The sequence below is a fragment of the Streptomyces sp. NPDC002566 genome (assembly GCF_042889585.1).
In the GTDB taxonomy this organism is placed as follows: Bacteria; Actinomycetota; Actinomycetes; order Streptomycetales; family Streptomycetaceae; genus Streptomyces.
In genome coordinates, this window is record NZ_JBIARD010000002.1 from 568,878 (window position 1) to 626,548 (window position 57,671).

At 74.1% G+C, this 57,671-nt stretch carries 29 protein-coding genes (2 of these 29 cut by a window edge); 13 read left to right on the forward strand and 16 right to left on the reverse strand.

Translation table 11 applies throughout. The features are described 5' to 3' along the window. The 6 genes from ACFYXA_RS09695 to ACFYXA_RS09720 form a co-directional block, all read left to right on the forward strand. On the forward strand, positions 1-795 hold the 3' portion of the coding sequence (locus tag ACFYXA_RS09695) for a class I SAM-dependent methyltransferase (RefSeq protein WP_389030252.1). It extends 144 nt beyond the left edge of the window; 795 of the gene's 939 nt are visible here — the last part of the coding sequence; its start codon lies off the left edge, out of view; it ends in the stop codon at positions 793-795. Positions 796-1,100: 305 nt separating this feature from the next. After that, positions 1,101-9,134, forward strand: a complete 8,034-nt coding sequence (locus ACFYXA_RS09700) for an amino acid adenylation domain-containing protein (protein WP_389030255.1) — start codon at positions 1,101-1,103, stop codon at positions 9,132-9,134. Beyond that, the gene (locus ACFYXA_RS09705; protein ID WP_389030258.1) at positions 9,131-19,741 is read left to right on the forward strand and encodes an amino acid adenylation domain-containing protein; all 10,611 of its coding nucleotides are present in this window, start codon (positions 9,131-9,133) and stop codon (positions 19,739-19,741) included. Before ACFYXA_RS09700 ends, ACFYXA_RS09705 begins: the two co-directional genes overlap by 4 nt. A gap of 83 nt (positions 19,742-19,824) precedes the next feature. Continuing rightward, complete coding sequence (locus ACFYXA_RS09710; protein WP_351089151.1) at positions 19,825-20,025, forward strand: MbtH family protein; 201 nt, start codon at positions 19,825-19,827, stop codon at positions 20,023-20,025. A 116-nt stretch (positions 20,026-20,141) separates the two neighbouring features. Then, positions 20,142-21,440 (forward strand): MFS transporter, encoded by a 1,299-nt coding sequence (locus ACFYXA_RS09715; RefSeq protein ID WP_352247421.1) that lies wholly within the window; start codon positions 20,142-20,144, stop codon positions 21,438-21,440. 137 nt (positions 21,441-21,577) lie between these two features. Continuing rightward, on the forward strand, positions 21,578-21,787 hold the full coding sequence (locus ACFYXA_RS09720; RefSeq protein ID WP_352247420.1) for a hypothetical protein: 210 nt from the start codon (positions 21,578-21,580) through the stop codon (positions 21,785-21,787). Positions 21,788-21,864: 77 nt separating this feature from the next. Here the strand turns inward: ACFYXA_RS09720 and ACFYXA_RS09725 are convergent, their stop codons facing one another. Then, entirely contained in the window at positions 21,865-22,386 is a 522-nt protein-coding gene (locus tag ACFYXA_RS09725) for a hypothetical protein (protein ID WP_352247419.1), read from the reverse strand. Positions 22,387-22,553: 167 nt separating this feature from the next. Beyond that, positions 22,554-23,570, reverse strand: coding sequence for a helix-turn-helix transcriptional regulator (locus ACFYXA_RS09730; protein WP_352247418.1), 1,017 nt, complete (start codon positions 23,568-23,570; stop codon positions 22,554-22,556). Between the two features lie 272 nt (positions 23,571-23,842). Here ACFYXA_RS09730 and ACFYXA_RS09735 point away from each other — a divergent pair, with 272 nt between their 5' ends. Then, on the forward strand, positions 23,843-24,076 hold the full coding sequence (locus ACFYXA_RS09735; RefSeq protein ID WP_351089141.1) for a helix-turn-helix transcriptional regulator: 234 nt from the start codon (positions 23,843-23,845) through the stop codon (positions 24,074-24,076). Here the strand turns inward: ACFYXA_RS09735 and ACFYXA_RS09740 are convergent. The 12 genes from ACFYXA_RS09740 to ACFYXA_RS09795 form a co-directional block, all read right to left on the reverse strand. Next, on the reverse strand, positions 24,070-25,371 hold the full coding sequence (locus ACFYXA_RS09740; protein WP_389030266.1) for an MFS transporter: 1,302 nt from the start codon (positions 25,369-25,371) through the stop codon (positions 24,070-24,072). The two genes, ACFYXA_RS09735 and ACFYXA_RS09740, sit on opposite strands and share 7 nt — an antisense overlap. 67 nt (positions 25,372-25,438) lie before the next feature. After that, the gene (locus ACFYXA_RS09745) at positions 25,439-27,037 is read right to left on the reverse strand and encodes an amino acid adenylation domain-containing protein (RefSeq protein WP_389030269.1); all 1,599 of its coding nucleotides are present in this window, start codon (positions 27,035-27,037) and stop codon (positions 25,439-25,441) included. 39 nt (positions 27,038-27,076) lie between these two features. Continuing rightward, positions 27,077-30,328 (reverse strand): amino acid adenylation domain-containing protein, encoded by a 3,252-nt coding sequence (locus tag ACFYXA_RS09750; RefSeq protein ID WP_389030272.1) that lies wholly within the window; start codon positions 30,326-30,328, stop codon positions 27,077-27,079. A gap of 61 nt (positions 30,329-30,389) precedes the next feature. Further along, entirely contained in the window at positions 30,390-33,635 is a 3,246-nt protein-coding gene (locus ACFYXA_RS09755) for an amino acid adenylation domain-containing protein (protein WP_389030275.1), read from the reverse strand. Further along, complete coding sequence (locus ACFYXA_RS09760) at positions 33,632-35,716, reverse strand: condensation domain-containing protein (RefSeq protein WP_389030279.1); 2,085 nt, start codon at positions 35,714-35,716, stop codon at positions 33,632-33,634. The genes ACFYXA_RS09755 and ACFYXA_RS09760 overlap by 4 nt, the downstream gene beginning before the upstream one ends. After that, positions 35,709-35,933: an MbtH family protein gene (locus tag ACFYXA_RS09765; RefSeq protein WP_389030282.1), complete on the reverse strand. Its 225-nt coding sequence runs from the start codon at positions 35,931-35,933 to the stop codon at positions 35,709-35,711. Before ACFYXA_RS09765 ends, ACFYXA_RS09760 begins: the two co-directional genes overlap by 8 nt. Before the next feature lie 86 nt (positions 35,934-36,019). Further along, on the reverse strand, positions 36,020-38,293 hold the full coding sequence (locus ACFYXA_RS09770; protein ID WP_389030285.1) for a pyridoxal-phosphate dependent enzyme: 2,274 nt from the start codon (positions 38,291-38,293) through the stop codon (positions 36,020-36,022). Between the two features lie 2 nt (positions 38,294-38,295). Continuing rightward, entirely contained in the window at positions 38,296-39,408 is a 1,113-nt protein-coding gene (locus ACFYXA_RS09775) for a kinase (protein WP_389030288.1), read from the reverse strand. After that, on the reverse strand, positions 39,408-40,973 hold the full coding sequence (locus tag ACFYXA_RS09780) for a lyase family protein (protein WP_352247410.1): 1,566 nt from the start codon (positions 40,971-40,973) through the stop codon (positions 39,408-39,410). The genes ACFYXA_RS09775 and ACFYXA_RS09780 overlap by 1 nt, the downstream gene beginning before the upstream one ends. Positions 40,974-41,044: 71 nt before the next feature. Then, positions 41,045-48,700, reverse strand: a complete 7,656-nt coding sequence (locus ACFYXA_RS09785; RefSeq protein ID WP_389030292.1) for an amino acid adenylation domain-containing protein — start codon at positions 48,698-48,700, stop codon at positions 41,045-41,047. Between the two features lie 172 nt (positions 48,701-48,872). Further along, positions 48,873-49,310 carry a hypothetical protein gene (locus ACFYXA_RS09790; protein ID WP_389030295.1) on the reverse strand — a complete coding sequence of 146 codons (438 nt, stop codon included), beginning with the start codon at positions 49,308-49,310 and terminating at the stop codon, positions 48,873-48,875. A gap of 86 nt (positions 49,311-49,396) precedes the next feature. Beyond that, a complete protein-coding gene (locus ACFYXA_RS09795) occupies positions 49,397-50,371 on the reverse strand; it encodes an alpha/beta hydrolase (protein WP_389030298.1) in 975 nt (324 codons plus the stop codon). A gap of 358 nt (positions 50,372-50,729) precedes the next feature. Here ACFYXA_RS09795 and ACFYXA_RS09800 point away from each other — a divergent pair, with 358 nt between their 5' ends. Both ACFYXA_RS09800 and ACFYXA_RS09805 read left to right on the forward strand, forming a co-directional pair. Beyond that, on the forward strand, positions 50,730-51,557 hold the full coding sequence (locus ACFYXA_RS09800; protein ID WP_389030301.1) for an alpha/beta hydrolase: 828 nt from the start codon (positions 50,730-50,732) through the stop codon (positions 51,555-51,557). Positions 51,558-51,643: 86 nt separating this feature from the next. Next, positions 51,644-52,393 carry an SDR family oxidoreductase gene (locus ACFYXA_RS09805; RefSeq protein WP_389030304.1) on the forward strand — a complete coding sequence of 250 codons (750 nt, stop codon included), beginning with the start codon at positions 51,644-51,646 and terminating at the stop codon, positions 52,391-52,393. A 90-nt stretch (positions 52,394-52,483) separates the two neighbouring features. On the opposite strand, the gene ACFYXA_RS09810 is transcribed toward ACFYXA_RS09805, so the two are convergent. After that, positions 52,484-53,596: a HAMP domain-containing sensor histidine kinase gene (locus ACFYXA_RS09810; protein WP_351089121.1), complete on the reverse strand. Its 1,113-nt coding sequence runs from the start codon at positions 53,594-53,596 to the stop codon at positions 52,484-52,486. Continuing rightward, complete coding sequence (locus ACFYXA_RS09815) at positions 53,589-54,362, reverse strand: response regulator transcription factor (RefSeq protein WP_352247404.1); 774 nt, start codon at positions 54,360-54,362, stop codon at positions 53,589-53,591. Before ACFYXA_RS09815 ends, ACFYXA_RS09810 begins: the two co-directional genes overlap by 8 nt. 112 nt (positions 54,363-54,474) lie before the next feature. Between ACFYXA_RS09815 and ACFYXA_RS09820 the strand changes: the two genes are divergently transcribed. The 4 genes from ACFYXA_RS09820 to ACFYXA_RS09835 all read left to right on the forward strand — a co-directional run. Continuing rightward, positions 54,475-54,732, forward strand: coding sequence for a hypothetical protein (locus tag ACFYXA_RS09820; protein ID WP_389030307.1), 258 nt, complete (start codon positions 54,475-54,477; stop codon positions 54,730-54,732). Further along, a complete protein-coding gene (locus tag ACFYXA_RS09825; RefSeq protein ID WP_389030310.1) occupies positions 54,729-55,547 on the forward strand; it encodes a methyltransferase domain-containing protein in 819 nt (272 codons plus the stop codon). Before ACFYXA_RS09820 ends, ACFYXA_RS09825 begins: the two co-directional genes overlap by 4 nt. Before the next feature lie 39 nt (positions 55,548-55,586). After that, positions 55,587-57,002, forward strand: coding sequence for a DUF1996 domain-containing protein (locus ACFYXA_RS09830; protein WP_389030313.1), 1,416 nt, complete (start codon positions 55,587-55,589; stop codon positions 57,000-57,002). A gap of 207 nt (positions 57,003-57,209) precedes the next feature. Continuing rightward, positions 57,210-57,671: the 5' portion of a DUF6584 family protein gene (locus ACFYXA_RS09835; protein ID WP_389030316.1), read on the forward strand. Its footprint extends 54 nt past the window's final position; only the first 462 of its 516 coding nucleotides appear in the window; it begins with the start codon at positions 57,210-57,212; its stop codon lies off the right edge, out of view.

The window sequence follows — 57,671 nt, forward strand, 5'->3', positions numbered from 1 at the left end:
CGCGGTCTGGCGGAAACCCGTGAGGTGTGGCGTCGCCCTTCCAGTCTTCCAGGTCTGCACATCGATCTCGATGAACAGATGGCCTGGCTCGAGAAGGCGTGCAAGCCGTTCCTCGATGAATACCGCGGGAACAAGGTGTTCGAGAAGTCGGGCGACCTCGGTCCGGGATACGGCTATATCGAGGCGCAGGCCCTGCACGGCATCCTGCGCTCGCTGTCCCCGGGCCGGTACCTCGAAGTGGGCAGCGGTGTCTCCACGCATATCGCTCTGCAGGCACTCACCCGCAACGCCGAGGAAGGTCGTCCGGGGACGGTCACCTGCATCGAGCCGTACCCTCGCGACTGGCTGTCCCGGGACGCCCGCGTTCAGCTGCACCGCGTACCGGTCCAGACGGTGGACCTGACGGCGTTCACCTCCCTGACCGCAGGTGATGTGCTGTTCGTGGACTCTTCCCACGTGGTGAAACCCGGTTCGGACGTGAACTTCCTCGTTCTGGAGGTCTTCCCGCGTCTCGCACCGGGCGTCATTGTCCACGTTCACGACATCTACCTGCCGTACGACTATCAATGCGATCTGCTGGACAGCGTGTTGCATTGGGCGGAGACCTCGCTCGTACGGGCCTTCCTGGCGAACAACAGCCGTGCCCGCATCCTCGCGTGCATGTCCCATCTGCATTACGAAAGGCCCGACGAGATGCGGGCGGTCTTCCCGGACTACCGGCCGGCGCCCCATCGCGACGGCCTCCTGGCCGGGGAGGGGCATTTCCCCGCTTCGCTCTGGTTCGAAGTCTGCTGAGACATCAGGCGACGAGGCCCGCTGATCCCACGGCCGCAGTGCACAGCGCACTGCGGCCGTGGTGTTTTGTGCAGAGCGTGAAATCTCGGCAAACCTCGCCGCGGCCGGCCGGGGAATCGACCCGACCTGGGCGCGGTCGCAACGACAGTGACGCGCCGGTGGCGCCCTCCGTTGTCACGGGATCTCGTGACCGGGAACGGCCGGGAGCGGGGGCGGCGCTGTCAAGAGGCGAATTCTGGTGACTACAAAGGGCGTTGGTCATCGCCGAGGGTGTCGTCGTCGAACGAACCCGAGGAGACGCCCCCATGCCCACTGATGACCACGGGTCGCTGCCCCTGACCTCGGCGCAGGCCGGTGTCTGGTTCGCGCAGCGACTGGACCCCCTGCGTCGTGACTACGCCATCGGCGAGTATCTCGAGATCCACGGAGCCCTCGATGCCGAGCTCTTCGAGGAGGCGCTGCGGCGGATGCTGGCGGAGACCGAGGCGCTCGGCATGCGCTTCGGGGAGAGCGACGGGGCCGTGCGGCAGGCGCCGGCCGGGCTGCCGCCGTTCCGGCTCCGGACCACCGACGTGAGCGGCGACCCCGACCCCGTCGCCGCGGCTGAGGCTCTCATGCGGGCCGAGCTCGACAGGCCCATGGACCCGGCCACCGGTGACGTGCACCGGCAGCTGCTGGTGCGCACCGGTCCCGAGTCGTTCTGCTGGATGCAGGGATACCACCACATCGTCGCCGACGGCGTGAGCGGGCTGCTCATCGCCCGCCGGGTCGCCGAGCACTACTGCGCGCTGGTCGCCGGCGGGACCGTACCGCCGTCCGACGCGGCGCCGTGGCGGCAGATCGTGGCCGAGGAGGAGGCCTACCTCGCGTCCGACGCGCGGGAGGCCGACCGGGCGTTCTGGCAGGGCGTGCTGGCGGGCGCCCCCGAGCCCGTCGGGTTCGCGGGGCGGCCGGGCGGCGGCGGTTCCGCCGCGGCGACACGCGAGGTCGTACGGGTCAGGGGGGACGTGCCCGACGGTGACGCGCGGCTGTTGCGTGAGGCCGCCCGGGCGTACGGGACACGGTGGTCCGCCCTCGTCATCGCGGCGGCCGCCGCCTATCTGCACCGGGTGAACGGCGCCGAGGACGTGGTGCTGGGGCTGCCCGTGACCGGCCGTGCCACGGCCGCCGCCCGTCGTACGCCGGGCATGTTCTCCCGGGTCCTCCCGCTGCGCCTGGCTGTCACGGGCACGATGACGCTCGGCGAGCTGGTGCGCCGCACCTCGGCCGGCATCAAGGACGTGCTGCGGCACCAGAGGTTCCGCATCGAGGAGGTGCACGGCGGTGCGCGGCTGTGGGACGCCACCGTCAATCTGATGTCCTTCGACTACGGGCTGACCTTCGGCGGCGCGCCGGCCACCGTGCACAACCTGTCCGTCGGCCCGGTCGACCATCTCACGCTGAACGTCTATGACCGTGGCGGCGACAGCCCGCTGACCGTGCAGGTCGAGGCGGACGCAGGTGAAACGGACGCGGCGGAGGCGCATTCCCACCGGGAGCGGTTCACCCGGTTCCTGGCCGGTCTGGCAGCCGCCGGGCCGGAGGCCGTCGTGGACTCCCTGGAGCTGCTCACGCCGGACGACGAGCGCCGGCTCGCCGTCTTCGCGGACGGCGGGGCGGGCGACGCGCCCGCGGACCGCTGTCTGCACGAGCTCTTCGAGGAGCAGGCGGCGCGCACCCCGGACGCCGTCGCCGTCGTCTGCGACGGCGAGGAGGTGACGTACGGCGCTCTCGACGCCTGGGCGGATGAACTCGCCGGACGGCTGCGGCCGTTGACCGAGCCGGGACAGCCGGTCGGGGTGCGCGTGCGGCGTTCGCCCGCGATGGTCGCCGCGCTGCTCGGCGTGCTCAAGGCGGGTGGCTGCTATGTGCCGCTGGATCCGGCGCTGCCCGCAGCCCGCGTCGCGTACGTGGTGGACCGGGCCGGCATCGATGCCGTCGTCGCCGACGAGGGCACCGATGGGACGCTGCCGGGGGGCACCACCGTGGTGTCGGCGCGGGAGGCGCGCGGTGCGGGCACCCCGGGAGCTTCGGACACTTCGGGCGGGACGGGCCGTACGGCGGTGCCGGCGCTCTCGGCCGCGTATCTGCTGTACACCTCGGGCAGCACCGGCGAGCCGAAGGGCGTCGTCGTGCCGCATGCCGCCGCGGTGGACTTCGTGTACGCCCATCTCGCGGTGGCGGGCGTCGAGGCCGGTCGGGGCGAGGGCGAGCGGTTCCTCGGGTTCGCGGCGCTGTCCTTCGACGTGTCCGTGCTCGACGTGTTCGGCGCGCTGCTGAGCGGCGGCACGCTGGTCCTGGCCACCGACGAGGAGCGGACGGACCTGGACCGGCTCCAGTCGCTGATGGCCCGTCAGGCGGTAACGGTCGCCGACCTGCCGTCCGCGCTGCTGCCGTTGCTGGACCCGGGCGCGGTTCCCGGCCTGCGTTTCCTGTCCACCGGCGGTGAGGCGCCGTCGGCCGACGCTGTGGCCCGTTGGGCGGCCGGCGGCCGCGAGGTGTGGAACGGCTACGGTCCCACCGAGGCCACGGTCGAAGTCACCATGCACCGGTGCGCGTCCGGTGACGACGGCAGGGTGCCGCCCATCGGGCGGCCGATGGTCAACCACCGTGCCTACGTGGTGGATTCACGGCTTCGGCTGCTGCCTCCCGGCGCCGCGGGCGAGCTGTGCGTGGCGGGCGCCGGTCTGGCGCAGGGGTACGCCGGGCGCCCGGGACTGACCGCAGGGCGTTTCGTGCCCGACCCGTTCTCGGACGTCCCCGGCACCCGGATGTACCGCACGGGCGACCTGGTGCGCTGGTCGGCGGACGGCGACCTGGAGTACCTGGGCCGTATCGACCAGCAGGTCAAGGTGAACGGCTACCGCGTCGAACTGGGCGAGATCGAGACCGTTCTGGGCCGTCACCCCTCGGTGCGCCAGGCGGCGGTCGACGTGCGCCCCGCACCGGGCGGCGGACGGCGTCTCGTCGCCTTCGTCGCACCGGAACCCGGCGGGACGGTCGCCACTCCGGCCGAACTGGCCTCGCACCTGGCGGAGTTCCTGCCGCACTACATGGTGCCCCACACGTTCGTCGCCCTGGACGCACTGCCTCTGACGGCCAACAAGAAGGTCGACCGCAGGGCGCTGCCCACGCCGGGACCGGACCAGGAGCCGGAACCGGAGGCACCGGCGCGCGAGGCCGCGACGGAAGCCGAAAGCACCCTGTGCGCGCTCTTCGGGGACGTGCTCGGCCGCGCCGTCGCACCCGACGACAACTTCTTCTCCCTCGGCGGCGACAGCATCGCCGCCCTCACCCTCGTCAGCCGCGCCCGCGCACGGGGGCTCACCTTCACGCTGGGCGACGTCTTCACGCACAAGACCCCGGCCGCCCTCGCCACCGCCGTCGACGCACCGGCCGCCACACTTGAAGAGGCCGACCACGTCGAGGAGTTCGGGGAGTCGGCGGTCACGCCCGTGATGCGGTGGCTGCTCGACGGGCCGGGGCCGATCGACCGCTTCAGCCAGTCGATGACCCTCACGCTGCCCGCCGGCGCGGACGACGCCCTACTGGTCCGCGCCTTGCAGACGGTCCTGGACCGTCACGCGGCGCTGCGGATGCGGGTGACCGAGGGGCCGGACGGGCGGCCCGCCGTCGTGATCGGCGAGCCCGGGTCGGTCGACGCCGCCGAGGTGCTGCGGCGCGCGGACGAGCCCCTCGACGCACGCACCGCCGGGACCGCCGCGGCGGCGGAACTGGACCCGGCCCGCGGGGTGTTGGTGCGGGCCGTGCGGTGGGACGGCCGTGACGGGCTGCCGGACCGGCTGCTGCTGTGCGTCCACCACCTGGCCGTGGACGGCGTGTCCTGGCGCATCCTGCTCGACGACCTCGCCGCCGCCTGGGACGCGGTGACCGGTGAGGGGACCGCGGCGGACAGCCACCGGGACGCGGTGTCGCCGCCGCCGGGCGCGGGCTCCTCGTTCCGCGCGTGGGCCGCCCACCTTCAGGAGCTGGCCGCCTCCCCCGAGGTGCTGGCCGAACTCCCCCACTGGCGGCGGATCTTGACGCCGGACGCGAGCACGGGCACAGGAACGGACGCGGCCTCGCCCCGACAGGACGTGACGCCCCCGCTGTGGGACCGCGTGCCCGACCCGGCGCGGGACACCGTAGGCACCACCCGCACCCGTACGCTGACCCTGCCGGCCGAGACCGCGGGACCGCTGCTGGCATCCGTGCCGGCGGCACTTCGCACCGGCCCCGCCGAGGTGTTGCTGACGGCGCTGGCCCTGGCCGCCCATGACCCCCGTGTCGCCGGGGGCGGCGGCCCCGGATCGCTGCTGCTGGACCTGGAGGGGCACGGCCGGGCGGACCGCACGGGCCGGCACGATCTGTCGCGCACGGTGGGCTGGTTCACCACCCAGTACCCGGTCCGGCTCGATCTGCGCGGACTCGACATGGCCGCGGCCGGAAAGGGTGACGGCGACGCGCTCGCCGCGGTGGCCGGGCGGGTGCACGGCTGCCTCGCCGCGGTCCCGGACCACGGCACCGGTTACGGGCTGCTCAGCCGACTGAACCCGGCGACCACCGGTGAACTGGCACAACTCCCCCAGCCCCGCGTGCTGTTCAACTATCTGGGCCGGTTCGACGGCGCGGACCACGGGCCATGGAGCCCGGCCCCCGGCGCGGGCGCACTGGCCGCCCACGCCGACCCCGCGATGCCGGTCGACCACTGTCTCCAGATCGACGCGCTGACGGTGGAGGAGGCGGACGGCCCCTCCCTCACCGCCGTGCTGACCTGGCCGGAGGGCCTGCTGGCGCAGGACGAGGCCGACGCCCTCGCCGACGCCTGGCTGACGGCCCTGCGCCTGCTGGCCGTGTCGTCGGCCAAGGCGGCTGCTGACGCGGTCGATGCGCTCGATGTGCTCGATGCGACGAACGCGACCCCGGCCGGTCCCGTCCGCTCCGACCTCGCGCCGGCCGGCCTGTCCCGTGCGGACATGGACGGCCTCGCCGAACGCCACCCGGGGCTGACCGACGTACTGCCCCTGTCGCCGTTGCAGGAGGGGCTGTTCTTCCACGCCGCCTACGACGCCACCGGCACGGACGCCTACACCGGCCAGATCGTCCTGACCCTGGACGGCGTGCTCGATGCGGGCGCCCTGCGCCAGGCCTGCGGCGCACTGCTGGAGCGGCACGACGCGCTGCGGGCGGCGTTCACCGACCGCGGGCTCGACCGCCCCGTACAGGTGGTGGCCGGCGACGTCGAAGTCCCGTGGGATGCGGTCGATCTGACCGCGCACCCGACGGAGGAACGCGAAGGCGTCTGGGAGCGGCTGCTCGCCGGCGACCGGGCACGGCGCTTCGACCTGGAACGGCCTCCGCTGGTGCGCTTCACCCTGGTCCGCACGGGCGAGGACCGGCACCGGCTGCTGATGACGAACCATCACATCCTGTGGGACGGCTGGTCGTCCGCCGTCCTGCTGCGTGAACTCCTCACCGGCTACGCGGACCTGACCGGCACCGCGTCCCACCCCGTCCCGGCGCCCCGCTCCGCCACCGCGGTCCCCTACCGCGAGCACCTCGCGTGGCTGGCCGACCAGGACCGGGAGGCGGCGACGGCGGCCTGGCGGGACGCGCTGGCGGGCCTGGACGAGCCCACCCTGCTGGGTTCGGCGGACCCGAACAAGCTCGGCGCGCTGCCCGAGCGCACCACGGTGGAGCTGTCACGGGAGGCGACCGCCAGGCTCGCCCGAAGGGCCCGGTCGGCGGGCATCACCCTCAACAGCGTCGTCCAGGGGTGCTGGGCGATTCTGCTGGCCCGGCTGACGGCCCGTGACGACGTGGTCTTCGGCGGCACCGTCTCCGGGCGCACCGCGCCGGTCGCGGGGATCGAGAGCATGGTGGGGCTGCTGATCAACACCCTGCCGGTGCGCTTCCGGGTGCGGGACGAAGAGAGCCTTCTCGCCGCCCTGGCCCGCTTCCAGGACGAGCAGGCGCCGCTGATGGACCACCAGCACCTGGGGCTGGCGGACATCCAGCGGGCAGCCGGCCTCGGCACCCTGTTCGACACCGCGGTCGTCGTGGAGAACTATCCGCTCGACCTCGCGGAGATGCGGGACCTGGCCGGGGAGGTGCGGCTGGCCGACGTCGACGGGTCGGACGCGACGCACTACACCGTCAACCTCATCGTCCTGCCGGGAGAGCGGCTGCGGCTGCACCTCGACCACCGGCCGGACGTCCTCGACGCGCGCGCCGCGCTGAGCGTCGCCGAGGGACTCCAGCGGCTGCTCACGGCGGTCGCCGAGGAGGCGGAGACGACGACCGTGGGCGAGGTGGACGTCGTCTCGGCCGAGCAGCACCGGCTGGTCGCGGAGTGGAACGACACGGCGGTGCCCGTGCCCGCGACCACGCTCGTGGAACTGTTCGAGCGGCAGACCGCGCGCACCCCGGACGCCCTCGCGACCGTGTTCGGCGACGAGCGCCTCACGTACGCCGAACTCGACGCCCGTGCCGAGGCGCTCGCCGCCGGGCTCCGAGCGCGGGGCGCGCGCCCCGAGGAGATCGTCGCGGTCGCCCTCAACCGGTCCACCGAACTGGTCGTGGCGCTGCTCGCCGTCCTCAAGTCGGGTGCGGCCTACCTCCCGGTGGATCCCTCCCTGCCGGCCGAGCGGATCGCGTTCATGCTGTCCGACGCGGCGCCGGTGCTGCTCCTGACCACCTCCGACGTGGCCGCCGGGCTCCCGGCCGACACGTCGGCGCCCCGGCTGCTCCTCGACGCCCAGCACGCCGGTACGGCGGACCCCGCACCCGCGGCGCCCGAGGCGCCTTCCGGGGCGGCTGACGGTCGGGGCAGGCCGCTGCCGGCCCATCCCGCCTACGTCATCTACACCTCCGGCTCCACCGGCCGTCCCAAGGCCGTGGTCGTCGAGCACTCCGCGATCGTCAACCGGCTGCTGTGGATGCAGGACCGGTACGGGCTCGGGCCCGACGACCGGGTGTTGCAGAAGACGCCGTTCGGCTTCGACGTGTCGGTGTGGGAGTTCTTCTGGCCACTGCTGACCGGCGCCGCCCTGGTGGTCGCCGAGCCCGGCGGGCACAAGGACCCGGCGTACCTGGCGCGAGTGATCCAGCAGGAGTCCGTGACCACCGCGCACTTCGTGCCCTCCATGCTCGCCGCGTTCGTGGCGGAGCCCGCCGCCGCCGGCTGCCGTTCGCTGCGCCGGGTGGTGTGCAGCGGCGAGGCGCTGCCCGAGGAGCTGAAGAACCGCTTCCTCGACGTGCTCGACGTGCCGCTGCACAACCTGTACGGGCCCACCGAGGCGGCCGTCGACGTCACCCACTGGGACTGCCGCCGCACGGACGCGGGGCCGGTGCCCATCGGGCGGCCCATCTGGAACACCGCACTGTACGTGCTCGACCCGGCGGGCCGGCCCGTGCCGGTCGGGTTCCCGGGTGAGCTGTTCCTCGCCGGGGCGGGCCTGGCCCGCGGCTATCTGCGGCGGCCCGCGCTGATCGCGGAGCGCTTCCCGCTCGACCCGTTCGGGCCGCCGGGATCGCGGATGTACCGCACCGGCGACATCGCGCGATTTCGGGCGGACGGTGCCGTCGAGTACCTCGGCCGCACCGACGACCAGGTCAAGATCCACGGCTTCCGGATCGAGCTCGGCGAGATCGAGACCGCCCTCGCGCGTTGTGCCGGGGTGGGGCGGGCCGCGGTCGTGGTCCGCGAGGACACGCCGGGTGAGCGCAGGCTCGTCGGCTATGTCGTACCGGCACCGCCGGCGGCGCCGGAAGCCGCGGCGCTGCGCGCCGAACTGGCGCGGAGCCTGCCCGAGTACATGGTGCCGCTGGTGGTCGTCGTGGACGCGCTGCCCGTCACGCCGAACGGCAAGCTCGACCGCAGGGCCCTGCCCGCGCCGACCGCGGCGCCGACCGGGCACGAGCCGCCGGACGGAGAGATCGAGGAGCTGGTCGCGGCCGTGTGGCGCGCGGTCCTCGGCGTCGAGGCCGTCGGACGCCACGACGACTTCTTCGCCCTCGGCGGCCACTCGCTGAGCGCCACCCGGGTCGCGGCGCGGCTGCGCCAGTCGCTGGCCCTGGAGCTGCCTCTGCACACCCTGTTCGAACAGCGGACCGTCGCCGCGCTCGCCGCGGCGGTCGAGACCGCCCTCCTCGAGGACATCGCCGCCTCGACGGCGGACGACGCGCTGCCCCTCATGTCCGCGACGCCCGCCATGCCCCCGACATCCCCCATGTCCCCCACGTCAAGCACGTCCCTCACGTCTTCCGTGGCCCACGTTTCGCAGGGAGAGACCTCGTGACCATCCAGGAGAGCACGCCGGGCGCCGCCGACAGCCGGCTGAGCGCCGCCCGTGAGCTGATGCGCCGCCGGGTGCGGTCGGCGCTCGCGGACGCGACGGCGGTCACGGACGAGACGTCCGCGCTCCACACGTCAGCGCACCACACCTCCGCGCCCCACGCCTCGGCGTCCGCCGACTCCATGCCCGCGACCGGGTCCCCCACCTCCGCGCCCGCCGCCCCCGCCCCGCCCGTCGCCTCGTTCGCTCAGGAGCGCATGTGGCTCGTGGACCGGATGCGGGGCGGCGCGCCCGGCTACGCGATACCGGAGGTCGTACGGCTGCGCGGCCCGCTGCGCCGGGACCTGCTGCGGCGCAGTCTGACCGCCGTCGTGGGGCGGCACGCGCCGCTGCGGACGGTGTTCGAGGAGCACGACGGGCAGCCGGTCCCGGTCGTGCTCCCCGCCCCGGACGAGGTGCCGTTGGCCCTGCTCGACCTCGGTGCGGCCGGTGACGGCGTCCCGACGGCAGATGTGGAGCACCGCGCACTGGACCTGGCCCGGGAGGAGGCCCGCCGGCCGTTCGACCTCGCCGCCGGTCCGCTGCTGCGCGCCCTGCTGATCCGCCTCGGCGCGGACGATCACGTGCTGGTGCTGGTGGTGCATCACATAGCGACCGACGGCTGGTCGATGTCGCTGCTGTGGCAGGAGCTGTCCGAGGGCTACACGGCCCTCCTGCGGGACGTGCCGCCGCGCGTCCCCGATCTGCCCGTCGCCTACCAGGACCACGCCCGCCGCCAGCGGGAGCGCCTGACGAGCGGAGCCCTGGACGCCGGGCTGCGGCACTGGGAGGAGCGGCTGGCCGGTCTGGAGCCGCTGGAGCTGCCGACGGACCGGCCGCGGCCCACCCGCCGCAGCGGCGCCGGGCACAGCGTGGAGTTCACACTCGACCAGGAGCTCACCGACCGGCTGCGCCGGCTGGCGGAGGCGCACGGCGTCACGCTGTTCATGACGCTGCTCGCCGCCTTCCAGGCGGTCCTGGCCCGGGTGTCGGGCCGTACGGACGTCGCGGTCGGCACCCCGGTCGCCGGCCGTGACCGGGTCGAACTGGAGCCGCTGATCGGCTTCTTCGTCAACACCCTGGTGCTGCGCACCGACCTGTCGGGCGACATCGGCTTCCGGGAGCTGCTGGGCCGGGTCCGGCGGGTGTCGCTGGACGCGTTCGACCACCAGGAGGTGCCGTTCGACCGGCTGGTGGAGCATCTGAGCCCGGAGCGGTCCGGCGACATGAACCCGCTGGTGCAGGTGATGTTCGCCGCCGCGAGCGACGAGACGGCGGCGCTGCGGCTGCCGGGGGTGGGCGTCGAGACCGTGACGTGCGACTTCGGCGCGTCGCTGTTCGATCTCAGTGTGTTCGTCTCCGAGGGGGCCGACCGCTGCACCGGCTCGCTGGTGGCCGACACCGACCTGTTCGACCCGGCCACCGCAGAACTGCTGCTCGGCCACTACCTGGAACTGCTGTCCGCCGTCGTGGAGGCCCCGGACCGGCCGCTCGCCGAGCTGCTGCCCGGCGACGACTCCGCCGCTCGCCTCGTCTCCGACGGCCACGGCAGGGTGCGCGAGGACCTGGCCCCCGCCGCACCGGGCGAGCTGTTCGCCGAGCAGGTCCGCCGCTCCCCCGGTGCGACGGCCGTGGTCTGCGGCGACGAGCGGCTCACCTACGCCGAACTCGACGCGCGTTCGGACGCGTTGGCGGCGCGGCTGCGGGCGGGCGGAGTGGTGCGCGAGACGCCGGTGGCGCTGTTCATGGACCGCTCGGTGCACGTGCCGGTCGCGATGCTGGCGGTGCTGAAGGCGGGCGGCGCGTACGTGCCGCTGAACCCGGCCTTCCCCGTGCAGCGTCTGCACTGGATGCTGGAGCGCACCGGCGCCCGTCTGCTGCTCACCGACGCGACCCTGGCCGGGCACGAGGCCGTCGCGGGGTCGCCGGTGCCGGTGCTCGACGCCGCCGAGGGCCCCGCGGCCGACGCGGCCGGCCCTGCCCGGCCCGACGCGGTGGTGTGCGCCGCCGACCGACTCGACGCTGCGGCGTACACCCCCGACCAGCTCGCCTACGTCATGTACACCTCCGGCTCGACGGGCGAGCCCAAGGGGATCGGCGTGACCCAGGGGAACATCGCGGCCCTCGCCCGCGACTCCGCCTTCGGCGCGGCCCACCGCAGGGTCCTCGCCCACTCGCCGCTCGCCTTCGACGCCTCCACGTACGAGGTGTGGACGCCCCTGCTGACGGGCGGCACGGTGGTGATGGCGCCGCCCGGCCGGATCGGCGCCGACACGCTCGCCCGTCTGGTGCGCGAGCACGGGATCACCGCGCTGTTCCTCACCGCCGCCCTGTTCGACCTGGTCGTCGAGGAGCGCGTGGAACTGCTCACGGAGCTGCGCGAGGTGTGGACCGGCGGAGAGGCCGCGAGTCCCGTGTCCTTCCGGCGGGCCCTGGAGGCGGCTCCCGGCACCGTGCTGGTGAACGTCTACGGCCCCACCGAGACGACCACGTTCGCCACCGCGCACCGGCTGGAGGCCGGCGCCGAGGTGGAGGGCCGGGTGCCGATCGGCTCGGCGCTCGACGACACCCGGCTGTACGTGCTCGACGAGCGCGGACGCCCGGTGCCGGAGGGCGCGGTCGGTGAACTGTGCGTCGGCGGCACCGGTGTCGCCCGCGGCTACCTCGGCAGGCCGGGGCTGACGGCGGACAGGTTCGCCGTCGACCCCTACGGGCCGCCCGGGGCGCGGATGTACCGCACCGGGGACCTGGCCCGGCGGCGCCCGGACGGCACCGTCGACTACCTGGGGCGTGCCGACCAGCAGGTGAAGATCCGCGGTTTCCGCATCGAGCCGGGCGAGGTCGAGGCCGAACTGACCCGCTGCCCCGGCGTGGGCCGCGCCGCGGTCGTCGTCCGCGAGGACACCCCGGGCGAACTGCGCCTGGTCGCCTATGTGGTGGCCGCCCCCGGCGCGGACGTCGTGCCCGAGGAGCTGCACCGCGCGCTCACGGACCGGCTGCCCGCGTACATGCTGCCCGCCGCGATCGTGCCGGTGCCCGGGCTGCCGACGACGCCCAACGGCAAGCTCGACCGGCGCGCCCTGCCCGCCCCCGGTGAACAGGCCCTGAACAGGGCCGAGTTCGCCGAGCCGCGCACGGAGACCGAACGGCTCGCCGCCGAGGTGTGGGGCGAGGTGCTCGGCACCGGCCCCGTCGGCCGGCACGACGACTTCTTCGCCCTCGGCGGCCACTCCCTGCGCGCCACCCGGACGGTGTCCCGTCTCGGCGTGCGGCTGGGTGCCGAGGTGCCGCTGCGGCTGCTGTTCGAACACCCGGTGCTGGAGCGGTTCGCCGCCGCTCTGGACGCGCTGCGCCTCGACGCGCCGGACGCCGTCGCGGACCGGGTGGTGCCGCGTCCCGCCGGGAGCACCGCCCCGCTGTCCTTCGCACAGCAGCGCCTGTGGTTCCTTGACCAGCTCCAGCCGGGCCGCCCGGACTACAACATCCCGGTCGCCGTCCGGCTGGAGGGCGCGCTCGACGCGGGCGCCCTGCTCGAGGCGCTGCGCGCCGTGGTCACGCGGCACGAGGTGCTGCGCTCGCGGCTGACCGAGGATGCGGACGGGCCCGTCCAACTGGTGGAGCCCGCCGAGGTGTTCGAGCCGCTCCTGACCGAGCTCGACGGGCTGCCGCCGGACGAGGCCCGGTCGCGGGCCCTCGGCCTGGCGCACGCGGACGCCGCCGCCCCGTTCGACCTGACCCGGGCGCCGCTGCTGCGGGCCCGTCTGGTGCGCGTCCACGCCGAGGAACATCTCCTCGTCCTCGTCCTGCACCACACCGTGGGCGACGGCTGGTCGATGCCCGTGCTGTGGCGGGAGCTGTCGGACGGTTACGCGGCCCTGCGGCGCGGTGAGCGCCCCACGCCGCCCGCCCTGCCCGTCCAGTACGGCGACTACGCGCACTGGCAGCAGCGCCGGCTGGCGGAGGGCGCCGCCGACCGCGGCATCGCGCACTGGCGTGAGCGGCTCGCCGGCCTGCCCGCGCTGGAGCTGCCCACGGACCGGCCCCGGCCGCACAGCCGGACCGGTGCGGGCGGCGCGCTCACCTTCGAGCTGCCGACGGAACTCGCCGGGCGGCTCGGCGCCCTCGCCCGCGAGGAGGGGGCGACGCTGTTCATGGTGCTGCTCGCCGGTTTCCAGTCCCTGCTGGCCCGGTGGACGGGGCAGCAGGACCTGGCCGTGGGCTCACCGGTCGCGGGCCGGGACCGCACCGAACTGGAGCCGCTCATCGGGTTCTTCGTGAACACGCTGGTGCTGCGCACCGACCTGTCCGGCGACCCGACGTTCGGCGAGGCCGTGCGCCGGGTGCGGGAGACGGCGCTGGCGGCCTTCGAGCATCAGGACGTGCCGTTCGACCGGCTGGTGGAGGAGCTGCGCCCGGAGCGGGACCTGAGCCGCAACCCGCTCTTCGACGTCCTCTTCCAGCTGCATCCCGAGCAGTTGGACACGCTGCCCCTGGAGGGCGTGCGCACCACCTCGCTGGACACCGCGAACGGCACGGCCAAGTTCGACCTGAGCCTCGCCGTCACCGAGCACCCGGGTGGTCTGACCGGCACCCTGAGCTACGCGTCCGACCTGTTCGACCACGCGACGATGGAGCGCTTCGCCGGGCACTACGCGCGGCTGCTGCGCTCGGCGGTGGCCGACCCGGACACGCCGCTGTCCCGGCTGGAGGTGCTGTCGGAGGCGGAACGCGCCGCGCTGCTCGGCGCGGACGCGCCCGGGGAGCGGGAGTTCCCCGCCCGGGCCGCGACCCTGCACGCCCTGGTCGAGGAGCAGGCCCGCCGCCGGCCCGACGCGGTCGCCGTGACCTGCGCGGGACGCTCCACCACGTACGGGGAGCTGGACGCCGGCGCCAACCGGCTCGCCCGGCGGCTGCGCGAGCTGGGCGCCGGTGCCGGGTCGACGGTCGCAGTCATGACCGGACGCGGTACCGGGGCGGTCGTCGCCGTCCTGGCCGTGCTCAAGTCCGGCGCGGCGTACGTGCCGGTGGACCCCGGTCAGCCGGCCGAGCGCGTCCGCACGGTCCTCACCGACAGCGCGACGCGGATCGCGGTGACGGACGGCTCGTCCGGCGAGATCGCGGCCGCCGGGATCCCGGACGGTGTGACCGTCCTGGACCTGGACCGGGAGCGACCGCTGATCGACGCACTGCCGGCGACGCCCCCGCCCCCCGCGGCGGGCCCCGGCGACCTCGCCTACCTGCTCTACACCTCGGGTTCCACCGGGCGTCCCAAGGGCGTCGCGGTGCCGCACGCGGCGATCACCGGCTATCTGGCCGCGCTGACCGGCACGTTCGGTCTCGGCGAGGAGGACACGGTCCTGGCGCGGACCGCGCTCACCTTCGACCCGTCGGTGCGCGACCTGTTCGCCCCGCTGGCGACGGGCGGCCGCGTGGTGCTGGCCACCGGCGAGGAGGCCGACGACCCGGACGCGCTGGCCCGGCTGCTGCACGCCGAGCGGGTCACGGCGGTCCTGTCCGTCGTCCCGTCGATGCTGGCCCTCGTGGTGGCCGCCTCGCCCGGTCCGTCCGCGGACCTGCGGCTGGTGCTGACGACCGGCGAGGCGCTCACCGCGCCGCTCGCCGAGGCGGCGCGGGCGCTGGGCGGCCGGGACCGGCTGCGGCTGGTCAACCAGTACGGGCCCACCGAGTGCACCAACACCACGACGTACCACGTCGTCACGGACGAGGACGTGGCCCGCGGGCGCGTCCCGATCGGCAGGCCGCTGCCCGGCGCGCGGGTGCGGGTCCTGGGCCCGCGTCTTGAGCTCCTCCCGGCGGGCGCGGTCGGCGAGTTGTTCATCGCCGGGCGCGGTGTGGCCCGCGGCTACCTCGGCGACCCCGGCCGCACCGCCACGGCCTACGTGCCCGACCCCTACGGTCCGCCCGGGAGCCGCATGTACCGGACCGGCGACCTGGCCCGGCTGCGGGCGGACGGGGTGCTGGAGTTCCACGGCCGGCGCGACAACCAGGTGAAGGTGCGCGGGCACCGGGTGGAGCTGGGCGAGGTCGAGGCCGCGGTGCTGCGGCATCCCGCCGTGGCCCGCACGGCGGTGGCCGCGCACGGCACGGGCGCCGACCGCACCCTGGTCGCCTATGTGGAGTGGCAGGCGGACGGGGCGCCGCAGGGCGGTCCTGCGGAGGTGCTGGACACCGTGCGCGCGACGCTGCCGGCGGCGCTGGTGCCGTCGTCGGTCGTGGTGCTGGACGCGCTGCCGCTGACGCCCAACGGCAAGACGGACCGCAAGGCGCTGCCCGCTCCCGCGCCGGGCGCGGGCGGCACGGGCCGGCCGCACCTCGCGCCCCGGACTGCGCTGGAGCGGACGGTCGTCCAGGTGTGGGAGGAGGTCCTCGGGGACGGCCCGGTCGGCGTCCTGGACCACTTCTTCGAGCGGGGCGGGCACTCGCTGAAGGCGACGCGGGTGGTGTCCCGGCTGCGCAGGCTGCTCGGCCTGGACGTGCCGATGCGGTCCCTGTTCCGGCACCCGGTCGCCGAGGACTTCGCCCGGACTCTGGCGTCCCTGGGCGCGGACGAGGAGCCGGGGATCCCGGTGCTGCCGGCGGGGCCGTCGCCGCTCTCCTTCGGCCAGCAGCGGCTGTGGCTGCTGGACCGGCTCCAGCCGGGCCGCCCGGACTACAACATGCCCGGCACGACGCGTCTGACGGGGGCGCTCGACGCGCCGGCCGCCCTCGGCGCGCTGCGGGACGTCGTCACCCGGCACGAGGTGCTGCGCTCGCGTGTCGAGGAGGGCGGCCCCGCCGGGTCCGCCCGGCTGGTGACGGAACCGGCCGACGTGTTCGAACCGGTCTTCACGGACCTGTCCGGCGACGACGCCGAACCGGCCGGCCGTCGGGCCATGGAGCTGGCCGCTGCGGACGCCGCCCTGCCCTTCGACCTGACCCGCGCGCCCCTGGTGCGTGCCCGGCTGATCCGGATCGCGCCGCGCGAGCACCTCCTCGTGGTCGTCGCCCATCACGCCGTGTTCGACGGGTGGTCGGCCGGGGTGTTCTGGCGGGACTTCTTCGCCGCCTACCGCGCGCGGACCGGGGAAGGCGCCGAACCGCTGCCTCAACTGTCCGTCTCGTACCGTGACTTCGCCGCCTGGCAGCGGGAGCGGTTGAGCGGTGAGCTGCTGGAGGGGCAGCTCGCGTACTGGCGGGAGCGGCTGGCGAGGCTCGCCCCGCTCGAACTGCCCACGGACCGCCCGCGTCCCGCCGTCCCTTCGGGGCGTGGCGACCGGCACTCGTTCACGGTGCCCGCGCCGCTCGTGGAGCGGCTGCGGGCGCTCGGCAGGGACCGCGAGGCGACCCTCTTCATGGTGCTGCTGGCCGGCGTCCAGGCGCTGCTGGGCCGCTGGGCGGGCATGCACGACGTGGCCGTCGGCTCGCCCGTCGCGGGTCGGGACCGGGGCGAACTGGAGCCGCTGGTGGGCTTCTTCGTCAACAACCTGGTCCTGCGCGGGGATCTCTCCGACGACCCGGCCTTCGCCGATCTCGTCGCCCGGGCCCGGGACACGGCGCTGGAGGCGTACGCGCACCAGGAGGTGCCGTTCGAGCGGCTGGTGGAGGAGCTGCGCCCGGAGCGCGACCTCAGCCGCAACCCGCTGTTCCAGGTGATGCTGGTCCTCAACGAGGAGCCGGAGCCGCCGCGTCTGCCGGCTGGGCTCACGGCCGAACCCCTCGAACTGGACAGCAGCGCCTCGAAGTTCGACCTGTCGCTCTACTTCACCGAGGAGGCGGGCCAGTTGCACGGCGAGGCGGTGTTCGCCACCGACCTCTTCGGCCGGCCGAGCGTCGCCCGGCTGACGGCGGCCCTGCTGGAGCTGCTGTCGGCAGCGGTGGCGGCCCCGGACACCCGCGTCGCCTCCCTGCCACTGCTCGCGGCGGGCCGGGAGCGGGAGTTCGCCGGCCGGTGGAACGACACCGCCGAGCAGGTCCCGGACGGGCCGCTGCACGAGCGCGTCGGTGAGCAGGCCGCCCGGACGCCGGAGGCGGTGGCCGTCGACGACGGCCGTCGCCGGCTCGACTACGCCGGGCTGTGGGAGCTCTCGGGCCGGGTGGCCGGCCGGCTGGCCGCGCTCGGCGCGGGCCCCGGCACGGCGGTCGCCGTGAGCGTCGACCGGTCCGTGCTGCTGCCGGTCGCCCTGCTCGGCGTCCTGCGCAGCGGCGCCCGGTACGTTCCGGTCGACCCCGGGTATCCGGCCGAGCGGATCGGCCACATGCTGTCGGACAGCGGCGCGCGGCTGCTGATCGCCTCGGACGGCCCGGCCGGCACACCGCCGGTCCCCGGGCCGGTGCGGGTGCTGGACGTCGCCGGCCTGGTGGACGACCGTACGGCCGCCCAAGGGGCGGTGTCGGTGCCGGTGCACGCCGAGGACCTGGCGTACGTGCTGTACACGTCCGGTTCGACCGGCCGGCCCAAGGGCGTCATGGTGTCGCACCGGGCGCTGGCCAACTTCACGCACGACATGGTGAACAGGCTCGGGACGGGTCCCGGTGACATCGTCGCCGCCGTCACCACCGCGTCGTTCGACATCGCCGTGCTGGAGCTGCTGGTGCCGCTGACCTGCGGGGTGCGGGTGCGGGTCGTCGACCGTGAGACCGCCCGGGACGGCAGGCTGCTGGCGAAGGAGCTGGACTCGGCCGGGGCCACGGTCGTCCAGGCCACGCCCGCCACCTGGCACCAGCTGATGGAGGCCGGCTGGGAGAGTCCGGGGGTCCGCGCCCTGTGCGGCGGCGAGGCGCTGCCGACGGCGCTCGCCGCGCGGATGCGGTCCGCGCTGGGCGCCGTGTGGAACGTGTACGGGCCGACGGAGACGACGGTCTGGTCGACGGCGCACCGGCTCTCCCCCGAGGACCCCGACGGGCCGGCGCCGATCGGCAAGGCGCTCGCCAACACCCGGCTGCACGTGCTCGACGAGCGGCTGCGGCCGCTGCCGGTGGGCGTGTTCGGCGAGTTGTACATCGGCGGGGACGGGGTGGCCCGCGGCTACCACGGCCGGCCCGCGCTGACCGCGGAGCGGTTCGTCGCCGACCCGTTCGACGACGGCGGCCGGCTCTATCGCACGGGTGACCTGGTGCGCAGGCTGCCCGACGGCGGCCTGGAGTACCGGGGCCGGGCGGACGGGCAGGTCAAGGTGCGCGGGCACCGTATCGAGCTGGGCGAGATCGAGGCGGCGCTCGCCCGCCGTCCCGAGGTGGCGGCGGCTGCCGCCGCGGTGCACGGGAGCGGTGTGGACGCGGTCCTCGTCGGCTATGTGGTCTGGCGGGACGGGGACGGCGATCCGGCGGCGCTGCGCGACGTCCTGCGTGAGGAGCTGCCGGCCCCGATGGTGCCCGGCGTGCTGACCGCGCTGGAGCGGCTGCCGCTCACGCCGAACGGCAAGCTCGACCGCCGGGCCCTGCCCGCGCCCGCGCCGGGCGCCGCCCTCGCGGGGGACGCGCCGCGGGTGGCTCCGCGCGACGCGGCCGAGCTGCGGATGGCCCGCCTGTGGGAGGCGGTGCTCGGCACCGGACCGGTCGGGGTCAGGGACGACTTCTTCGCCCTGGGCGGCCACTCCCTGAAGGCGTTCGAGCTGATGACGGCCGTGCGCGCGGAGTTCGGGGTGGAACTCCCGCTGAACCTGATCTTCCGCAGGCCGACGGTGGAGCTGCTGTGCGAGGCGCTCCCCGAGGCGGCCGCCGCGTCCGGCCGGCTGCTGGTGCCACTCTCCGACGGTGCAGCCGGCGGCGACGACCGTCCCCCGCTGGTCCTGTTCCATCCGCGCGGCGGCGACGTCGTCTGCTACCTGGACCTGGTCCGGGAGCTGGCGAAGACCCCCGACGGCGGCCGGCGGATTCTCGGTGTGGAGGCGGTGGGCTGCAACACCGACGACGCTCCGCTCGACGACGTGTCCGCGATGGCGGAGCGGTACCTCGCGGCGATCCGCGCGGAAGTGCCGTCCGGCCCCTACCTGTTGGCCGGCTGGTCGTTCGGCGGCACCGTCGCCTACGAGATCGCGGCACGGCTCGAAGCCGCCGGCGAGCAGGTCGCCTTCCTCGGCCTGATCGACTCCGCCGCCCCCGGCCCGCGCGCCGGGGCCGAGCCGGACCCCGGGGACGACGACCTGCTGCGCCACGGACTCGCGGCCGGCCTGGACGCCGACGAAGCGCGCGCGCTCGACGAGGAGGCCCTGCTCGACGCCCTGATCCGCAAGGGGCGCGACAACGGCAGCCTCCCGAGGCACGGTGCGCCGCAGGCGCTGCGCCGGATGCTGCGGGTCGCCTCGGCCAACGGCGCCGCGGCGGCCGCGTACCGCACCGACGCCGTCCTCGACACCCCGGTCCACCTGTTCACGGTGTCCGAGGTGCATGCCGAACTCGCCACCCCGCTGGTGGACCCGGACCCGTGGAGGGCGCGGGCGAGCGCCGTGCGCCGCCTTCCGATCCCCGGCAACCACCACACGCTGGTGGACCCACCGCACAGCGCTGTGCTCGCGGACCGGCTCGCCCAGGCGATCGCCGACGCGACGCACCTGCCCGGATCCGGTGACTGACAACCGGCGCGAACCGGCCGGCCGAACCCGACCCGACCCCCATGAACCGAACCGATCCGACCTGACGAACGAGGAGAACCACCATGAGTGACGAGACGACGCGGCAGTACCTGGTCGTGGCCAACGACGAGGAGCAGTACTCCCTCTGGGAGACGGACCGGCCCGTCCCGGCCGGCTGGCACCCGCAGGGCGTGCGGGGCTCCCGTGAGGAGTGCCTGGCGCACATCGAGCGGGTGTGGACCGACATGCGTCCGCTCAGCCTGCGGCTGAGCATGGCCGGCTGACCCGACGACCGACGGGCACACCGCCGCCCGGCGCTCCGCTGCCGTGGAGCGCCGGGCGGCGCGGTTCCCGCGAGGAATGGACCGTGATGAATCAACGAACGTCGCCTTGGGCCTTCTTGACCCCACGGGCGCGGCGGGCCGCACCGCTGCTGGCCCTCGTGGCCGTCGCCGGGGTGTCCGCGCTGGGACTCTCGGCGACGCTGGTCGCCGTGCCCTGGTTCGTGCTGCACAGCACCGGCAGCGGCACCTGGACGGGGCTGGTCGCGGCGGCCGAGACCGCGGGCCTGCTCTGCTCGGCGGTGCTCGCGGGGCCGGTGGTCGACCGGCTGCCGGCGCGGGCCGTGAGCCTGGGCGCGGATCTGCTGACAGCGTCGGCGCTCACTCTGATACCCGCGCTGCACGCGGTGGACGCGCTGGCCCTGCCGGTGCTCGTCGTCCTGGTCTTCGCGGTGGGGGCGGCCCGAGGTCCCGCGGAGACCGCGCGCCAGCTGCTGCTGCCCGACGCACTGCGGCGGGCGGGGGTCGCCCTGGAGGCGGGCACCGGCTCGGTGGAGGCCGCGCGCCGGATCGGCCTGATGGCCGGGGCGCCGCTGGCGGGCCTGCTCATCGCCGTCGTCGGGCCGGTGCGCACCCTGTCCGCGGATGTGGGCGCGGCCCTGCTGTGCTGTCTGCTGGTGGCGGCTCTGGTGCCGTCCCCGCCCCGGCCCCCGGACCGTGGCGACTCCGGCGGGGCCGTGGCGTCGTACGTGTCTGATCTGCGGGCGGGCTGGGCGTACCTGAACGGGGACCGGCCGGTGCGGGCGGTGACGGCCGTGCTGCTGGTGACCAACGCGCTGGACGGCGCGCTCAACGGGGTGCTGTACCCGGCGTACGGCACAAGGGTGCTGGACAGCAGCGCCCTGTTCGGGGCCATGGTGACCGCGATCGGTGCGGGCGCCCTGCTGGGCGCGGCCCTGTACGGCCGCGTCGGGCGCCGTCTGCCGCGCCGGGCCCTGTTCGTCGGCGCGTTCCTCCTGGTCGGCGCGGTGCGCTGTGCGACGCTCGCCGCCGGGCCGCCGCCCTGGGCGCTGCTGTCGCTGCTCGCCCTGTCGGGTCTGGGGTCGGGGGCGCTCGCTCCGCTGATGATGTCAGTCGCCTACGAGCGGGTGCCCGAGGAGGTGCGCGGCCGGGTGTTCGGCATGCTCACCGCCTGCGCCCTGGCGGCCACCCCGCTGGGGATGCTGGCCGCGGGACCGGTGCTGGACGGCTGGGGGCTGACGCCCGCTCTGCTGGCGACCGGTGCGGTCTATCTCGGGGTCACCGTGACGCCTCTGGTGTTCCGTGTGTGGGTGGAGTTGGACGTGCCGCCCCTCACGAGCGGCCCGACGGCCGACCGTTCCGCGCAGAATGCGGAGGTTTGCCGCCCCTCACTTTAGAGTCAGGCAGCTTGATGAGCCGCCGGATGGATCGATGCGGGGCGGTCGCGGCGGCAGGGTTGTTCCTGCAAGGCAACGACCGAACGGCCCGGGGAAACACCCCCCGGGCCGGCCTATCCACCTGCTGGGGGAACACCATGACGAAGCGTCTCGCACTCGCCGTCTGCACCGTGGCCGCGGCCTTCGCCGCCGTCCTGACGGGGACCGCGGCGACCGCCCCGTTCGACGGGGGCGCCACCCGGGTCACGGCGGGCGACCGGCCCGTGATCGTCGTCACGGCGACGACCGGCGCCACGGGCGGCTCGAACCGCCCGAAGCCCCCGACCGACACCTCCTGGGGCGGCTGACCGGCGCGACGTCCGGTGAACGCACGGAACGAGGCGCCCCGCGGGGCGCCTCGTTCCGTGCGTGCGTGCGAAGGCGCTCAGCTCGTCACCGGGCACTCCGGGGTGAGGACGACGACCGTCCAGCGGGCGCCGGCGGCGGGCTCGGCGGTACGCGCCCAGCCGTCGGGTACGTAGAGCACCTCGCCCGCGCGCAGGCGGTAGCGGAGCGAGGCGTCCCGGCCGTCGCCGCCTGTGCCGACGATGGTCCAGGTGGCCGCGCCCGCGATCTGATGGACCAGCAGATGACCGGGCGGGACGCCGGCGGGGGCGGGGCGGGCCGCGAGACCGGTCGCGGCGGTGATCTGGGCGGCCAGTGCGTCCAGAGCGGGCGTCGCCGCCGGATCCCCGCCGTCGACCTCGCCGAGTCCCTCGCCGTCACCGACGATCGGATGGTCGTGTTCCGGCCACAGGACGCCCGGGGCGCGGCCCAGGTGGAGCGCGACGAAGAGAGCGACCTCCCGCAGGTGCTCCCCCGCCGGGCCGGTGGGCCGATGGACGGGCAGGCCCTGCGGACGGCTCTCAGCAGATCCCGCCGCCGGCCCGTCGATCGGCATGTTCATCGTGCGCCCCTCAGTCTGTGCATGGCTCGCCGGCGCACCGCGACCGCCGTGCGCGCCGGGCCGCGTGCCGCGACCCCGTCGAGGAAGCATCGTCCATCGCTCAAGGTGCGTACCAGCCACGGAAACACGTTCCCCGAAAGCCGTGACACGACTGCGGGCGACCGGCTTCAGTCCGCGGCGGGCTCCTGGTCCGGCTTCGCCGCTGCGGGGTCGTCCAGCAGGCCGCGGGCCGCGGCGGCGACTCCCGCCTGGAAGCGGCTCCCCGCGCCGAGCTCCTCCATGATGTCGGCGATGTGCCGGCGCGCGGTGCGCAACGACATGCCGAGCCGCCGGGCGATGGCCTCGTCCTTCAGTCCGGCCGCGAGCAGCCGGATGATCGTCTCGTGGATCTCGCGGGCGACTTCCTCCAGCCCCTGGCCGACGGCGTTGGAGAACGGGGTGGCGTGGTCCCAGGTCTGGTCGAAGATGTCGCAGAGGTAGGCGACGGTGGCGGGCTCCCGGATCACCACGGCACCCCAACTCCCGTCGGGCACCGGTATGAACGCCAGCTCGCGGTCGAAGGCGATGAGTCTGCCGAAGAGTTCGTGCGCGGTGCGGTACTGCGCGCCGAGCGCCGAGGCGGCGGCCACGTAGGCCTGGCTGGGGCCGTTGAACCGGGCGGTGTGGTGGTAGAGGCTGCGCATGGAGATGCCTCTGCGCAGCATGGCCTCGTCCCGTCTGAGCGCCTCCTGCATCGCCTCGGGCACCCGGCTGCCGCCGCCGGGCTGGCTGGTGAGGACCTCGCGCCGGCACCGGTCGGAGGCGGCGTTCAGTGCGCCGCGCACGTCCTCGACATTGCCGAGCACCTCCAACGCCTCGCCCGCGGAACGGCGTTGGAGGTAGTGGGGCATGAAGCGCCCGAGGTCCTCGCGGATGCCGCTGATCTCCCGCTCGCGGGTGCGGATCTCCTCCTCGAGCGGTGCGGCGAGGCGGGACGCCGCGGTGTCCGGCGCCACGGCGAAAGCCACCGAGTCATCCTCCGGGCTGCGGTGCAGTAATTGGACGTCGAGCAGCCGCTGCACGCTGAGCCGGACCTCCTGCGGCGCGTGTCCGGTGCCGGCGGCGACGGTGTCGATCTCGATCGTGCGGTGCTGGAGCACCCAGCTGTAGACGTCGAGGTCGACGTCCTTGAGATCCGATAGCACCCTTGCCCCATTTTGCATGCCTTCACCCCGGGTCGCTTTGCTGCCAGGCACCTTGGTGAGGCGCCCGCCCCCTGGCGTCAGCATAAGCAAGCGGAAAGGCTGTTGATGAGCAGCTTCGACGGCGAGTCGACTTACTCGACACCGTCGTTGATACGTGAAGGAGCAGAGTGAACACCGGCCTTTCCGCGAAGAAAACCGCGTCGAGAGCGATTTCAGCCGCAACAGTTTCAGTCCCTGCCTGGGAGCCCGCACCCACCGCATCGGAGTCCGCCGTGTCCGAGACCGCCCAGCCGACCCTGCGTCCCGCCGCGCTCTCGCCCCGCGAGGAGGAGGTGCTGGCGTATCTCGCGCAGGGGTGCACCTACCGGATCATCGCCCGCCGCATGGGGCTCAGTCCGCACACGGTCGACACCTATGTGCGCAGGCTGCGCGGCAAGACCGGTTCGGTGAACCGCATCCAACTGGCTCATCTGGCATTCCAGTTGGGGTACGGTCCCGGCTACTGAGCCGAGGTTCCCTCGAAGTCCCTCATCCGCCGCAGCGGCGAGCACAGCAGGATCAGCGGGGTGAGCGTCAGCCCCGCCGTCAGGATCCACAACGCGCCGCGCACACCGGCCAGTTCACCGAGAGCGCCGGCCAGTAGCCCGCTCACCGGCAGGGTTCCCCACACCAGGAACCGCATGGTGGCCGTCATCCGGCCGAGCAGGTGCGGCGGGCAGACGGTCTGCCGGTAGGCGACCTGGCAGATGTTGTACGTGGTCACGCCCGCCGACTGCACCAGCGCGCCCAGGACGAACAGCCCCAGCCGCCAGCCCTGTTCGGCCAGGGGGAGCAGCAGGCCGAAGGGCATGGCGGCCAGCAGGGACAGCCAGGTCAGCCGGGCCGCGCCCACCCGACGGGAGAGCCGCTGGGTGACGAGCGCGGCGAGGACCGAGCCGACCGCTGCCGTGGCGAGCACCCAGCCGACCGCCGCGGGCGGCAGGCCCACGGTGCGGGTCAGGAACAGCGTCTCCAGGGCGAAGACGCCGCTGAGGCAGAGGTTCACCGATGCCGTGCTCAGCGCGATCAGCCTCAGCACGCGGTGGCGCAGGACGTGGTGGAGTCCTTCCCTGATCTCCGGCAGAAGGCCGCCGCGCCCGGACGGAGGTTGCGCGGGCCGTTCCTCCCTCGCCTCGATGCGGCCCAGCAGGGCCGCGGACGTGAGGGAGGTGACGGCCTGTCCTGCCAGGGTGCCCGCCGGGCCGAGGAGTTGGACGAGGAAGCCCGCCAGGCCGGGGCCGGCCAGTTCGGCACCCGAACGCACGGTCTCCAGCCGCGAGTTGCCCTCGATCAGCGTCGACCGGCCGACGAGGGTGGGCAGATAGCTCTGGTCGGCCACGTCGCCGAACAGCCGCGCGCAGCCCAGCAGCAGGGCGACGGTGTACAGCAGCGGCATGGAGTGGGCGTCCAGCAGCCAGGCCACCGGCACCGCGGTGAGCAGCACGGCCCGCGCCAGGTCGGCGGCGATCATGACGTCGCGGCGTCGCATCCGGTCGACCCAGGCTCCGGCGGGCAGTCCGAGCAGCAGGAACGCTGCGCTCTCGGCGGCGGCGAGCAGACCGGCCTCCCACGCGGAGGCGTGCAGGGTGAGCACGGCGGTGAGCGGCAGGGCCACGTACGTGATGCTGTTGCCGAGTTCGTTGCACACGTGCGAGCCCATGAACCGGCGGAAGTCGCGCCGCTGTCGCGGGGAGGGCTCGGGGCCCGCCGGTCCTGGGGCGGTGTCGGCGGTGGGATCGGGGGCGGCGGTGGGCTGGGACACGAAAGGTCCTTCTCTGGTGGGCTGTTCGGGTCCGGCGGGGGCGGACCCGTCCGGGGCGGTCGGTGGTTCAGACGGGTTCGGGGAGCGGCGGTTCCACGACCGCCGCCGCCCGTTGGAACGGGTCCGGCAGGGCGCGTACGTCGAGCTTGCCGCCCGGGGTGCGCGGGAGCCGGGGCAGGACGCACACCCGGGCCGGGACGAGGTGGCCCGGCGCCCGCGCGGCCACGTGCCGCCGCAACTCGCCGCCGTCCAGCGGCCGTCCGGGGGCTGCTTCGACCCAGGCCGCCAGCTGGGGCTCGCCCTCCTGCCGTACGGCGCGGGCGACGACGTCCACCACGTCCGGGTGGGCGGCGATCGCGGACTCGACCTCCTTGAGCTCCACCCGGTGACCGCGGATCTTGACCTGGTCGTCGGTGCGGCCGAGGAAGCGCAGCGTGCCGTCCGGGGCGCGCCGGACCCGGTCCCCCGTCCGGTACATCCGCTCCCCCGGGCCGGTGGCGAAGGGGTCGGCGACGAACCGTTCGGCGGTCAGGGCGGGCCGGTCATGGTAGCCGCGGGCCAGGCAGGACCCGGCGAGGTACAGCTCCCCCGCCTCGCCGTCGGCCGTGCTCCTGAGCGCCTCGTCCAGGACGTAGGCGCGCACTCCCGGCAGCGGGACGCCGAGCGGGATGACCTCGTCGGCGGCGTCCACGAGGGTCGCGGCGTGCGCCTCGTGGCAGGTGGCGGTGATCGTGGACTCAGTGAGGCCGTAGGCGCTGGTCACCGGCGGGCCGCCGGCGGCGCGCCAGCGGACGAGGTCGGCGGTGCGGCCCGCGTCGCTGCCGATGACCACATGGCGCAGGGTGGGCGGCAGCAGCCGGGGCCGGCGTTCGACGTCCTTGGCCCACTGCGACCAGTAGGGGGTGGGCAGGTTGACGAGGGTGACAGCCCGTTCGGTGAGGAAGGGCTCCAGTTCGGCGGGCGAGACGACGTTGTCGTCGACGAACACGGCCGTGCCGCCCGTGCACCAGGTGGGCAGGGCCTCCTCCAGGGCGACGTCGAAGGCGGGCGCGGCGAACTGGAGCACCCGGTCGGCGGCGGTCAGGCCGTAGCGCTCGGCGAGCACGCCGGTCTGCCGGGCGAGGCCCGCGTGGGCGACGGCGACCGGCTTGGGCCTGCCGGTCGAGCCGGAGGTGAACAGGACGTAGGCGAGCGATCCCGGGGCGACGGCGACCGGTTCGGGGCCGGCGCCCCGGCTCGCCGCGTCGGGGTCGGCGCCGGAGGCGTCGCCCCGGGTGGCCGCCCAGAACAGCTCCCGGTCGCAGCGGCGGTGCAGGCGGGCCGCGGCGGCGTGGCCGGTGACGACCGCGTGCCGGGTGCCGGCGGCGGCCAGCAGGGAACGCAGCCGCTCGTCGGGGGCGGCGGGGTCGACGAGCAGCGGCGCGGCGCCGGCGTACCAGACGCCCAGGAGGGCGACGGCCCAGTCGGCGCCCCGGCCCACGCCGACGAGCACGGTGTCCTCGGGGCCCGCTCCGGCGGCGCGCAGTTCTCCGGCGACGGCTCTGGCCCGCCGGTCCAGCAGGCGGTAGGTCAGTTCGCCCTCGGGGGCGATCACGGCCGTCGCGTCGGGGGTCCGGTCCGCCTGCCGGGCGATGCGCAGGGGGACCGGGATGTCGTCGGGGCTCATGGGGTGTGTCGTCTCCTGGTCGGTGCGGCCGGGCGGGCGTCAGGCACGGGCGCGGGGGCGCAGCGCCGGACGGGCGGGGGCGGGGGCGGCGGCCGTCAGACGGGCGGCGATGCCGGCGGGGGTGGGGGTCTCGAAGAGGTCGCGGATGGTGAGGTGTGCGCCGAGTTCGGTGCGCAGCCGTCCGGTCAGCCGGGTGGCGAGGAGGGAGTGGCCGCCGTGGGCGAAGAAGTCGTCGTCGGGTCCGGCGGCGGCGAGGCCGAGGACGGCGGCGAAGAGGGCGCAGACGGCCTCCTCGGCGGCGTTCGCCGGGGCGCGTCCGGCGGGCCGCGTGAGGTCCGCCGGGTCGGGCAGGGCCTTGCGGTCGATCTTGCCGTTGGTCGTCAGCGGCAGAGCGGGCAGCGCGAACAGCAGTGAGGGGACCATGTAGTTCGGCAGGCTCTGGGAGAGCGCCGCGCGGACGCCGTCGTCGTCGGCTTCCCCGGTGTACCAGCCGACGAGTCGCTGCTGTCCGGCGCCGTCGCGGTCCACGGTCACCACCGCGTCCCCGACGCCTGGCACGGCCCGCAGCGCGGTCTCGACCTCGCCGAGCTCGATGCGGTTGCCGCGGATCTTGACCTGGTGGTCCTGGCGTCCGAGGAAGTCCAGTTGGCCGTCGGCGCGCAGCCGGGCCAGGTCGCCGGTGCGGTACATGCGGGCACCGGGTTCGGTCGCGAACGGGTCGGGGACGTAGCGCTCGCTGCTGCGGCGGGGCTCGTTCAGGTAGCCGGGCCCGACGCCGGTGCCCGCGATGAAGAGTTCGCCGGGGACGCCGGGCGGCACGGGCGCGAGCGACGGGTCGAGGATGTAGAGCCGGTTGTTGCGCAGCGGCCTGCCGACGGGCAGCCGGCCCTGTTCGAGCAGCCCGCTCACCTCCCCCCGGACGATGAAGGCGTGCGTGTTGTCGTCCGAGCACTCGGTGAGCCCGTACGCGTTGACGATCGCCGCCTCGGGGTGGTGGCCGTACCAGCGGGTGCACAGTTCCGGCGGGAGGACCTCGCCGTTGACGACGAACCAGCGCAGCGCCGGGAGCGCCGGGCGGGGCACGCCGGAGTCCCACAGGTCGACGGCGGCGCGCACGAAGGAGGGGACGGTCTCCATGACGGTGACGCCGTGCCGGGCGACGGCGGCGAACAGGGCGTCGGGGTCGCGGGCGGTGTCGCGGGAGACGAGATGGACCCGGCCGCCGGTGATCAGCGGGGCGAGCATCTGCCACACGGAGATGTCGAAGGTGAGCGGCGCGTTCATCACCACCCGGTCGTCGGGGGTGAGCCGCAGGTCGTCGAGCTTGGCGAGCAGGTGGTTGTTCATGCCCCGCCGGTGCACCATGGCGCCCTTGGGGCGGCCGGTGGATCCGGAGGTGAAGCACACGTAGGCCAGGGCGTCGCGCCCGCCGCCGTCCCGGGACGGCGCTCCGGCCGGGCGGGTGTCGGCGTCGTCGAGGACCAGCACCCGTACCGGATGTCCGGCCGCCGCCGCGATCTGCGCGGCGCGCTCACGCTCTTCGGGCGCGGTGAGCAGCCACGGCACTCCCCCCGCGGTCAGCAGGGCGGCGGTGCGGCCGACCGGGCCGACGGGGTCGAGCGGCACGTAGGCGGCCCCGGCGCCGAGGATGCCGAGGAAGGCGACGGGCACCCGGGCGGTCGGCTCGCCGAGGACCGCGACGAGGGCGCCGTCGTCGACGCCTTCCGCGTGCAGCCGTTCGGCGAGCGCGTCGGCGCGGGCGACGAGTTCGGTGTAGGTGAGGGCGCGGCCCTGGTCGTCGGTCACCGCGACGGCGTGCGGGCGCAGTCGTGCCTGGCGCCGCACCCGGTCCGTCACCTCGGCGTAGTCCTCGTCGCGGGCGGTGTCGTTGAACTCCTCGAGCACGCGCCGCCGTTCGGCCGACGACAGCAGGTCCACCGCGCCGGCCGGGCGGGACGGGTCGTCGGCCACGGCTTCGAGGAGGCGGACGAGACGGTCCAGCAGGGCCTGCGCGTCGGCGGTGTCGAAGGCGTCCGGCCGGTGGTCGATCTGCAGGCGCAGTCTGTCGCCGGGGATGGCGGTCAGCGTGAGCGGATAGTGCGCCGCGTCGTGCGGGTCCACGGCGGTGACGCGCAGCTCGCCCGTGGACAGCGCGGCGAGACCTGCGCCGTCCACCGGATAGTTCTGGTAGGCCACGCACGAGTCGAACAGCTCACCGGCCCCGGCGGTGCGCTGGATCTCGGTGAGGCCCAGGTGGTGGTGCTCGATCAGTCGCGCCTGCTCGTCCTGGAGCCGGGTGAACAGACCGACGAGCGGTTCGGCGCGGTCGACGCGGACGCGGACCGGCACGGTGTTGATGCACAGGCCCACGATGTCGGCGACACCTGGCAGTTCGGCGGGACGTCCGCTGACGACGGCACCGAAGACCACGTCGTCGGAGCGGAGCCGGTTCGCGAGCAGCAGGGCCCAGGAGCCCTGGAGGAGGGTGCCCGGGGTGATCCGGTGGGCCCGCGAGAGGGCGGTGAGCCGCTCGGTGAGGTCGGGTGTGAGGGCGGTCTCGACGCGGTGGGGCAGCAGCGCGGAGGGGCCGGTGGAGACGGGTGCGGTGCGGCTGCCGCCGGCCAGCCCGGCCAGGGCCCGGCCCCAGGCGTCGCGGGCCGCACCGGTGTCGCGGGAGCCGAGCCAGTCCAGGAAGGACGCGTACGGCGTGAGCGGGGGCAGTGCCGCGGCGTCGGGTCCGGCGTCGTGCAGGGCGAGCAGTTCGCGGACCAGCACGGGCCAGGACCAGCCGTCCAGCAGGATGTGATGGTACGTCAGGAGCAGTCGGTGGCTCAGCGGTCCGGTGCGCAGGAGGGTGAGGCGGAGCAGCGGCGGCCGGGCCAGGTCGAAGCGGCGGGCCCGGTCCTCGGCCAGCAGCGTCCGGACGGCGTCGGCCTGTCCGTCCTCGTCCAGCGCGGAGAGGTCCCGCTCCTCCCACGGCACCCGGGCGTCACGCCGTACGACCTGCGCGGGCTCGCCGGAGGCGCGGCGGAGGAACCCGGCGCGGAGGTTCGCGTGCCGCACCAGCACGGCGTCGGCGGCGGCGCGCAGCCGTCCGGCGTCCAGCGGCCCCGACAGGTCGAGGAGCAGCTGCGCCACGTACACGTCGCGTTCCCGCTCGTCGAACAACGCGTGGAAGAGGATGCCCTCTTGGAGGGGCGAGAGCGGGAGGACGTCCTCGACCTTGGAGGCGGGCGACGGGACGGGAGGCGCGGCTGTCGCGGAGGGGGCGGGGGCAGGGGTACGGCTCACGGTGGTTTCCTGTGGTCGGTGGGTGACTGGTGGTCGGTGGGCGGGATGGGCGCGGGCCCGGTCAGGCGGGGCTGGGCCGGCGGACCCGGCGTACGACCGGGGGGTCGTCGGTGGGGGCGGTCGCGGCGGCCGACGTCGCGGCTTCGGCGAGCCGGGCCACCGTCGGGCCCGCGAAGAAGTGGCGGACCGTGACGGTCGCACCGAGCAGGGACCGCGTCTCCGCGAGGAGGCGGGTCGCGAGGAGGGAGTGACCGCCCAGGGCGAAGAAGTCGTCGTGGACGCCGACCCGTTCGGCGCCGAGCAGCCGCTCCCACAGGCCGGCGAGGGCGCGCTCGGTGTCGTTCCTCGGAGCCTGGTAGGGCTGTTCCCGGGTGGCGGGGCCGGGAGCGGGGAGGGCGGCCAGGTCGATCTTGCCGTTGGGCGTCACCGGGAAGCGGTCGAGCACGGTGACCGTCAACGGGACCATGTAGTCGGGCAGTTCCGTGCGCAGGTGCTCGCGCAGCGCCGCCGGGTCGGGCCGCCTTCCCTCGGCGGGCACCGCGTAGCCGGCGAGGACGGGCCCAGCGGGGGTCGGGACCACGGTGACCGCGGCGCGGCCCACGTCCGGGTGGCCGGCGAGGACGGTCTCGATCTCGCCCGGCTCGATGCGCAGGCCTCGGATCTTGATCTGCCGGTCGGCGCGGCCGAGGTACTCGATCCGGCCGTCCGCCGTCCAGCGGGCGAGGTCGCCGGTGCGGTACATCCGGGTGCCGGGCGGGCCGGACGGGCAGGCGGTGAAGCGCTCGGCGGTGAGCCCCGGGCGTCCCAGGTAGCCGCGGGCGAGACCGGCTCCGGCGATGTACAGCTCACCGGTGACGCCGGGCGGGACGGGGGCGAGCCGGTCGTCGAGGACGTGGAGGCGGGTGCCGTCCAGCGGGCGTCCGATCGGCACCTGTCCGGCCGGCATCTCCTGCCCTGGGGCGAGCGGGAAGAGGACGGCGAAGGTGGTGGTCTCCGTCGGGCCGTACGCGTTGGTCACGGTGGTGTCCGGGCAGTGCTCGCGGACCCGGCGGACGGCGGCCGGGGACGCTGCCTCGCCGCCGGTCATCACCTCGCGCAGCGTGCCGAGCCGTTCCGGGCAGCGGTCGGCGAGTTCGTTGAAGAGGGTGGCCGTCAGGAAGGTGCCGGTGACCCTCTGCTCGCCGATGAGGCGGGCGAGGCCGGGCACGTCCAGGTCGCCGGGCGGGGCGACGACCACGAGCCCGCCGTTCAGCAGCGGCACCCACAGCTCGTAGGTGGAGGCGTCGAAGGCGTGCGGGGAGCGCATCAGGACACGGTCGTGCGCGCCGCCGCGCCAGCGCCGGTCCACGGCGAGGGCGACGACCTCGCGGTGGGCGACGGCGACGCCCTTGGGCGTGCCGGTCGAGCCGGAGGTGTACATCACGTAGGCGAGGTCGTCGGGGCGCCCGTGGGTGCGGCTCGTAGGCCCGGGGCCCGCCGGCTCGGCACGGTGAGGCCCTTCGCCGTCCACGCCGTCCACGCCGTTCCCGCCGTCCGTCGCGAGGTCGTCGTCGAGGCGGAGGGTGTGGCGGACGCCGAGGCCGGCGGTGTCCGCGCCCGGGTCGGTGACGAGGACCGACACGTCGGCGGCGGTGAGGACCGACGCGGAGCGGGCGCGCGGTGCGCGGGCGTCCAGGGGCAGGTACGCCGCCCCGGCCTTCAGCACGCCCAGGCAGGCGGCGATCAGCTCGACGGACCGGTCCATGAGGACGGCCACCGTCGCGCCGGGGCGCACCCCGAGGGCGCCGAGCCGGGCCGCCACCCGGTCGGAGAGGGCGTCGAGTGCGCCGTAGGTCGCCTCGCGGTCGCCGCAGACGGCCGCGGTCCGTTCCGGGTGGGCGGCGGCCCGCTCGGCGAACAGGGCGTGCACGGTGGTGTCGTGGGGCACGGCCGGCGCACCCTGCCAGCCGACCGTGACGGCGGCGCGCTCCTCGGGCGTCAGCAGGTCGTGGACGGCGATCGGGGCGGCGGGGTCGGCGGCGACCGCGTCGAGGAGGAGGATCAGCCGGTCCAGGAGCCGCTGGGCGGTGGCGGTGTCGAACAGGTCGGCGGCGTGTTCGAGGGCGAGGCCGATCCCGGCCGGCCGGCCGTCGCCGGGGTCGTGGCGTTCGTCGACCTCGAGCGTCAGGTCGAACTTGGCCGTGGCGGTGCGCACGGGTTCCGTCCGGACCCGCAGGCCCGGCAGGACCGGCGCGCCGCCCGTGTCCCGGCGGCCTGCGACCGCGAGCTGGAACAGGGGGTGACGGCCGGGCGAGCGGGGCGGGTTGAGCCGTTCCACCAGGGCGTCGAAGGGCACGTCCCGGTGGGCGTGGGCGTCCAGGGCGGCGTCGCGGACCCGGTCGAGGACATCGGTGAACGCGGGGTCGCCCGAGGTGTCGGCCCGCACCACGACGGTGTCGACGAAGAGGCCCACGAGGTGTTCCAGCGCCTCGTCGTCGCGGCCGTCGACGGGGCAGCCGAGGGCGAGGTCGGTCCCCGCGCCGAGGCGGGTGAGCAGGGTGGCGAAGGCCGCTTGGACGGCCATGAAGACGGTGGCGCGCCGGTCGCGGGCGAGGCCGGCGAGACGGGCGTGCGTGGCGGCGTGCGCCTCGGCGGTGACGACGGCGCCGCGGTGGGAGGCGACAGCGGGGCGGGGCCGGTCGGTGGGGAGGGTGTGTTCCTCGGGCAGGCCGGCGAGCGCGCGGGCCCGGTGGTCCAGTTGCCGGGAGTGCTCGGAGTGCGGGTCGTCCGGGTCGCCGAGGACGTCGTGCCGCCACAGGGCGTAGTCCGGGTACTGGACGGGGAGTTCGGGCCAGTCCGGGTCCGCGCCGAGGAGCCGGGCGGTGTAGGCGGCGGCCAGGTCGCGCAGGAGGACGTCCAGGGAGGCGCCGTCGCCCGCGATGTGGTGCAGGACGAGCAGCAGGTAGTGGTCCTGCGCCCCGTCGGTGAACAGGTGGGCGCGCAGCGGCGGTTCGGCGGCCAGGTCGAAGGACGGCGTCGCGGCCTCCCGGGCGAGGCGCCGGTGCTCGCCGGCCGGGACGGCGGTGACCGTGCAGGGCGGTACGGTGCCCGGGTCGAGGACGTGCTGGTGGGGGACGCCGTCCCGGTGGGGGAAGACCGTGCGCAGTGCTTCGTGCCGGTCGGTGACGTCCGTGAGGGCGGCCGTGAGGGCGGCGCGGTCGAGGTCGCCGTGCAGGTGCAGCCCCACCGGGATGTTGTGCAGGCCGCCGGGGTCGCCGTCGCGGCAGAGGAACCACAGGCGGCGCTGGGCGTGGGACAGGGGGATCACAGCAGTTCTCCGAACTGGGCTTCGAAGTCGTCGAGTTCGGCCTGGCCGAGGCCGGGCAGGGACACGTCGGACGGGGTCAGTCCGGCGGCGCCGGGCAGTGCCGCGTGCCGGACGAGGGCGCGCAGCATGGCGAACCACTCGTGGGCCAGGGCGTGCGCGCGGTCGGCCGGGCAGGCGTTGCCCGCCCAGGTCCAGGTGGCGCTCAGGGTGGGGCCGTCGGGACCTTCGTGGGCGGCGGCGTTGACCTCCACGGCGTGGGCCATGGCCAGGCCGTCGTCGGCCTCGTCCAGGGCGAAGTCGTGCCCGGGGGCGGCGGCCCAGTCGGCCGTGTCGCCCATCGGGAAGCGGCCGAGGTAGTTGAAGCCGATCTCGGGGACGCCCAGGGCCGCGAGGGCGGGGCCGGTGCGGCTGTTGCCGTGGCGCAGCAGGCCGTGGCCGATCCCGTGGTCGGGGACGGCCCGCAGGGTCTCCTTGACCGTGCGCAGGACCGCGCCGGCGGCGGGACCGCCCGCGCGGGCGTCGTCGAGGTCGGGCCGGCCGAGGTCGAAGCGGACCGGGTACACGGTGGTGAACCAGCCGACGGTCCGGGACAGGTCGAGGGCGCCGGCGACGTCCTCGCGGCCGTGGCCCTCGACGTCGACGAGGACCGTGCCGCCGTCCTGCGGGCCGGTGAGCGGGCGGCGCCAGGCGAGGACGGCGAGGGCCAGCCCGGTGAGCAGGACGTCGTTGACGGTGCCGTTGACGACGCCGGGCACGACGGTGAGCAGCGGCCCGGCCACGTCCGGGGGCAGGGTGAGGGTGAGGCGGTGGTCCGGGGTCTCGGGGTCGAGGCGGGTCAACGGGCAGACGCCGCCGAGTGGTTCCGGAGCGGCGCGGAGTGTGTCGGTCCAGCGGGCCGCCTCGCGCATGCGGCGGCCGGACGTGGCGTCGGCGCGCAGCAGGTCCGCCCAGTGCGCGAACGGTGTGGGCGCGGGTTCGAGGACGGGGTCCTCGCCGGCGGCGAGCCGCGCCCAGCAGGTGCGCAGGTCGTCCTGGAGGATGCGCCAGGACACGCCGTCGACGACCAGGTGGTGCACGACCAGGGCGAGCCGGCCCTGCCGGCCGGGGCCGCGGTCGACGAGCACGGCGCGCAGCATGACGCCGTCCGCCGGGGACAGCAGCCGCCGGGCGGCCCGGATCCGGTCGGTGGTGAGGGCGGGCAGCTCGGCGTCGCCGGCGTCGGGCGCGCGGACGTGTTCGACCAGGGTGCGCGCGTCGACGTCGCCCGGCGGCGGCACCGAGCATCCGGCGGCGGCGGTGCCCGCCCCGCCGGGCACCGTGAGACGCAGGACGTCGTGCGTGTCGAGCAGGGCCCGCACGACGCGTACGGCGTGCTCGACGCGGAACCCGGCCGGGGTGCGGACGACGAGTGACTGGTGGTAGGTGTCGACGGGGCCGGCGAGTTCGCCGAGCCACGCCATGATCGGCGTCGCGGCCAACGGGCCGGTGCGGCGCGGGGGTCGGGAGGGACCCTCGCCCGCAGGGGGGCCGTCCGCGGCGCGGGCGGCGGTGGCGAGCGCGCCGACGCTCTCGCTGCGCAGGACGTCGCGGGTGGTGACCAGCAGCCCGGCCGCCCGGGCGCGGCTGACGACCTGGATGGCCTGGATGCTGTCACCGCCGAGCTCGGTGAAGCCGTGGCCGGGACGGACGGCGTCGACTGGCATGCCCAGCACTTGGGCGACGAGGTGGCGGAGGGTGTCCAGGGGGCTGGTCGGGACCGGGGCCCGGTCGCCCGACGGGTTCGGACGGCCGTCCGGTGTGGGGGCCGCCGGGGTGGCGTGGGCGGGGGCCGCCTGGACGGGGGTGGCATTGGCTGGGGTGGCTTCGGCCTGAGTCGCGTGGACCGCAGGGTGTGCGCGGTGAGCACCGGCGGTGGTGACAGTGGTGGCGGAGCGGGTCAGGGCCGCGTCCGCCAGGGCCGTGTCGGCCGGAGCCATGTCGGCCAGGGCCGTGATGCTCGCTGGGGAGCCCTCCCGGGCCGCCCCGGCCGCCGGTGGGGGCGGCCCGCCGGAGGCGGACGGGAGGTGTGCGGGCTCAGGCACGGGCGGTGTCCCCGGCGAGGGCCGCGACCAGGGAGGCGGGACGCATGTCCGTCCAGTGCCGCTCGACGTGGTCGAGGCAGGCCTGGCGGCTGTCCGGGCCGTGGACCGTGGTCCAGCCGGCCGGGACGGTGAGGTCGGCCGGCCACAGCGAGTGCTGGAGCTCGTCGTTGCGGACGACGAGGTAGAGGGCGTCGTCGTTCTCGAAGGGGTTGCTCATGGCGGTTCTCCTGGATGGGTTGGGTGGGAGCGCCGTACGGGTCCGTACGGCGCACGGTGGGAAGGGGCCCGGGGTGTGCGGGCCGTTCAGCGGGCGGGGCGGTGGCCGTCGACCGTGAGCCGGAGGAGGGCCCGTGCCTCGTCCAGCGCCGCCGTGACTCCCTCGGGGCCCGGGCGGCACGCGATGACGTGCCCGATGCGGTCGCCGGCGCTGCGCGCACGCCGGACGACGGACCCGGGCGCGGCGGTGACGGTCACGGCCTCGACGCCGTCCACGGCCGCCGCCCGCGACACGCCGTCCACGGCGTCGAGGACCCCGTCGGCGTCGGGGAGCAGGAACTGGATGCCGGCGTGGGCCCCGTGGCGGGGCTTGAGGTCGGGTTCCAGGCCGACCGCGGCCATGAGCTGCTGTTCGAGCAGGTCGATGCCGCAGGCCAGCCGGACGAGTTCGGGGATCATCCCGCCCGCGGGGCGCGGGTTGATCTCGACGACGGCCGGTCCGCCGGCGGTCAGCTTCACCTCGGTGTGGGCGGCGCCGAGCCGGATGCCGGCCGCGTCCAGGGCGGCCGTCACGGTCTCGGTGACGTCCTGGGCGGTGACGGCCGGGAGCGGGGCGGGGAAGAGGTGGCGGTGCTCCACGAAATGGGGTGTGCCGGTCACCGACTTGGCGGTGATGCCGACGCATTCGGTGCGGCCGTCCCGGCTGAACGTCTCCACGCTGTACTCGGGGCCGTCGAGGTACTCCTCGACGAGGACGGTCCGCGCGGTCGGCATGCCCCGCGCGTTGGTGGTGACGGCGAGGATCCGCTCGGTCTGGGCGACGGCCTGCTCCTCGTCGGCGCAGAGCAGGACGTTGACCGAGCCCGAGTCGTCGGCGGGCTTGACCACGCACGGCAGGCCGGTCCGGGCGACGGCCGCGGCGACCTCGCCGGGATCGCGCACCACCGCGTACCGAGGCTGGCGCACCCCGGCGTCCTCCAGCAGCGCGCGCAGGGCCGACTTGTCGCGGCAGGCGGTCACAGCCTCGGGCGGGTTGCCGGGCAGGCCGAGCCAGCGGGCCAGACGGGCGGCGGCGGGGACGTAGAAGTCGCTGGTGGTGGTGATCCCGGCGATCTCCTCGCGGCGGAAGCGGTCCTGGAGGGCGGCCCGCAGCGCGGCGTCGGAGTTGGTGTCGCAGCGGATGACCTCGGCTCCGGTGGCCTCCAGGCCGCGGTAGCGGCCGGGGTCGCCAGTCAGCAGGACGGGCGCGGTGTCGAGCCGGTCCCGGGCCAGGTCGAGGGCGAGCATGCCGGTGCCGGTGGTGTTGGACTCGACGAAGACGAGGTGCCGGCGCAGGTCGGCGGGGGCGGCGTAGGACTGGCGGGACCAGCTCTCGACGGTGGTCCCGGCGGGTACGACGGCCGGCCGGTGGGGCGTGGGCAGTGCGCGCAGGCCGTGGTCATCCCAGTGCTCGTCGCTGTAGACGGTGTCGGCGTAGCGGTCGCCCCGGTCGGGCAGGATGCCGACTATGCGCGAGCCGGGCTCGGCGCGCCGGGCCAGGTCGCCGAGGACGCGGTAGACCGAGCCGGAGGTGTTGCCCCCGAAGATCTGCTGTTCGCGGGCGAGTTCGCGGGTGGCGGCGAACGCCTCGTGGTCGTTGAGCCAGTGGACCTCGTCGACGAGGGAGCGGTCGAGGTTCTTCGGCAGCAGGCTGTTGCCGAGGCCGCTCTGGAGCCGCTGCGGCAGGTCGGGCTGCCCGAACAGGGAGCTGCCGACGCAGTCGACGCCGACGACGCGCACGGCGGGCAGGGACTCCCGCAGGGCCCGGCCGGTCCCGCACAGCGAGCCGCCGCTGCCGACGGCCCCGACGAGGGCGTCGATGTGGCCGAGGTCGTCGAGGAGTTCACGGGCGAGGTCGCGGTAGGCGCCGGGATTGTCGGGGTTGGTGTACTGCTGGGGCCAGAAGGCGCCGGGCAGTTCGGCCATCAGCTCCGCGAGCCGTTCCAGCCGGGCGGACTGCCAGCCGTGACTGGTCATCGCGTCGACGATGTGCACCTGGCAGCCCAGGGCGCGCAGTTTGGCCAGGGTGACGGGATCGATGCGCGGGTCGGTGACGATGTGCACCTCGTGGCCGAGGGAGCGGCCGACGAGGGCGACGCCCAGCGCCATGGTGCCGGAGGAGCTCTCCACCACAGGGGCGTCCGGGCGCAGGGTGCCGAGCCGTCTTGCCTCCAGGACGATGTTGCGGGCGACCCGGTCCTTCATCGCGAACAGGTTCTGGAGCTCCAGCTTGGCGTAGACCTCCACCCCGCGCTCCGCGCCGAGGCGCAGCCGGACGAGCGGCGTACGGCCGATCGCGTCCGTCAGCGTGTCGAAGAGCATGCTCAGATCTCCAGTCGGTGGGTGGTGAGAAGGGCGGCCGGGATCGCCGAAGGCTGGGCGGGCGGCTGGTGGTCGGCGGCGGCGGCCGATACCGCCAGGTGCGAGGCGGGGACCCGGCCGTCGGCCGCTGCCGACGCCGTCGGGTGCCGGCCGGGAGTCCAGTCGTCGCCGGTGCCCAGGGCGCGGTGGACGGACACCTCGCCGCCGAGCGGGGCGCAGCCGGCGCGGATGTGGGCCGCCTTGCCGTCGAGTTCGGGGTCGTGGGCGTCGAGGAGGACGCCGAGGAGGGTGCCGCTGTGGGCGAGGACCAGGCCGTGGCCGTCGACCTCGCGGCACAGCGTGCGCAGTTCGGGGAACCCGGCCCGGGGCCGCCGGCGGCCGTTGAGTTCGGCGCTGCGGGTGGCGACCTCGCCCACGGCCGGCAGGTCGCCCGTGACGACGGCACCGGTCAGCCGGTCCAGCAGCCGTGCGTACTCCTGCCGTTCGGACGTCCCGATGGCCGTCGCGGTCCGGTTGTGGGTCACGGTGTCGACCTGGCCGCCCTCGTCGTGGGCGACGAGGACGAGGGGGGGCAGCGTGCCGAGTCTGCGGCGCAGCCGCACGGCCCGGTGGTGGAAGCAGACGATCTCGTCGTACATCACGCCGTCGGCCGGTTCCACTCCGCGCAGGAACGCCTCGGTCTGCGCCGGGGTGAACGTGCGCCCGTACGCGGCTCCGACGGCCCGCACGGTCGCGACGAGGTCGGCCGACGAGCTGGCCATGCCCTTGCCCTCGGGGAGGTCGCCGCGCAGTTCCAGCAGTCCGCCGCCGCTCTCGCCGAGCGCGGCGAGGACGGCTTCGGCTACGCGCCGCGACTTGCCCTTGTGCCCGGGCACGACCCGCACCTCCCGCGCGTCGGGGGCGGGCCGGAAGACGGCGGTGGCCCAGCGGGCCAGCGGGAAGGTGACGAGGAAGTCGCTGTCGGGGGCTGGCAGGGCGCCCTGGAGCAACTCCCCGAAGGTGCCGAAGGCGTGACCGGTGCCAAGGGTCGGCGCGGCGGTGGTGAAGAGGGCGGTGGGGTCGCACAGGGCGGGGCCGGAAGGGGCGGCCGGGCCGCTCAGCGGGGCCGGGGACATCAGCGCTCCCCCGTTCCCGGACGGCCGGATCCCACGCCGGCGGAGTCCTGGTGTACCGGGCCCTGAAGGTCCAGTGCGCGGGCGGTCTCCGCCGCGCCCGCGCGAACCGCCCCGGATCTCCGGTCCCAGGCGGCGCGCAGCTCCTCGTGGGTGTCCCGCTGGGCGCGCAGCGCCTGACGTACGGCGTCGGGGTGGGCCGAGCCGGTGGAGGCCAGGCGGGTGAGGCCGCGGTCCACGTCGAAGGCCTCGGCGAGGAGCCCGGCCGGGTCGGTGAGGGTCAGCCCGTGCTCGGCGGCGGCCCGGGTCAGCAGGTCCGGCTCGCCCGGGTGGGGCGGCGCCCCGGCCCCCGCGGCGCTGACGACGTACTTCCCGGCGACGACCTGCGCGGTCCGCCACGGCACCCCCTCGCTGAGGGTGAGGGCGTTGGCGAGGCTGAACCCGCCCAGATACTCGCGCTCGCACACCGCGCGCATCCGGTCGGCCCGGAAGCCGACGCGGCGCACCACCTCGGTGAGCAGCCGGACCGTGCCGTGCGCCGAGTCGAACGCGGTGAGGACGTGCGTGCCGGCCTCCTTGGAGACCTCCACCAGGTTGCAGAAGGGGGTGTTGCGCTGGCCGAGCAGGACGTCGGTGTGGAAGGCGGTCAGATGGGCCGTGCGGCCCCGGATCCGCTCCAGGACGGGGTAGTTCTTCTTCTGCGGCATCGCCGAGGAGATGCCGGACAGTTCGTCGGGCAGCTCGATGAAGCCGTGCTCGCTGCCGCCCCAGGTGAGCAGATCAGTGGCGAAACGGCTCAAGGCCGCGCCGAGCAGGCTGAGTTCAGCGGTGGCCTCGGCGCTCCAGCGGCGGGAAGCGACCGCGGTCAGGGCGTTGGGCTGCGGGCGGTCGAAGCCCAGCATGCGAGCCAACCGGGCGCGATCCCAAGGCAGTTCCTGTCCGGCCATCGCCCCGGCTCCGAGCGGGCAGGCGTTCATCCCGTCGTAGGCGTGCAGCAGGCGCCGCTGGGTGTGCAGCAACTGCTCGGCGAGGGCGGCGAGATGGAACCCCGGCGTGATGATCTGCGCGGCCTGGAAGTGCGTGTAGCCGGGCATGGGCAACGTGCGTGTCTCCTCCGCGCGTTCGAGGACGACGGCGCACAGGTCCAGCAGGGCCGCGGCGAGTCGCGCGAGCTGCTCGCGGCCGAACATCGCCTGGGCGCACGCCTGGAGGTCGTTGCGGCTGCGGTCGACGTGCCAGCGCGGGAGCGGGGCCGGCAGCCCGGCCGTGACGTGGCGTTCGAGGGCGAAGGCGATGTCCGACATGTTGTCGTCGGGCCGGGCGGTGAGGGTCTCGGGGCCCACCTCGTCCAGCAGGACGGCGACGGAGCGGGCCTCGGCCGTGCTGAGCAGGCCCATGCGGGCGTACTCGGCCGCCAGGGTCTTCTCGATGGCGATGTAGTGGTCCAGCAGGTGGCGGACCTCGAACCGGAACTGCGGGGCGAGCAGCTCCTCGTGCAGCAGGTCGCTCGGCCCGCCGCGGATACGGCCGCTGAGTTCGGCGGCGGGCGCCGTGGGCTGGCTCGTCACGGTGACGGTGTCCGTTCTGTGGTGTGGGCGAGTGGTGCGCAGGTGCGGGTCTGCCGGTGTGACGCGAGGGATCACCGCCGGCGGTGTCCGTCCGGGCAAGCGGCCGGGGCGAGTTGGGCGTCGAGGGCGGCGGCGGCGGCCGTCACGTGAGGGGCTCGCACCAGCGCGTAGTGGTCGGCGTCGCTGTCGTGCCGTACGAGACCGTCCGGCGTCCGGCCGGCCCACCGGTCGGCGGAGCGCAGGGCGGCGCCGGTGGTGCTCTGGTGGAAGTGCACGACGCCGGTGGCGACGGGCGGCTCGTAGCGGGCGGCGGCGAGCAGTCCGGTGCGGAACACGTCGTAGTGGCGGGCGAGTTCGCCGCTGTCGAAGGCGGGCGTGGACCCGTCCGCGGCGAGCGCGGCGGCGACGGCCCGTATCCGGTCGGGGGTGCCGGCGGCCACGAGCAGCTCGGCGCGCAGGGCGTACCGCGCGGCGTCGTCGGGGTCCGCCCCGGCGGACCGGGCCAGGTCGTCGTGGAACCACTCCAGCAGGGCGCACTCGTCGGCGGGCACGTCCGTGGTCCCGGGGTAGGCGGTGTCGAGGAGGGTGAGCGTCGCCACCTCCTCACCGGCGGCCCGCAGTTGGTGGGCCATCTCGTAGGCGAGCAGCCCACCGAGGGACCAGCCCGCCAGGTGGTACGGGCCGTGCGGCCGGACTTCGCGCAGAGCGCCGACGTGGGCGGCGGCGAGGGCCGGGACGGTGGCGGGGGCGTCGAGTACCGCCGTCCCCGAGCCCGGCGCTGCCGGATGCGGAGCCGTCAGATCCGGGGACGTCAGGCCGTACACCGGTCGGCCCGGGCGCAGCGCCGCCGCAAGTGCGCGGTAGCAGAGGACGTTGCCGCCGACGGGGTGGACGAGGAAGAGGGGGGCCAGGTCGCCGTCCGGGCGGATGCGCACGACGGTGTCCTGGTGGCCGGGCCGGCGCCGGGCGCGCAGGGCCTGCGCCTGGCGGGCCACGGTCGGGTGTTCCATCACGGTGGACACCGACAGGCGTTCGCCGAACGCCTCGTTGATCCGGCCGATGAGGCGCAGCGCGTCGATCGAGTGCCCGCCCGCGGCGAAGAAGTCGTCGTGGGCGCCGACCGGTCCGGTGCCGAGGAGCCGCTCCCAGATGCCGGCGAGACGGGTCTCGGTCGCGCCGCGGGGCGGCCGGGACGCTTCCCGGCGGAGTGTGTGGCCCGCGTCCGGGGCGGGCAGGGCCGCCCGGTCCAGCTTGCCGTTGCGGGTGAGGGGCAGCGCGTCGAGCAGCACCCACGCCGCGGGCACCATGTGGCCCGGGAGCCGGGTGCGGGCGTACGTGTCGAGTTCCGTGAGGACAGCGGCCTCGTCCGCCGCGCCGTCCCTCGCCGTGACCACGTAGCCGGTCAGCCGTTCGCCGCGCAGCAGGACCGCGCAGGCGCGCACCGAGGGGTGTTCCGCGAGCACGGCCTCGATCTCGCCGGGCTCGACTCGGAACCCGCGGATCTTCATCTGGTGGTCGGTGCGCCCCGCGTACTCCAGGGCGCCGTCCGCCCGGTGGCGGGCGAGGTCGCCCGTGCGGTAGAGGCGGCGGGTGACGCCGTCGGGTCCCGTGTGCTCGACGAACCGTTCGGCGGTGAGGTCCGGGCGTCCGTGGTAGCCGAGGGCCAGTCCGACGCCTTCGAGGTACAGCTCGCCGGTGACACCCGTGGGGACCTCGGACAGGCGCGCGTCCAGGACGTGGGTGCGCATGTTGGCGATGGGCCGGCCGATGGGCACGGCGTCCCCGGCCTCGGGCCGGCACCGCCACGCGGTGACGTCGACGGCCGCCTCGGTCGGGCCGTACAGGTTGTGCAGTTCGACGCCCGGCAGCAGGCCGAGGAAGCGGGTCTGCACCTCGTGGGGCAGGGCCTCTCCGCTGCACACGACGCGGGTGAGACCGGCGGCGAGCCGTACCGCGAGGGGGTCGTCGAGGAAGACGCCGAGCATCGACGGCACGAAGTGCACGGTGCTGACGCCCTCCTCCCGGATCAGGCCGGCCAGGTACGCGGGGTCGCGCTGGCCGCCGGGCCGGGCGAGGACGAGCGTGGCGCCGGTGAGCAGGGGCCAGAACAGCTCCCACACCGACACGTCGAAGGTGTACGGCGTCTTCTGCAGGACGCGTTCGCCGGGGGTGAGCCCATAGGCGTCCTGCATCCACAACAGGCGGTTGGCGATGGCGCGGTGGGAGACCACCACGCCCTTGGGCGTGCCCGTCGAGCCCGAAGTGAAGATCATGTAGGCGGGGTCGTCCGGACCAGCGGCGTCCACGGAGGCGGGTTCGGTGGCCTCGGGGGCGGACTCGGCCGACGCGCCGGTCCACCACTCTTCCGCGACGACGACGGCCAGGCCGGGGACGCCGAGGCCGTCGTCGGACCCGTCCGTTCCCGCCTCCCGCAGCGCCGCCGCCCGGCAGCCGTCCGCGACGACCAGGCGGATGCCGGCCTCCGCGAGCAGTGCCCGGGTGCGCGCCTCGGGGTGCTCGGGGTCCAACGGCACATACGCCGCACCGGACTTGAGCACCGCGAGCAGGGCCACCGGCAGCATCAGGGAGCGGTCCATCAGCAGGCCCACGAAGGAGCCGGGGCGGGCGCCGAGGGCCCGCAGCCGGGCCGCGAGGCGTTCGGCCGCCTCGTCGAGCCGCCGGTAGTCGAGCCCCTCGCCGTCGAAGCGGAGCGCCGTCGCGTCAGGCGTCCGCCGAACCTGACGGTCAATCAGCTCCGTGAGCGTGTGCGGTGCTTCGTAGTGCTTCGCGGTGTCGTTCCAGGTGGCGTGGTGACGGCGGTCCTGCGGCGGGACGAGGTCGGCCGCGAAGCAGTCCTGGCCGGGCTCGTCGGCGAGGGCTCGCAGCGCGGCGGTGTAGGAGGCGTGCAGCGCGGCGATCCGCTCGGCGGTGAACCGCGCCGCGTCGTAGCGCAGGCCGAGTTCGAGCAGACGGCCGTCGGGGGTGCGGGAGAACTCCGCGCCGAAGGCGACGTCCGTGGCGGCCTCCCCCGTCTCCTCCAGGACGGTGAACGCCTCACCGGACGGCCCGCCCTGCTCGACGTGGAAGTGGGTGTAGTTGAAGAACGTCTCGAACGGCGCAGCCCCGCCGTTGCGGCGCACGACCTCGGCGAGCGGGTAGCGCCGGTGGTCGTGCACACGCAGGTCGAGGTCGGCGACGCGGCGCACCAGGTCCCGCCAGCTCTCCGGGACGAGGGCGAGCCGGAAGGGCAGTGTGTTGAGGAACGCGCCGACGACCTTGTCGCCGTCGGGCTCCTCGGTGCGGCCGTTGAGCACCACGCCTGTGGTGATCTCGTCGCCGCCGCCCATCAGGGCCATGACGCGGGCGTGCGCGGCGAGCAGGACGATGCGCAGCGGCACGCCGAGTTCGGCGGCGAGCGCGGCCAGCCGCTCGTGGAGGCCGGCGGGCAGCGGTGCGTGGTGCCAGGTCATCCGGGGCGGCCCGGCCGCCGTGACGGAGCGCGGCAGCCGGGTCACGGGGGCGCCCTCGGTCACCTCGTCCCAGAAGTCCCGCTGGGCGGGGTCGGCGAGCGCGGCGCGCTCCAGTGCGACGAAGGAGGCGAAGCGGGAGCGCGGCGCGGGGTCCGGGGCGGCTGCGGGCTGCGCGGCGTCCTCCTCGGCGTCGCGGAGCCGGACGTAGCGGGAGGAGAGCTCGGTGAGGAGGGAGCGCTCGCTCCAGCCGTCCATGACCGCGTGGTGCTCGACGACGAACAGCTGGAAGGTCGTGTCGGTGCGGCGCTGGACGTGGAAGCGGATCAGGGGCGCCTCGTCCCAGGCGAACGGGCGGGCGCGCTCGGCCTCGTAGCGTGTGGCGACGGCCTCTTCCCGCGCGGCGTCGTCCAGCCCGCGCAGGTCCTCGAAGGTGATGCGGGGGCGGGCGTCGCGGTGGACGAGCTGGAGGGGCTCGCTGAATCCGTGCGGGTCGAAGGAGGTGCGCAGCATCTCGTGCCGGGCCCCGGCCTCCTCGACCGTCCGCCGCCAGGCCCGCTCGGACCAGGGCGCTTCGACGTGGTAGGAGGCGACGTTGTGGTACACCCGGCCGGTCTCCGCGGGCAGGTCGCTGTGGAAGAGCATCCCGGCCTGGAGCCGGGTCATCGGGTAGGCGTCCTCCAGCCCGGCGGGCAGCGCCGCCCGGTCGGCCCCGGCGAGGAGCGAGAACGGCCGGTACGACGCCGTGCCGGACCGGGTGTCCGACCGCCCGCCGGACGGCGTGTCCGCGTCCCGGACGGCCGCCCCGGCGAGACCGCGGACGGTCTGGTGCCGCATCAGGTCGGCGACGGCGAAGCGCAGTCCGCGGTCACGGGCGCGGGCGAGCACCTGGAGCGAGCGGATGGAGTCTCCGCCGAGGGCGAAGTAGTTGTCGAGCGCGCCGATCCGCTCGTGGCCGAGGACCTCCTGCCAGATCTCGGCGAGCGCCGTCTCGACCGGCCCGCTCACCGGCTCGTGGGCGGCCGCGGACCCCAGGACCGTCGCGCCCTCGGCGCCCGGGGCCGGCAGGGCCCGCCGGTCGGCCTTGCCGTTGGCGGTGAGGGGGAACGCCGGCAGGGTGACGAAGACGCCGGGGATCATGTAGTCGGGCAGCCGTGCGGCGAGGTGTGCGCGCAGCGCGTCGACGGTGAGGGGGGCCGTGACGTCCGGGGTGGGCTCGGCGACGGTCCCGTGGGTGGCCTCGGTTTCCGGGGCGGTGCCGGCGGCGTTCTCCGCGGCCGGCACGACGTACCCGGTCAGGACCGGGTTCCCGGTGGCGTCCGGGACCACGCGGGCGACGGCGGCGCCGACTCCGGCGTGGGCGGTGAGGGCCGCCTCGATCTCGCCCAGCTCGATGCGGAAGCCCCGCAGTTTGACCTGGTCGTCGATGCGGCCGAGGTACTCCAGTTCGCCGTCCGCACGGACCCGGGCGAGGTCTCCGGTGCGGTACATCCGCTCCCCCGAGGCGGCCGTGGGGAAGCGTTCGGCGGTCAGGTCGGGGCGGTTGAGATAGCCGCGGGCGAGACCCGCCCCGGCTACGTACAGCTCGCCCACCGCACCGCGGGGCACGGCCCTGCCCCGGCCGTCCAGCAGATGCAGCCGCAGATCGGGGATGGGTACGCCGATGACGCTGCCGCGTCCTTCCTCGGCGTCGCGGGCGGTCAGCGGACGGTAGGTGACGTGAACCGTGGTCTCGGTGATGCCGTACATGTTCACCAGGCGGGGCGATGCGTCGCCGTGCCGGCCGAACCAGCCGCGCAGCGCGCCGACGTCCAGCGCCTCACCGCCGAACACCACCTGCCGCAGGGCGAGTCGTTCACTCGTGGAACTGAGTTCGTCGACGCGGTCGAGCTGGTGGAAGGCCGACGGCGTCTGGTTGAGGACGGTCACCCTCTCGTCGCGCAGCAGTCGGTGGAACTCCTCCGGCGACCGGCTGACGGTGTACGGCACGACGACGAGCCGGCCGCCGTGCAGCAGGGCGCCCCACAGCTCCCACACGGAGAAGTCGAAGGCGATGGAGTGGAAGAGGGTCCAGACATCGTCGGCGCCGAAGCCGAACCAGTGGCCGGTCGCGGAGAACAGCCGGGTGATGTTGCGGTGCGGCACGAGGGTGCCCTTGGGCAGTCCCGTGGAGCCGGAGGTGTAGATGGCGTAGGCGAGGTCGTCGGGGCTGACGCCGCTGTCGGGGGCGGTGTCCGGCAGCAGGTCCAGCTCGGCCGCGTCGGCATCCAGGTCGACGGCGTACAGGCCCCGGGCGTCCCACAGCGGGCGGGTCCCGGTGGTGCCGACGACGTGGCCGAGACCGGCGTCGCCGACGATGTGGCGCAGGCGCTCCGGCGGGTTGTCGGGGTCGAGGGGCAGGTACGCGCCGCCCGCCTTGAGGATGCCGAGCAGGCCGACGACCAGTTCGGCGGAGCGGGGGACGCACAGGCCGACGAGGGTGCCGGGGACGACACCGAGGGCGCGCAGGCGGTGGGCGACCTGGTTGGCACGGCGGTCGAGTTCGCCGTAGCCGAGGTGACGCTCGCCGTCGGTCACGGCGACGGCGTCGGGTGTGCGGGCCGCGTGCTCTGCGAAGACCTCGTGGGCGCAGGGCGCGGGGTCGACGGCGGTCGCGGTGCCCGTGGTTGCGGTGTCCGTGGTTACGGTGTCCGCGGTCGCCGCGGCGCGGAACGGGGGTGTCGTGGCGGGGGCGGGCGGTGACGTCAGGGGCAGTTGCTCTTCCTCCGAGAGCAACGGCAGCGCGGACAGCGGCAGATGCGGCGCGTCGAGGGCGGCGTCGAGCAGCCGCAGGTAGTGCCGGGTGAACCGCTCGACGGTGGCGGCCTCGTAGAGGTCGGCCCGGTACTCCAGACGGAGGCGCACACCGCCGCCCGACTGCACGATGTCGAAGGTCAGGTCGAACTTCGCGGTGTGGGAGGGCCCTTCGAGCAGCCGGACGCGGGGGCCGGGCAGGTCCGCCGTGGTCTCGTCCTCGTCGTGGAAGCCGACGAGGACGTCGAAGAACGGGGCCCGCTCGGTGGTGCGCCCGGGGTTGAGGTGCTCGACGATCCGCTCGAACGGCAGGTCCTGGTAGTCCTGGGCGTCCGCGACGGTGTCCCGCACCGCTGCGACGTGATCGCGGAACCGGGGGTCCGCGGAGAAGTCCGAGCGGATGACGAGGGTGTTGACGAACAGGCCGACCGTCTCCGCGAACTCCTTGCGGTTGCGGTTGGCCACGGGGGTGCCGACGACGACGTCCTCGCTGCCGGAGTAGCGGCCCAGGACGACCTGGAGGGCGGCGAGCATGGTCATGAAGCGCGTGCTGCCGGTGTCCCTGCAGACCTGGTCGAGCCGCCCGAGCAGGGCGTCCGGCAGAGGGACCTCGTACGTGGCGGCCGCGCGCGGGGCGGGTGCGGCGGGGCCGGGGACGGCCGCCGGACGGAGGTCGGCGGGGATCGCGGAGGTGGGCAGCTCACCGCCCAGTTGTCCGGCCCAATAGGCGAGCTGCCGCTCGGCGGCGGGACCGCGCAGCCATTCCTCCTGCCATTCGGAGAAATCGGCGTAATGGAATTCCGGCTCCTCCACGCCTACGCATTCCCCGCCGTCCGCTTCAGCGGCGTATTCCGCGAAGAGTTCCCGGAGCAGGATTCCCGCCGACCATCCGTCGCCGACGATGTGATGCATTCCGAGCGCCAGCACCGCGCCGGCGGACCCTTCCGGGCGGCGCAGCAGGGCGGCGCGGAACAGGGGGCCGGTGGCGAGGTCGAAGGGCCGCCGGTACTGCGCGTCCATCCAGCGGCGCACGGCCTCGGCGCCTTCCGTCTCCCCCGTCCCGGCGGTCTCCACCGTCCAGTCGAGCCGCGCGGAGGAGTCCACGCACTGCGTCAACTCCCCTTCGCTCAGGATGAACCGGGTGCGCAGCGCCTCGTGCCGGTCGAGCAGCCGCTGCGCGCAGACCCGCAGCAGGTCCGCGTCCACGTCGGCGTCGAACGCGCAGAAGACCGGCATGTGGTAGGTGGGCCTGGCCCCCTCCATCTCCTGGAGGAAGTACATGCGCTGTTGCGCCCGCGAGGCGCGGAAGACGGCGACAGCGGATTCCCCGGACGCTTCCGGAGACGATTCCGGTGACGAATTCACGGGCGATTCTGCGGACGGTTCTTCCGGAACAACCGGAACGACCGGGACGTGAGTGGCCAAGACGACTCCCTCGACCGCCACGCCTTTTCTGACGCGCGGCACCGATTCCCCTGCTGGGCGAATCCCACGCTATGCGCGCGTCGAGTCTCGGATAAGTCCCGACCTGTCGGTCCCCGGAACACGTGACATCGCCGGCGGTGCTCGGGAGCGGACGAGTCCCGGTGATCGCCCTGCTTGTGATGACGCAACGCCGACCGACACCGTATCCGTCTCGTCACCGCCGGTGATCGCTGACGCCCTCGATGATGAGGGAGATGCCGATGCCCAGCATCCAGACATCCTTGGCCAGCGGGGTTCCCTGCTCAGTGGGGCGCAGGCTGCCCTCCTGGTGCATGCCCGGCGCGCGCAGGTACAGCCCGAGCGTGCCGGCAGAGAACGCGGTCAGCGCGGCTCCGGCAACAGCGGCAGGGACCACCGGAAGGAGCAGTGCGGCGGCTACGGCGGCCTCCCCGGCAGAGAGCAGCCGGACGAACTGCCAGGCATCGAGATTGCCCAAGAAGGGGTAGGCGGTGGTGGCGAACTGCTGCAGCCCCTCAGCGGTGGCCTCGTCCGCGCCGCGTTTCGACAGCGCGGCGTTGAGGAAGAACGTGCCGACGGGCAGCCTGAGCGGCAACTGCCGCACTGCGGATCGCCAGATGGAATCGAATGCCATGCCGAGCCTCCCTAAGTGGGGCAGTCGGCCCCTGGAGAACGACCGTCGGCCTGCGCAGCACCGACCGAGTCACGGAACGTCACAGATCAAGACTGAGCGACATCACTTCCCAGCGCGTCGCGCAGCACTCCGACGGCCTGGGCGACGGCCGCACGGGTGGCATGGGTGTCGCTGAGAGGGTTGAGCATCATGAAGTCGTGGGTGATGCCGTCATAACGGACGGTGGTGATGTCCACGCCCGCCGCGCGGAGCCTGGCCGCGTATGCCTCGCCCTCGTCGCGCAGGACGTCTGCCTCGTCAACGAGGAGGAAGGCCGGCGGGAGACCGGCGAGCTGATCGAGGGTGGCCTTCAGGGGAGAGGCGGTGATCTCGCTGCGCTGCGCGCGGTCGGGCATGTACGCGTTCCAGAACCACTCCATGGCCTGGGCGGTGAGGAAGTAGCCGGTGGCGAGATCGGTGTAGGACCGGGTGTTCATTCCGGCGTCGGTGACCGGGTAGTACATGGACTGATGCACGAAGCGGACGTCGCCGCGCTCCTTGGCCAGCAGGGCGAGAGCGGCCGTCATGTTTCCGCCGACCGAGTCGCCCGCCACCGCCATGCGGTCCGGGTCGAGGCCATGGGCGGCGCCTTCCCGGACGATCCACTGAGCGGTGGCGTAGCCCTGCTCGATCGCCACCGGGTAGTGCGCCTCGGGAGAGCGGGTGTACTCGACGAACACGACCGCGGCCTGCGCCCCGTCCGCGAGCTCGCGCACCAGTCGATCATGGGTGTCGGCGTTGCCCAGAATCCAGCCACCACCGTGCATGTAGAGAACCACGGGGAGGGGCGCCGCGGCGCCGCGCGGCCGGACGATGCGGGCACGCACATCGCCGACATCGGCAGGCACGGTGATCCACTCCGAGTCGACGTCGAGTTTCTCGATCGGTTCGGCTTGAAGGTCGTCCAGCACCTTGCGGGCCTTCTCGGGCCCCAGTTCGTACAAGAACGGCGGCTGGGACGTGGCATTTGCGAACTGCTGGGCTGCGGGCTCCAGAACGATGGAGCCAGAGGGAGCGGTCATGACGAGCTCCGTGAGGTCTGGGGCTGAGAGATGCTGAGGACTCCTGCACGGCCTGACCGCGGAGCGTCAATGCGCCCCGCCACTCGGCAGGCAGCGCGGCATTGCCACAAGCAACAGCCTCGTCCCTCCGAGGCATGATCGCATCCGTGCAGTCGCACACCCCGGCCCGTACCACCACGCGACACCGGTCGTCCGGTCGTGCCGATGCGCGGAGAGCCAGGAAGTCACGCAAGCGATCGCCCACCGGAGGGGCGGCGGCACTGAACGCGCCCCGGCGGGCCGCCACTTCATCGCTGCGGTTGTACGACCGCTGCTCGAGGTCGACGATTGTCACAGCCCTGCAGTCGGAAGGAGGACCGTGAGCGAGCCGACGACCGATGCCCCGCCGATCGTGCTGATCCACGGGCTTTGGATGACCGCCAGAAGCTGGGACCGCTGGGCGCGGTACTACCGGGCGAAGGGCTACGAAGTGGTCGTGCCGACGTACCCGGGGTTCGAGATCGAGGTGGAGGCACTGCGCGAAAAGCCCGAGATCATCGCCGCGGCGTCCGTCCCCGAAACCCTCGACCATCTCAGCGACGTGGTCGAGCGCCTGGACCGTCCGCCGATCATCATGGGCCACTCCTTCGGCGGGACCTTCACCCAACTCCTGGTCAACCGAGGGTTGGGCGCCGCCGCCGTGACGATCGACTCGGCGCCACCCGAGGGAGTGCGGGTGAACCCACCGTCCCAGATCAAGTCCCTGTTCCCGATCCTCGCCAACCCAGCCAACCGGCACCGCGCGGTGGGCTTCACCAAGGAGCAGTTCCACTACGCGTTCGCCAACACGTGCAGCCGGGAGGAGTCCGACGCGGCCTACGACCACCTCCACATCCCGGCGCCCGGCAGCTGGGTGTGGGCCTACGGCCTGATAGCCAACTGGAAGCCTGGCCACCAGGAGACCTGGGTCGACTACGACCTGGACGACCGTGCGCCGCTGCTGTTCATCATGGGCGGCAAGGACCACCTGATGCCACCCTCGGTGATCCGCTCCAACGCGAAGAAGTATCGCAACTCCGAGGCGCTGACCGAGACCTACGAGTTCCCGGACCGCTCACACTTCACCGGTGTCGAGCCCGGCTGGGAACAGGTGGCCGATCACGCGCTCGAATGGGCGACCAGACACGCCCGAACCCGGACGAGCTGACAAACCGCCGACAACGGCAACGTCACCACCACAGGGTTGCACGGTCTCAGCAGTGGCCGGATGCCCGGCGCACGGGAAGGTTTGCCATGAAGATCGTCGTCATCGGCGGCACCGGCAACATCGGTTCGAAACTCGTGCCGCAACTCGCCCGGCACGGCCACGACGCGGTGGCGGCAGCACCCTCGACAGGGGTCAACGCCCTGACCGGCGAAGGGCTCACCGACGCACTGGCCGGCGCATCCGTGGTGATCGACGTGTCGAACTCGCCGTCCTTCGAAGACAGCGCGGTGATGAGGTTCTTCGAGACCTCCACGCGCAATCTGCTCGCCGCCGAAGCCAAAGCCGGCGTCGCCCACCATGTCGCACTGTCGGTGGTGGGGACCGAGCGATTGCCCGAGAGCGGCTACTTCCGGGCGAAGGTCGCTCAGGAGCAGCTGATCGAGAAATCCTCGATCCCGTACTCGATCGTGCACGCGACACAGTTCTTCGAGTTCGTCGCGAGCATCGCCGACAACGCCACCGCCGACGGCGCGGTCCGGCTGGCCCCGGTGCTCTTCCAACCCGTCGCGGGCGACGACGTCGCCCGGGCGGTGGGCCGGATCTCGACCGGGTCGCCGCTGAACGGCAGGATGGACGTCGCCGGGCCCGAGCGGTTCCGGATGGACGAATTCTTCCGGCAGGCCCTGGCCGCCCGCAACGACCCGCGTGAGGTCGTCACGGACCCCCATGCCCGCTACTTCGGAGCCGAACTGAGCGAGGGAACTCTGGTGCCGGGCGGTGACGCGATCCTCGGCGAGATCCGCTACAGCGACTGGCTGGGCCGGACAGCGGTCTGACGGTCCCCGGCCACGCCGACACCGGGGACCTCGTCACCACCCATCCGACCGCCAACCCGGTGAACCCATGCGGTCACAGCACCGGCGATGTCACACACCGGCCACGGGCAGCGTCACCTCGAAGCGGCAACCGCCGGTGATGTTGTGCACGGTGGCGCGTCCCTGGTGGGCTTCGACGATGCCCCGGACAATGGCGAGCCCCAGGCCGGCGCCGGCCGGCGGCGTGCGGGCGTCCGTCCCACGCCAGCCGGTGTCGAAGACGCGCGGCAGGTCGTCCTCGGGGATCCCGCCGCAGCCGTCGGAGACGGACAGGACGACGCCGTCGTGGGAGCGCCCGGCGGTCACGGCGACCGTCCCGTCGGCAGGGGTGCGTCTGATCGCGTTGATGAGGAGGTTGCCCAGCACGCGGCTCATCTCCTTGCCGTCCACCTCGACCGGCACCGGCTCGACGTACTCGCCCACCAGCCGTACCCCGTGCTCGCGCGCGAGCGGATCCACTCCGGCGAGGGCGTCGCTGACCAGGTCGTACAGCGAGATCCTGGACGGGGACAGGGCGAGTGTCCCGGCGTGGATGCGGGAGAGCTCGAAGAGGTCGCCCACCATGCCGTTGAGGCGCTCGACCTCGGTGCGGATCTGCCGCAGGTAACGTCGGGGGTCCGCCGCCACACCGTCCTCCAGCGCCTCCGACATCGCGCGCAGGCCGGCGAGCGGGGTGCGCAGGTCGTGCGAGATCCAGGCGACGAGTTCGCGCCGGGAGGCTTCCAGGGCGCGTTCTCGTTCGCGCGACTCGGCGAGTCTGGCGCTGGTGACAGCCAACTCCCGGCTGAGCGCGGAAAGTTCGGCCGTGGCCGGTTGCTCGGGCGCGGTGAAGTCACCGCCGTCCCCGAACGACCGGGCCGCCACGGCGAGTTCGTGGCTACGGGCGACGACCCAGCGGCCCAGCAGCAGAGCGGTGACCAAGGACACCACGGCGGCCATGGCGACGACCATGGTGACGACGCTCAGGTCGTGCGCTGACAGGAACATCGCCTCCGCCACGGCTAGTGTGCCCGCGAGCATCGCGGTCACCGCCACTGCGGCGACCACGGCGAGCGACACGGTGAGGGAGCGCCGCCGGATCAGGCGGAGGACGCCCGCACCGGCCAGGCCGGCCACCGCCGCGCCGGAGAAGGCGTACACGGCGATCAGGAGGGTGTCATTCATGGTCAGCCCGCTCCTGGCCGGCGTCAGCGTCCTGGCCGGCGGGGTCGAAGCGGTAGCCCACGCCCCACACGGTCTGGATCAGCCGGGGCCGCGCCGGATCCTCCTCGACCTTGCCGCGCAGCCGGCGGACATGAACGGTGACGGTGGAGAGGTCGCCGAAGTCCCAGCCCCACACCTCGCGCATCAGGTCCTCGCGGCTGAAGGCGCGGCCCGGATGGCGCACGAGGAAGGAGAGGAGGTCGAACTCCCTCAGGGTGAGGGACAGTTCGGTGCCGTTCTTGGTCGTTCGGCGCGCTGCGGGGTCGATGGTCAGGCCGGCCGCGCTGAGCGGCTGCGACGCGACGACGGGCCGGGTGCGGCGCAGGACCGACTCCACGCGCAGGACCAGCTCCCGGGGGCTGAAGGGCTTGGTGACGTAGTCGTCCGCGCCCACCTCCAGGCCCATGATGCGGTCGTCCTCGTCGCCCCGCGCGGTGAGCATGATGACCGGCACCGGGCCGCGCTGCCGCAGCCGACGGCACACTTCCAGGCCGTCCATTCCGGGCAGCATCAGGTCCAGCACCACCAGATGGGGCCGGCATTCGGCGGCCCGCATGAGCGCGGTCGGTCCGTCGTCGGCCCGCTGCACCGCGTAGCCGGCGCGTTCGAGGTAGCCGGCGACGACCTCGGCGACGGTGGGATCGTCTTCCACGACCAGGACACGGGCGGCTTCGGCGCCCGGGAGCACCGCGGCCGCGGCGTCCATCGATTCGTACGGCTGCTGCATTGCCCCAGCCTCGCACCGCGGCTGCGCGTGGCGTACCCGAGGTCTCCGACGTCCGCGTTTCGTAAGGACCCGACATCCGGTATGCGCGTTTTGTCTCCGTAGGGTGAGTCCTGTGACCACCCCGACTCCCTCTCCCCCCGTCGACGCCTGCCCCGGACGGCGGCCCGCGATGGACGCGCCTCAAGTGACGCTGAAGCTGCACACCGTGGGCTTCGTCGACGCCGACGCCCTCTTCGGACCGGCTGAAGACGGCGGGTTCCGGGCCCCCGGGCCGGCCGCACCCGATGCCCCGGCGGCGCCCCACAGCCCTTCCAACCGGCCGGCCGGTCCCTCGCGCCGGGCCGAGTCGACGACGGTCGCAGGCCGATGAACCGGACGACACAGACCGTCGCGCCCTCCGGCATCGGAGAACTCGACCGCACGCAACCGCTGGACGAGCCTGCCTGGGCCACCGCCGATCCCTACTCCCGCGCGCTGCACAGCGGTCGTGGACCGCTCTTCCTGCGCCGGGCCGACGGCTGGCTGCTGCCGCTGGAGGTGGAACGGTGGTGTGCGCGCGCCGACGCCGTGGACATGGAGATCCTCGGCCGGTGCGAGGGCTCCGTGCTCGACGTGGGGTGCGGACCCGGGCGGCTGGTCGCCGAACTCGCGGAGCGGGGACGGCGAGCCCTCGGCATCGACGTCAGTGAGGCAGCCGTCACCCGGACCACCGCCATCGGCGGCTCCGCCCTGCGCCGGTCAGTCTTCGAGCCGCTGCCCGCCGAGGGCCGCTGGGGCAGCGCGCTCCTCGTGGACGGCAACATCGGCATCGGCGGCGATCCACGCGCCCTGCTCCGCCGGCTCGCCCAGGTCCTCGTACCGGGTGGCCTGCTGATCGCCGAAACCGTTCCGGTGGACGTCGACGAACGCCTCCACGTCCGTATCACCGACACGCACAACGCATCCGGCACGCCGTTCCCCTGGGCCCGGCTCGGTACGCCGGCCCTGCTGCGGTACGGGGCCCGCGCGGGCTGGCACACCGTCGATCACTGGACCACCGGAGGACGCTCCTTCGTCGCCCTGCGCAGCCGCAGCAGGAAGAGGAGCGCCGAACCGGCGAAGGAGTACGGCCATGATCGCCAGCCAGCGCCCCAGGAAGCCGTCCGCCGACACCCGGTCACTCGCCAGCACAGCCCCACCATCTGACCACCGCTCAGCAACCTGCGCCTCATGAATGGATCACTCATGCGAAAAGCTCATCGACGCGGCAAAGCCCGACGCAACAGCATCGTGGCGGCCTTGGCGCTGCTGGCGGGCGGCGGCGGGCTGGTGGCCGTCAACGCGGCGGCGAACGCCTCGAACACCGCCCCCGAGGCAACCACGCTCTCCGCTCCCTCCCGAACCGTCAGTTGTCCCCGCGTGGAAGGCCGGTTGCCGGCGATACCCTCGAGGGCGAAAGCCGAGGTCACCCGCAATCTCGCACTGCTCGAGACGCAGATCGCCGAGGCGAACGGCAGGATCGCCACCACCCGGGGACAGGGCGGCCCCGACTTCGTCGACAGCGCCGTCCTGGGTCCGCTGAAGGACAAGCGGGTCGCCACTCTGGAGCGCATAGCCATCGCGATCGGCCGCGTCGCCTCCAAGCCGACGGGCTTGGAGGCCCTCGCCCCCTGCACGCTCTCGACGGGTGGCGGCAACGGCACGACAGCGCCCTCCTCCCCCGCTGCGGGAGCAGGCGGCTCCCGGCAGAACGGCGGCGGAGTCGCCCGGGGCGACGGTCCCGCGGCCTCCGACTTCGTCGACATCACGAGGGTGGCCCCCAACATCAGGCAGGCGCCCGCCCGAGCCGGGGCCTCCACGGGCACTTTCGACTCTCGCTGCGGCACCAATCAGCGGGGCCAGCACAACTCGGACAACGACATCGTCGCTCCCGGCGTCGTCAACGGAGCCCACCACGTTCACGACTACATCGGCAACAAGGACGTGAGCGCCACCTCCACCAACGAGTCGCTCATCCGCCAGGACACCACCTGCACCAACGGCGACCGGTCCGCCTACTACTGGCCCGTCCTGCGCGACCTCACCAAGTCGGGCCCGGACGCGGACTCAGCCCTCGGCGGCGGGAAGGAGGGCAACGTCGGCGCCATCCTGGTGCCGAGCTCGGTCTCCGTCACGTACAAGGGCAGCCTCACCGGGAAGGTCGTGGCGATGCCGCAGTTCCTGCGGATCATCACCGGCGACGCCAAGGCGGCCACCAACGGCACCGCGAACGCCAACTCCCGCTGGACCTGCACCGGTTTCGAGAGGAAGGTCGAGCTGACCGACAAGTACCCGCTGTGCCCGAAGGGCAGCAACGTCGTGCGCAAGTTCCGCTTCCAGAACTGCTGGGACGGCCGGAACATCGACAGCGCCGACCACCGCAGCCACGTCGCCTTCACCGACCCCGCCACCGGCGCCTGCCCGGCCGGGTTCGTGGCCATCCCGCAACTGACCATGCGGCTTGTCTACAAGGTGCCCTCCGGCCCCAACTACGCCGTCGACGGCTTCCTGGGGCAGGGCCACAAGGCGATCACGGATCACGACGACTTCATCGAGGTCATGAGCCCCCGCCTGATGGCCAAGGCCGTGAAGTGCATCAACACGGGCCGACGCTGCGGCTGACGCCCCATCGCCCGCCGACGCCACCTCGCCACACCCCGTGCTGCCTGGAATCCCCAGGGACTTCCAGCCAGCACGGGAGTCAGCCCCGCCCTTCCGTAGGCCGGGGATGGTGGCTGTGCGCACGGCAGACCGTTGTTTCACGGGCAGTGAGGCATCTGCCAGGCAATCAGGTCGACGTAGGTCAGTGCGGTACCCGATCATGCGTTCATGCCTCTGAGAGAGACCCTTGCCCGGGTCGATGCGGACTTGGCCGCCGGCCGGATTCCCGTCGCGCGCCAGCGTCTGCGCGGCCTCGTCTCGTCCTTTCCGCACGACCTGACGCTCCGCCGTCGCCTGGCCGAGGTGTACCGCCTCTACGGTGACGCCGCCGAGGCTGGACGCTGGATGTACCTCGAAGAGGACCGGAACGCCGACGAGACCGCTGCCTTCGAGGCGCGGTACGTGTCTTCCGGGTGGCGGATGAAAGCCCTCTCCTGGCAGGGTTCCGAGGCGAAGGCCGCCACCGCTTTCGCGGAGGAGCAGCTGGTCGCGGTGCGGACCGCCTGTGCCGAGGAATTGGGGCGCCCTGTCGACTGGGACGACCGGGACCACCTGGGAGGGGAGCACGAGGCGCCCTCCCAGCCGTGGACGGTCGGCGGCGTGATGGCGGGCGTCGGCTGCCTGGTGGCG

Coding starts and splice junctions, on each gene's coding strand:
- ACFYXA_RS09815 (WP_352247404.1), bottom strand. CDS start 54,362: ATGCAGCAGCCGTACGAATCGATGGACGCCGCGGCCGCGGTGCTCCCG.
- ACFYXA_RS09725 (WP_352247419.1), bottom strand. CDS start 22,386: ATGAACATGCCGATCGACGGGCCGGCGGCGGGATCTGCTGAGAGCCGT.
- ACFYXA_RS09700 (WP_389030255.1), top strand. CDS start 1,101: ATGCCCACTGATGACCACGGGTCGCTGCCCCTGACCTCGGCGCAGGCC.
- ACFYXA_RS09810 (WP_351089121.1), bottom strand. CDS start 53,596: ATGAATGACACCCTCCTGATCGCCGTGTACGCCTTCTCCGGCGCGGCG.
- ACFYXA_RS09765 (WP_389030282.1), bottom strand. CDS start 35,933: ATGAGCAACCCCTTCGAGAACGACGACGCCCTCTACCTCGTCGTCCGC.
- ACFYXA_RS09775 (WP_389030288.1), bottom strand. CDS start 39,408: ATGTCCCCGGCCCCGCTGAGCGGCCCGGCCGCCCCTTCCGGCCCCGCC.
- ACFYXA_RS09795 (WP_389030298.1), bottom strand. CDS start 50,371: ATGACCGCTCCCTCTGGCTCCATCGTTCTGGAGCCCGCAGCCCAGCAG.
- ACFYXA_RS09745 (WP_389030269.1), bottom strand. CDS start 27,037: ATGAGCCCCGACGACATCCCGGTCCCCCTGCGCATCGCCCGGCAGGCG.
- ACFYXA_RS09790 (WP_389030295.1), bottom strand. CDS start 49,310: ATGGCATTCGATTCCATCTGGCGATCCGCAGTGCGGCAGTTGCCGCTC.
- ACFYXA_RS09825 (WP_389030310.1), top strand. CDS start 54,729: ATGAACCGGACGACACAGACCGTCGCGCCCTCCGGCATCGGAGAACTC.
- ACFYXA_RS09770 (WP_389030285.1), bottom strand. CDS start 38,293: ATGCTCTTCGACACGCTGACGGACGCGATCGGCCGTACGCCGCTCGTC.
- ACFYXA_RS09710 (WP_351089151.1), top strand. CDS start 19,825: ATGAGTGACGAGACGACGCGGCAGTACCTGGTCGTGGCCAACGACGAG.
- ACFYXA_RS09830 (WP_389030313.1), top strand. CDS start 55,587: ATGCGAAAAGCTCATCGACGCGGCAAAGCCCGACGCAACAGCATCGTG.
- ACFYXA_RS09805 (WP_389030304.1), top strand. CDS start 51,644: ATGAAGATCGTCGTCATCGGCGGCACCGGCAACATCGGTTCGAAACTC.
- ACFYXA_RS09720 (WP_352247420.1), top strand. CDS start 21,578: ATGACGAAGCGTCTCGCACTCGCCGTCTGCACCGTGGCCGCGGCCTTC.